Genomic DNA, 43,861 nt, shown 5'->3' on the forward strand with positions numbered 1-43,861 from the left:
GTTTCTCATTGGCGTTTTGGTTGCTTATCTATCTCCTATTTTCAGTCGGTCTTCTTCTAGTAATGAGTTATGAGTGAGTAGTTAGGAGTGAGTAGTTTAATTAACTTATAACTCCTAACTCCTAACTCTTAACTCTCTGAAGCTGATAAGCTGAAAGCTAATATTTGAGAAGCTCAACAAAAATGGAATGGCACGTAACTGATGCTCAAAGTTTAGCAATCATTGATAGTGAAATTGGCGATCATGTCTTTTCACCCGCAGAGTATGAGATTGTGCGTCGGGTAATCTACGCCACGGCTGACTTTGAGTATAAGTCTTTGATTCGCTTTTCTGAGCGTGCCTTGCAAGCTGGAGCAGCAGCGCTAGCCGCACGTACCACGATTGTGGTAGATGTCCCGATGGTACAAGTAGGTATTGCTTACGATATTCAAAATACCTTTGCGAATCCAGTGTATTGCAGCATGGAAGCTCTCACACGCCCTCAAAAAGAAAAAACTCGCGCAGCATGGGGAATAGAAACCTTAGCAAAGCGTTATCCAGAAGGCATTTTTGTGGTGGGTCAAGCGCAAACGGCACTGACTGCACTGGTGGATTTAATTGAAGTTGAGGAAATTAGACCTGCTTTAATAATCGCAACTCCAGTGGGATTTGTAAATGTTGATGAAGCTAAGGAGCGTTTACAAGACTCTCTAGTACCTCACATTATAATTGACAACCGCAAAGGTAATGCAGTTGTAGCAGCTGCGATCGTTGATGGGTTGGTAGACTTAGCTTGGCAAGCCTATGGACAAGATGGAAATCGGGGGAGCTAGGAAAGTCGGCTCTATTGTATTTTGTATCCAAAAGAGTATTCATCAATCATTGAATATCCTGATATTTTTGTTAAGTCGTGCCGTTCAAGGAGCCTTTTCTTGTGATAATTCAAGGTTTCAGTTTAAGCGCATATCTTGCAATTCCTGTGGTATTAAGTCTTTTAGCTGATGGAGAAGGAATAAAAGTATCTTTAGTTAAAAATGTTCATCAGGTATCTACTCACAAGGAAATGCTCCTATCCAGCCGCGAGCTAATCAGTATTAGGGCAACTCCAAAAACATACTATGTTAGTGGTGCTGGAAATGACACAAATAGCGGAGTCTCTACTTCATCCGCCTTTAGGACAATTCAAAAGGCAGCAAATCTGACTAACCCCGGCGATACAGTATTGATTATGAACGGAGTCTACAGGAATGCAAAACCAAGTGGGGACGTAGTATCTATTACTCGCTCTGGAACAGCAAATGCATGGATTAAGTTTAAAGCATATCCTGGACATCAACCGAAAATTCAACACAATGGATGGCAGGGAATTTTCATTCACAAAGGAGCATCATATATTGAGATAAATGGGTTGGAGGTGATAGGAAACAATGCCAACATAACCCTTGATTATGCGATAAGTCAGAAAACTAACAAATTAAACCCGCTAACGAATGGAAACTGCATTAACGTAGATGGACGAAAAGATGGTCATAGTCACCATATACGTATTGTTAACAACAAGGTACATGGGTGTGGAGGAGCAGGCATTTCCGCTATTCAATCGGACTATGTGACAATAGATAATAACGAAGTGTTCGATAATGCCTGGTATAGCGTTTATGGTAACAGTGGGATTTCGGTATTGAGCAGTTGGAATTTTGACAACAAGCGGGGATATAAGGTGTTTGTTACTAACAACAAAACCTACAACAATCGTATGTACATCCCTTGGATAGCAGTTGGAAAGATTACAGATGGTAATGGTATTATTATCGATAGTACAAGAAATGATGAAAACCCAAAATTGGGTGCATATAAAGGATACACTTTAGTTAAAAATAATCTTGCATTTAATAATGGTGGATCGGGTATTCATGCATTTTTAAGCGAACATGTTGATATTGTAAATAACACAGCTGTTTTAAATAACCAGAGTCCAGAACTTAATGGTGGGCAAATATTTGCTCATACATCATCTGATGTCAGAATTCTTAGGAACATTCTTTATGCTTTTCCTGGAAAAAATATTAATAATAAGACTAAAAATAAAAATGTTATTTATGATTATAATATCTACATTAATAGTTCTAAAATAAATGTTAAAGGTTCTCACGATATTGTTGCAGGCTCAGAATTTTTAAGCAAGTATCCTACTCTAGAAAAAATATCCGGCGATTGGAAATCGCGGTTAGATAAACAAAATCCGCCAACACGACCTTATGTAGAACCTAAGTCGGCAGGTTTTGCCTGCGGGACAGTGACTTATCGTTTGCAAGGAAAACTCATCCAAGTGGGATGCTCTCGTTAGCAAGAAGGCAGGAGAGATTTATCTCTCTAAATGCTCGAACTTCCTGGACGACCATTGAGAACTTTTGCGATTGATATCATGTCCGGTTAATCACTTATGATATGTCATTGCAAGTATAACGGAGTGAAACGAAGCAATCACAGAATCATTGCGATTATTTCACTCCGCTATCGCTGCGTACCCTTCGGGAACGCCAGGGGCGAACGTAATGACAAGTATTTAGTCGGACATGATATGAGAGCAAACTGCCGAGATATTTTCGATATTCGGCTCGTAATTATTAAATTACTCGCACCCTGCATTTAGGCAGGGTGTAGGTCTATCTATTGTACGTTTCTGAAAGAGAAGCTTATACTGATTACCTCTTCAATCCTCTACTCTACGACGCCGACGACGCGGCTTTTGTTGTTGGTCTTCACGCAAGCGGCGACCGACTTCGTTAAAGAAATCCCGCCGCAGAAAAGGATAATCGCTAACCCACAGGTCGCGATTGGGAAAGTATATATCGCTGAATTCATCAATACTGCTCAAATCTGGACGATTTGACATCACTACCATTTCTGCAATTTGGCCGCGAGTAATAACTTTGTGGGCAGGACGCAATGGTGCTACAAACTCAATGCTAAATCCTGTATCATCACCTATCTCTAAATTTATCTGTTTTTCTCGGTTTTCTATAATCACCAATTCGCCTTTGTTATTGACTGTTTCGGTTTTACCTATTAACTGGTCTGTAATCCACCAATCTAGGACTCGACCACGGAAAAAGCCGCCGTACTTGTAACGGCGGCATTGTAAATTCCGCATACTTGCTTGAAACACTGGATACCACAGCCAAAAAAAAGCGCTAATTACCCCTAGCACAAATACTATTGAAGCAAACTCAAGCTTGAAAATAACTATTGCAAGCAAAATAACAACTACCGCAACTACAGAAATTAACAGCCGTTGCAAAAAATTTGAGAACTTCCCCCAGTAGTACTTGTACTGCAAACCAGTGGCAATTAGGGGGACAACTTGTTCAAATTTCTGGCGAGTCAGTGGTACTAACATGAGTGCTAAGTAATGAATGCCCAATTGTGTGTTTAAAGTATCTTTTCTAATCCATATACTAACGACTTTAGCGCTAAGATTTTGCGAATCGCTAGTAGCACTCCTGGCATATAACAAGCGCGATCGCTCGTATCATGTCGTAAAGTATAAATCTGTCCGGCTGCGCCAAAAATCACTTCCTGATGGGCAATTAATCCTGGCAAGCGCACGCTATGAATTCTAATTCCTTCATCTGCGATACTGCCCCTCGCTCCTGGTAACTTTTCCGTTTCTTCTACAAGAGCAGGGTTAAAAGTTTTACCCAATTCTCCTAGTAACTGCGCCGTTTGAATGGCAGTACCACTGGGTGCATCAGCTTTTTGGTTGTGATGCAGTTCGATGATTTCCACATGGTCAAAATATTTGGAGGCTGCGATCGCAGCTTGTTGCAACAGTACCATGCCAATGGAAAAATTAGGAATAATTAGACAACCTGTGCTAGCTTTGTCGGCAAAATCTGCCAAGTCTTGAATTTGTTCTGGACTTAACCCAGTGGTGCCGACTACAGGACGAATACCGTAAGCGATCGCACTGCGAATATTGTCATAAACTGAATCGGGATGGGTAAAGTCTACAATTACCCCTGGAGGAGACTGTCTGTCACCAGCCACATACCCCAACATCGGTTCTAATTGATTGGTAATCGGCACTTCCAAAGGTTCGCTTAAACCCGCCAACTCCCCGGCATCTTTATCTTGATGTTCTAAACTGTAGTCAATTGCACCCACTAAGTTTAAGTCAGGCGCTTGTGCCACCGCCTTAACCACCTCACGGCCCATTTTGCCAGCAGCACCGTTGACAATAACCGGGATAGGAGCTTGATTCGTCATAGGTCGAGAAATACTTTTTGAGTCAACAAGGGAATTGTAAAGACTTTCGCGATCTAGTAGCTAGCTTCTCAAATCTCTGGCTTAATTCCACCTACCCTGAATTGTGCAGCTAATCGCTTACTTTTTTTACTCCCCAAAAGATCGGTTCTCGTTTTTATTGGACTATCTTACCCAGCACACCCGTTTTATTTGCGGATCGTACTGCCTTGTTAAGTAGTCCTTATAAAATATATCAGCCTTTGTTTGTCAAGTCTAGTTGACCATTTGTAATATTATTGTTATATTTATTTACATAGCTTAGTAAAGCCCAAAAGTAAGCCGCATAGCTAAAATTGCACCTTGTCTATTACCTATCTAGTTTTGGTTGCATTGGGTGTTAACTAAGAAAAACAGACTTCGGTTTTACAATATCCCATCGACATTTGGACTTCTCCCATCTACCTCGGCTATCAAGTCGGGGTTTTTTATGTTCTCGATTAGCAGCTTATTTCTTTAACTTTTCTCAGGAAACTTTCGCTCTCGCACTTCCACGGCATAATCTTGCACGGCTTTGGTAATCGTCTCGCGCAAATTTGTGTAAACTTTGGCGAATGGTGGATGCTTTTGGGCTAGTCCGAGGACATCTGAGGTAACTAAAACTTGTCCATCACAGTGAATTCCCGCACCGATACCAATTGTGGGAATACTTAATTTTTGTGAAATCTGCATTGCTAAATCTGCGGGTATATGCTCTAAGACTAGAGAAAATACACCCGCTTGTTCGAGAGCGATCGCTTCTTGTAAAATCCTCTCACTGGCTTCTTGTGTCTTTCCTTGTTGTCGCAAACCCAGCTGATGTATTGATTGTGGTGTCAAACCCACATGACCCATGACCGGAATTCCGGCTTCTACCAAACGAGCCACAGTTTCGGCCATTGCTGGATAGCCACCTTCTAATTTTACCGCTTGAGCGCCCGTTTCCTTCAGTACCCGCCCAGCTGAGTGCATCGCTTGTTGCAGACTTTCTTGATACGTCAAAAATGGTAAATCTACAACTACTAATGCCCGCTTAACCCCACGGCGCACAGATTTCGCGTGATAGATAATTTCATCCAAAGTGATTGGCAGTGTTGTTTCATACCCTAGAACTACTGCCATAGAGTCGCCCACAAGGATTAAGTCTACACCAGCCGCATCGATGAGTTGAGCGATCGCATAATCCCAGGCGGTCAACGCGACAATTGAACGTCCCTGTTGTTTCCATTGAATTAATTGCTGGGTAGTGATTGCCATTTTTTGAGTGCTGAGTAGTGTTCGCGGTAGCGGGGCGTTTAGCCCGTGCTGAGTTAGAAGTTAAAAGTTAGGAGTGAGGAGTTTTGAATTTAAAAATTTTTTTAATTTATAACTCCTAACTCATAACTCTTAACTAATCATTTAACAGCGCGGCTGAAAGCAATATGGGGTTTTGCACTATCGGTTTTGGGCATTAACCAAGCTAGACCTTCACTAGTGCCAATCCATAATTTATTGCCGATATCAGGTGCAATGGTAAGAACCCGACTAGAAGGAAGTCCAGCAACTTCTCCGTCTAATACGGCTCCTGTATTTGGATCTAATCGTAACAAACCATTATTAGTCCCGACCCAGACACTACCATCTTTAGCAAACCGTATCGCCTTTACATCACGCCCACGCAAGCGGGTTACAGACCGCAACACTGCACCAGTTTTTGGGTTAATAACTAGCAAATTATTCGGCATTCCTGCCCAAATTAACCCTTCTGGACTAATAGCTAAAGCTTGTACAGTCGTCCCTGGTAAATCGGCTATTCGCTTCATAATTGCAGCACTAGCAGTATTTACCCGCACCAATCCATCCAGAGTACCAACCCACAATTGACCTTCAGCATCTAAAGTCAAGGCATTAGCACTAACACCAGGCAGATTTTTTAATGTTGTCATAATCAAGCCTTGGTCGGGACTAATGAGAGCTAAACCGCTATCGGTTCCAGTCCACAAATAACCCCGTTTGTCAAGTAACAGTGACAACACACGTTTAGAAGGCAAAAATAAATTTTGTGCGGTGATTTCGTTAGTGCGGGGGTCAACTCGAACTAGTCCCTCATAACTTCCTACCCACAAACGTCCTACTTTGTCTTGAGCTAAAGCACCAATGGCAACATTCGGTAAGCTAACACGAGAAATAATCTTCCCAGTTTTAGGATCGATCCGCGATAGTCCGCGCCAAGAACCTACCCAAAGATTACCTGTAACATCTCCTAGTAAGTTACCAACACGATAATCAGTTTTTGGCGAATTTTCTTCAACTCCCCGCTCATCAGGCAAAGATTCTACTCGCGGTGGCGGTGCGGAAGATGGGTAAGCGGGGGTTACATCAGATGAATTAATGTCAGGGGTTTTTTGCGCCCATCCCATATTTGGCAAAGCTATCAACCCCAGCAAGATAGAAGTAATTAATAAACTAGTACGCTTGTAAAACAATACCACGGTGACATTTCCTTTGGAGACAGTACCCATAGCATTTACCTAAACTGGCTTTGGGTTAATTTCAGTGTTCCCCTAGCTGGGATTTTTCAAACATTGAGGATTGGAGACACCACGCCAACGACAAGCGGTAGTTGAGCGCAGTCGAAACTCAATGCATTGCTGGGGACTGGGGATTTCTGCATCTCCCTCATTTTTTAAGTCCTTTACAGTTATTAATGACATTTTGTAAAGCTTTTGTAACAAAAAGTTTAAATCTTTATGTAATAACAAAATTAAATAGATAAGTTAAAAACTTTCAAAGAATAACTTATCGAATTCTTGATATATTGTGAAACAAGTTACAAATTACGTGGTGTGTAATTCTTTTATCTTTTGCTCACCACTCTGCTAAATCTCTGTCAAGTAAATTCTTTTCTGGTATCTTTTCCATCAAAGGGAAAGATATAGGGAGTGTAAAGGCGGGAATGTGTGCCAGCCAGCCCAATCCCCTGAATACCCTGATTTATGGGGGAATTATCTAAATCAAGCCACAAAAGGCGGAAGTTGGTGAAATTGAGAAGGTTTAGTTGGGTGCGAAGAAGAGGTAAACAAGAATTTTGATTTTTAGACAAGAGGGAACAGTAGAAGCGCTAGGTCGTGTACCCTTAGAAGGGGAAAACACTGGTGAGGAGGGCTACCACCGCTACCAAAGTGTCCGCCGCAAAAAAACTGCTAACCTTTGCCAAAAACAATCCTTAACAAAAATTTTCCCGATCTTTTCCCCGATGAAAGGGGGTAAGCGCAGAGTGAGGGGAAGTTGCACAAAACGTGATTTGATAATTAACAAGAGTGATTTCAGGGAAGGATAAAATTATGTCTTACGCTCAAACGAAGACTCAGAGCAAATCTGGGTATCAAGCCGGGGTTAAAGATTACAGATTAACTTATTACACACCCGATTACACACCAAAAGATACCGATCTTCTAGCTGCGTTCCGTATGACACCTCAGCCTGGTGTTCCTCCCGAAGAAGCAGGTGCGGCTGTTGCGGCTGAATCCTCCACAGGTACTTGGACAACTGTGTGGACAGATTTGCTCACCGACCTCGATCGCTACAAAGGTCGTTGCTATGACATCGAACCAGTTCCCGGCGAAGACAACCAGTATATTTGTTACGTTGCCTATCCTTTGGACTTGTTTGAAGAAGGTTCTGTAACCAACGTATTGACCTCAATTGTTGGTAACGTATTTGGTTTCAAAGCTCTGCGCGCACTGCGTCTAGAAGACATCCGTTTCCCAGTAGCTTACATCAAGACCTTCCAAGGGCCTCCTCACGGTATCCAAGTTGAGCGCGACAAGTTAAACAAGTACGGTCGTCCTTTACTGGGTTGTACCATTAAGCCCAAATTGGGTCTTTCCGCTAAGAACTACGGACGCGCTGTATACGAGTGTTTGCGCGGTGGTTTGGACTTCACCAAAGACGACGAAAACATCAACTCTGCACCATTCCAAAGATGGCGCGATCGCTTTTTGTTCGTTTCTGAAGCTATCAACAAAGCTCAAGCTGAAACAGGTGAAATCAAAGGTCACTACCTCAACGTCACCGCTCCTACTTGCGAACAAATGTTGCAACGGGCTGAGTACGCTAAAGAACTCAAACAGCCCATCATCATGCATGACTACCTCACCGCAGGTTTCACCGCCAACACCACATTGGCTCGTTGGTGCCGCGATAACGGTATCTTGCTGCACATTCACCGTGCGATGCACGCTGTAATTGACCGTCAAAAGAACCACGGTATCCACTTCCGTGTATTAGCTAAAGCCCTACGTTTGTCTGGTGGCGACCACATCCACACTGGTACAGTAGTTGGTAAGTTGGAAGGTGAGCGCGGCATCACAATGGGCTTCGTTGACCTGTTGCGTGAAAACTACATTGAGCAAGACAAGTCTCGTGGTATTTACTTTACCCAAGACTGGGCTTCTCTACCTGGTGTAATGGCAGTTGCTTCTGGTGGTATCCACGTATGGCACATGCCCGCGCTGGTAGAAATCTTTGGTGATGACTCCGTACTACAATTCGGTGGTGGTACTCTGGGACACCCTTGGGGTAACGCTCCTGGTGCAACCGCTAACCGCGTCGCCTTGGAAGCCGTTGTTCAAGCTCGTAACGAAGGCCGTAACTTGGCTCGTGAAGGTAACGATATCATCCGCGAAGCTGCCAAGTGGTCTCCTGAACTGGCTGTTGCTTGCGAACTGTGGAAAGAAATCAAGTTCGAGTTTGAAGCAATGGATACCGTCTGATCTGGGTTAACAGTTAAGAGTTAAGAGTTAAGAGTTAGGATTTGCATTAATTCATAACTCATAACTCATAACTCATAACTCTTCAGGGCTGGGGTCAAGCATGAATCTTAAGCAAATTGCGAAGGACACAGCCAAAACTCTCCAAAGCTATCTGACTTATCAGGCTCTAAGGACAGTATTGGCACAGCTAGGCGAAACGAATCCGCCATTAGAACTTTGGCTGCATAACTTTTCGTCTGGCAAAATTCAAAATGGTGAGTCATTCATTGAGCAACTGTTGCGAGAAAAACCAGATTTGGCTTTGCGAATCATGACTGTCAGAGAACACATTGCCGAAGAAATTGCAGAATTTTTACCGGAAATGGTTCGCACTGGCATTCAGCAAGGCAATATGGAGCAACGTCGCCAGCATTTAGAACGCATCACACAAGTAGTAGACACATCTAACCCCAGTCTGCAACCAGAACAGCAAACAACTTCAGAGCCGAATTTGGATAACTTATCTAATTAGTTCGGTCAACCTAGTAGTAAAAAATCGCAACCCATTATCAAAAAGCTATGCAAACTTTACCAAAAGAGCGTCGTTACGAAACCCTTTCTTATCTGCCACCCCTGACTGACGCTCAAATTGCCAAGCAGATCCAGTACATTTTGAATCAAGGTTACATTCCAGCGATCGAGTTCAACGAAACTTCTGAGCCAACAGAATTATATTGGACATTGTGGAAACTACCTTTATTCGGCGCTAAATCTACTCAAGAAGTATTGAGCGAAGTTCAAGGATGTCGTTCTCAATTCAACACCAGCTATATTCGTGTTGTGGGTTTTGACAACATCAAGCAGTGCCAAATTCTCAGCTTTATTGTTCACAAACCCAACAAAGCCAACAGATACTAAGGCTAGCGAGCTTTAAGTAATTTAGTTTATCCCCATTAGGAGAGGTAGAATTATCTGCCTCTCCTATTTACTAAATTTTTTTGAAACGCAGAGGGACGCAGAGCTTTACGCATAGGGGCTTCTCTACGAGACGCTACGCGAACGCCTTCTTGCAGGGTAGGTGCGCGGAATTATCCGAAGCGTCCCGCTTGGTGGGACAATAAAGACGAGAAATAATGCAAGCCTAGTGTTGTCTCCAGCCCAAAGGAATCTGTATAAATGTGGAAACGAATTGTATTAATTTTGCTATTGGTGTTGAGCTTAAGTCTAAGTAATTCGGATGTAGCGGCTGCGGCTGGACTCAAAAGCTTTGTAGACAGTGGTGATGGCTATCAGTTTTTATATCCTAACGGCTGGCTGCCAGTTAAAATTGCCGATGGTCCAGATGTGGTTTTCCACGATTTGATTGAGGTGTCTGAAAATGTTTCGGTTGTGATTAGCCCAGTTCCAGAAGGCAAAACTTTGTCAGAATTGGGAACCCCAACAGAAGTAGGATACAAATTAGGAAAAGCGGCTCTCGCGCCTCCTGACTCTGGTCGTTCGGCTGAATTAGTCAATGCCGCACAGCGAGAAGTAGACGGTAAAACATACTACCTTTTAGAGTATGAGGTTAAACTCCCCAATCAACAGGAACGACACAACATCGCCAGCGTCGCTGTGAGTCGTGGTAAACTTTTTACCTTCAACGCCTCAATTCCTGAAAAACGCTGGCAGAAAGTTAAACGAATGATTGATGAGGTTGTTAATTCTTTTTCTGTCTATTAATTGGGGAATGGGGAGTAAGAATTTTAGATTTTAAATTTTGGATTTTAGATTGAAATTTAATCCAAAATCTAAAATTGAATTGCCCCATACCCAATTACCAAGTTTTTCAGATTATGAAAATTCCACCTTTTGTACTTGCTTCAGCTTCCCCTGCCCGACGCCGCTTGTTGCAAACTGTTGGTATTGAACCGATAGTTCGAGCAAGTGATTTTGATGAGTCACAAATTGAACTAAGCGAACCAGCAGAATTGGTCAAAACTCTTGCCCAGTATAAAGCGGAAACTGTAGCCCCACAGTTTGAATCAGCTTTGATTATGGGTTGTGATTCAGTTTTGTCCATCAATGGTGAAATTTACGGCAAACCAGCAGACTTTTCTGAAGCGATCGCACGTTGGCAGATAATGCAAGGTAACTTTGGCGACTTGTACACAGGTCATGCCTTAATTGACCGTGACCAAAACCGTATTTTAGTCAAGTCTCAAGTTACAAGAGTTTACTTTGCTCAAATGAGCGAGAAGGCAATTAAAGCTTATGTTGCCACCGGTGAACCACTCAAGTGTGCTGGAGCCTTTGCAATTGAGGGTTTTGGTAGTTTCTTCGTCGAAAAAATTGCAGGCTGTCACAGCAATGTAATTGGACTCAGTTTACCCCTGCTGCGGCAGATGCTAAGTAAATTAGGATACGATGTCACTGATTTCTGGCAGCAATAGTCCCTTGTCTAAAGTTATTAACCAATGACTAATGACTAATAACTAAATTGCCTGATATTGAGTATTGCTTCGCCATGATCTGGAATCCAGGCTAGCCACTCATCCGCTGAAACCGGACATAATAAAAGTGCTTCGTCAAAACTAAAGGGGTTGGGAAGTTGCAAAAGGTTTACCCAAGTAGAAGCTCTGAACCTCTGTAAGCCTTCCAGATTGCGCGTTCTTGCTTGCACTGCAAAATCCGGTCTATGAGAATCTAGTTTCATAGCTTTCTATTAACCTTCACAGATGGGCTAATCTAAAATTATTTCTGTAACCTAGACTACAAAATAAATAATCCTTGTGAAAAGCATCTGTCTTATAAATTTACGTTGGCTGGGTGCAAGTGTTTGCTTATATTGCAGACCAGAACAGGTATGGCACGACAGGTTGTAGACTGGCCATTAGATCGCATTCCCAACTAGAATATGTCATTTACTTCTATGCCCTCGCTGCGTGAGCAACAACATCCCCTAATTCGTCAGCTAGCTGATTGTATTGAGGCAGCTTGGCATCAACACCTTGATTTATCCCCTTACCATTTGCCTGACGAGTTGGGGTATGTGGAAGGTAGACTAGAAGGCGAAAAACTGACGATTGAAAACCGCTGCTATCAAACGCCCCAGTTTCGGAAAATGCACTTGGAACTGGCAAAAATCGGCAATATGCTGGATATTTTGCACTGCGTCATGTTTCCCCGTCCAGAATACAACCTGCCGATGTTTGGTTGTGATTTAGTTGGGGGTAGAGGTCAAATTAGTGCTGCGATCGCAGACCTTTCTCCGATTAAATTAGAACGCACCTTACCAGAATCTTATACTTCGGCACTGACACAGTTAACAGTGCTTAACTTTTCCCAACCCCGTGAATTACCAGAATGGGGAAATATTTTTTCAGATTTTTGCATCTTTGTCCGCCCCAGTTCCCCCGAAGAAGAAACAATGTTTCTTTTGCGTGTGCGAGAATTTTTAGATATTCATTGTACCCAAGCGATCGCCTCACATCCTGTTTCAGTTGAACAAGTCACCCAAAATCTTGCCGGACAACACAACTACTGCACCAAACAGCAGCAAAACGATAAAACCCGCCGCGTACTAGAAAAAGCCTTTGGCCCAGCTTGGGCAGAAAATTACATGACCACAGTTTTATTCGACCTCCCAACTTAATCATCCCCTCCATATCCCTCATCTCCTTCATCTGTAGGCTCTGCTACGTTTTCAGCTAATGGATAAATGTAGAATTCATTCAACGAGAGTTTTATGGAGTTCCAAAACAGAACAGGGAGAATAGTAAGGTCTTTGAAGCGAATATTACAAAATGGTTTGTTGTCTTGGTAGGTGTAAACAACTAGAGACAGCTAACTCATTGACCAGAAAATTAAGGAAACTCTGATGTTAGGAATGTTTAAATTGACCCTTCTCTACGAGAGGCTGCGCCAACTACTTCGCTCAGGGTAAACAAACATTTTTTAGTTAGTTAATCGTTGATTGACTTAAGGAAGACTAAGTTTTGTAGCAAGATTGTGTCCAACAAAGGCAACAGTCTATTTTTGATGTTTCTTTTGAATTTGTGACTAACTATAGCCGTAGTCAATGTAGCAGTTAAGTACCGCATCATACCAATTTAGGATTTTGTGTAGAGGCGTGATATATAGCGTCTTTATATCTAGATTCATACTGCTTGTGAATTCTGCTAACTCCTATTGCACTCATGTCTCAATAATACTCAGAGTTATTGAATAGTCAGCTACTATAGCGTTTCTCAGTTTCAATACAGACCTAAGCCCTAGTAAGCCTCAAAGCCTCTCTCCTTTTAAAAGAGAGGTTTGGAGAGAGGTCAAAGTGTATTGCATACATAATGAGCGGCTATAGAAAACACCATTTTGTAAAGCCATAGTGTTGAACGTTCATCACACAATGGATTTTTAAGCCATACCCAGCTTGAAACCACTGTTGTTTGTCCTAACAGCTGGCTGTTGATTAAAAACCTTTTTATTTTTACTTACATCAGCACAATTCAGGTAAATAGGCAACATACTATGTCAAGGGTGACTGAAAAGCCGAAGCCAAGTGAACAGACACTAAATCATGAACAACCTAAGATTTGGTGGGGTATCGCTGTAGCTGTGCCAGTAGTAATCGCCGCTGGGATACTAGGTACGGCCAAAATAGAGCAGTTAAGAAAACTAACTGCATCTGTACCAGTAATGCCATCTACCAATAGCATTAGTGCTGTGGGGCGTTTGGAACCACGAGGCGAAGTTGTTAAATTGTCCGCCCCATCATCAGGATTAGCGCCATCGTCACGAATTCAGCAACTTCTGGTGAGAGAGGGTGAACAAGTAAAGCAAGGTCAAATTGTGGCAATTTTGGACAACCGCGATACCCAAATAGCCGGACTACAAGAGGCAAAAGCGAAAGTCCAAGAAACCCGTGCGAATTTAGCACAAGTCAGGGCTGGCTCTCCAAGAGATATTCAAGCTCAAAGAGCAGTTATTGCTCGCTTACAAGCGCAGTTAATTGGCGAAAGGAATGCAGGGCAAGCAACGATCGCGCGGGTTGCAGCTCAGTTAAGTGGTGATAAACTTGTCCAACAAGCAACCGTGAATCGCCTAGAAGCCGAACTTAATGGGCAAAGAGATGCTCTCAGAGCAACGGTTGTGCGTATTCAAGCCGAACAGCGCAATGCTCAAGTCGATGCCGGACGCTATGATTATTTATACAAAGAAGGTGCTATTTCTCAGCAAGAGCGGGATAGAAGACGCTTGAGTGCAATAACTGCTAATCAGCAGGTGGCTGAAAGCCAAGCTACCCTAAAGCAGACATTGGCAACCTTGCGACAGCAACTTGCTGAAGCTAGAGCCAACCAAATCCAAAATTCAGCAACTTTGCAACAGCAGTTAATCGAAGCTAAAGTTAACCGCGATAAAACTGTCGCAACTTTGCAAAGACAAATCGATGAAGAAAAGGCCAAACTGAGCAGAATTTTAGATGTTAGTCCTACCGATGTGCAAGTAGCACAAGCCCAAGTTAGTAATGCGATCGCAAATGTCAGAAAAGCCGAAGCAGAACTAAGGTTAAGCTACGTTCAAGCACCAATCGCTGGAGAGATTTTAAAAGTTTATACCAAATCGGGTGAAGCGATCGGCGCAAATGGCATTGCTGAACTTGGTCAAACCAAGCAAATGTTTGTAATTGCTGAAGTCGCCGAAGATAGCATTGGCAAAGTGCGTCTTGGTCAAAATGCTACTATCACCAGTGATAACGGTGCATTTAACGGTGAATTAAAGGGAACTGTCACTGAAATCGGCAGAAAAATTGGTAAAAAAGATGTGCTGAATACAGATCCAGCCGCAGATGTGGATGCCAGAGTTGTAGAAGTTAAAATCGCTCTGTCTCCAGAAGATAGCCAGAAAGTTTCTGGTTTAACTTACGCCAAAGTTCTTGTGGATATTAATAATTAATTAAGTTGTCGGTGAGCAGTAATCCTAATCCATCATTTGATATTTTGGATTAAAAATATTCTTGAATGGTCTGTTTAATCAATTTTAAACATTCTATCAATCTGGTAGGGGTGTCACCATCATGGGTTGAAAATCTAAAATCGCTACACTTGTTGAGACGCCTATAAAATGAATCAAAAAATACCTCTATCGTGGCTACAACTGACAAGGGAAAAAACTCGCCTGGCTGTAGCTTTAGCAGGAATTGCTTTTGCTGATATTTTAATGTTTATGCAACTCGGCTTTCGGGATGCTCTGTATTATAGTAACGTTCGATTCCATAACAGCTTGCAAGGCGATATTGTTTTAATTAATAGTCAATCTAACGCTATATTGGCGATGAGAAGCTTTTCTCAACGACGATTATATAAAGCTTTAGAGTTACCCGCAGTTCAATCAGTACATCCGATCTATTTAGACTTTACAATCTGGAAAAATCCTGTAACAGGTCGTCCTCGGAGTATCCTAATCTTTGGAATGAACCCAGAAACTAACCTAGTTAACTTACCCGGAGTTCAGGAAAATTTAGATAAACTTAAACTACCTGATGTCGTTCTATTTGACCGTTCTTCTAGGGTAGAGTATGGGCCGATCGCTGCTAATTATGACCAAGGAAAGCCTGTAACAGCAGAAGTACGAAGGCGGCGAATTAAAGTAGGAGGACTCTTTACATTAGGTGCATCATTTGGTGCAGATGGTAATTTAATTACGAGCGATCTCAACTTTTTCCGAATATTCAGCAATCGTCAAAAAGGATTAATTGATATTGGACTAATTAGATTAAAGCCGGGAGCAGATGCTAATGTTGTTGCCCAACAATTACGAAAGTATTTACCTAATGAAGTAAATGTTTTAACTAAACAAGAATTTATTGATTTTGAGCGGAGTTACTGGGCGAATAGTACAGCTATTGGCTTTATTTTCACATTAGGGACTGTCATGGGTTTCATTGTGGGGACTGTCATTGTTTATCAAATTCTATATACAGAAGTTGCAGATCACTTAGCTGAGTACGCTACTCTCAAGGCGATAGGTTACACACAAAACTATTTATTGACGGTCATTCTTCAAGAAGCTTTATTATTAGCCGTTTTAGGATATTTTCCTGGAATAGTTTTTGCCTTGTTTATGTATGACAGTGCCAGGAATGCCACACTTTTACCAGTTTTTATGAGTTTTGAACGAGCGACAATGGTATTGATTTTGACTATGCTAATGTGCATTATTTCTGGTGCGATCGCAGTTAGAAAATTACGTTCTGCCGATCCAGCAGATATCTTTTAATTAATATTGTATTAATTAAAAGATATTCATAATAAGTTTGATTTACGATCGTAACTAAGTAAATTTAATTTCTGACAGTCAATACAGTTAAATGGAACTACTAATTTAGAACTAACAAAAATATGATGGAAAAAGAACCTGTAATCGCCATTAAAAGTCTCAATCACTTCTATGGCAAAGGCTCACTGAGAAAACAGATATTATTTGACATCAATCTAGACATTTATCCAGGTGAGATTGTGATTATGACCGGGCCATCAGGTTCAGGTAAAACAACATTACTGAGCTTAATTGGCGGTTTGCGGTCTGTACAAGAAGGAAGTTTAAAATTTTTAGGTGAAGAACTTATTGGCGTCAGTCAAAGCAAATTAGTGCAGATGCGACGCAACATTGGTTATATTTTCCAAGCTCACAATTTGCTAGGGTTCTTGACAGCCAAGCAAAATGTGCAAATGGCAGTGGAATTGAACGATAATATTTCTCAAGCAGAAGCAATGGCTAAATCAAAAGCCATGCTAGGGTCTGTTGGTCTAGAAGAAAGAGTTGATTACTACCCAGACAATCTTTCTGGTGGACAAAAACAAAGAATTGCGATCGCCCGCGCCTTAGTGAACCGTCCTCCTTTGGTACTAGCAGACGAACCAACAGCAGCATTAGACAAACAATCAGGACGCGATGTTGTGGAAATAATGCAGAGTCTAGCCAAAAATCAGGGAACTACTATCTTATTGGTGACACACGACAACCGCATTTTAGACATAGCCGATCGCATCGTCGAAATGGAAGATGGTCTTTTAACCCGTAATTCACCCAATACAGTTATTCAGTCATGATTTTTAGTCATTAGTCATTTGTCCTTTGTGAATGACCAATACAACTCTTGGAGAGGCTGCGCCAACAACTAAGCGGTAGTTGAATCTCGACTTCGCTCGATTACTGCGCAGTCGAAACTCAGTACAAGTGACCAATGACCAATGACAGCCATAATTTATTGTCTAGCCGAGCCTGATTTTTTAATTCCAGATGACTTTGGTGGAGTTGGAGTATTTGGTTGGCGACTGGTACGGAAAGTTACATTCACCCCTTCATTCGATTGTTCCAGAACAAGTAGAGGCGTAGGTTTAGCCTTTTGATCCCAATGCATGGTAGCAATCCGACCTTGAATTATTGGTTGCCAACTATCTTCGTCTTCTATGGGGCTTAGGTAAGTTTCTACACAGTCAATAATTTGACTAATAGTCGCAGAAGTTGCTTGCGTCGGTAATTTCATTAACTTGATTTGAATCCGAAACAGCACCCGTTTAGCAGAATTTCCTGGACTACCAGTCTCATACTCGACATCAAAAATTTCATCTACTTGCCGTCCAGCACTATTAGCAATTCCAACTGATCCTTGTTGGGCTTGATTTGGACGCAGGGCTTGAGAAATTTTTTCTTTAATCTGAATCTTTATTTGATTAAGAATTGCAAAATGAAACACCTCCTCTGACATCCGCATTCGCAGATAATCCAGGTTAAAGTCCCGTGAGTTCACCAAATCGGGATTAGTTTCCATTTTGCGAATTGTTTCCAGCGCCAGCTTAAACTTTTTCTCTAGTTCTCGCGCGCGGAATTGTTCAAACTTAAGTTTTTTCTCCAGCTTATCCTTCTGGAGTTTAATATACACAATCAAAGCAATCACCACTAAAGCCAGTCCTCCAGAAGTTACCAACAGTAATGGTGGTATTTGAGGATTACTTGCTGGCACTTCCTGGGATGCCTTTTTAGTAGCCTTTTTCCCAGAGGATTGGGCAAGAAACATTGAAGTGGACATGGTGGGAAACTGAAAAACTTGACTCCTGATGTTTAGGATGCCCAAATCTTCAAGGTCATCTTGCTGTATCATTAATAATTTTTACAGCCTTTTACAAACCGTATATGTCCAGACATTTGAGCCTCGCTCCCCTATCTGAGGTTTCATCTACAAGCTTTAGCAAGATTCGTCTGATAGCCACAGATATGGATGGCACCCTGACTAGACGAGGAAAATTTACTCCAGCACTGCTACAAGCTTTAGAGGATTTAGCTGCAGCTGACATTAAAGTGCTAATTGTCACTGGACGTTCTGCTGGGTGGGTAAGTGGATTGAGTAGTTTGATGCCAGTAGCAGGTGGGATGGCGGAAAATGGCGGTTTGTACTTTCCACCTGGAAATCAGAAACCAGTAGTTTTAACACCCATTCCTGATTTAATTCAACATCGCCAGCACTTGGCTAAGGCTTTTGAGAATTTACAAACTAAATTTCCCCAAATCCAAGAATCTGCTGATAATCGCTTTCGCGTCACCGACTGGACTTTTGATGTAGCTGGTTTGCGTGAAGACGAACTACAAACCCTAGATAATCTCTGTCAACAAATGGGCTGGGGATTTACCTATAGCAATGTGCAGTGTCACATTAAACCCCAAGGACAAGATAAAGCTGTGGGATTGTTGCAGGTATTGCGTGAATATTTGCCCCAGTATTCATCAGAACAAATTGTCACTGTGGGCGATAGCCCCAATGATGAAAGTTTATTTAATCGGGATTATTTTCCTGTTTCTGTAGGCGTGGCAAATGTCCTGGAATATGTGAATCAGTTGAAATATCAGCCTGCTTACATTACCACTGCTGCTGAAGGCGAAGGATTTTGTGAGTTATCTAGTTATATTTTGAAAAGCTTGCACATCTCAAGTTAGGAAGAACTAGAGTTGTTCTACAATAATCTCGTAGCACTGATTTTATAACCATGACGGCTACTGTACCTGTTAGTGTCGAATCAGAAATATTCTACCCCAGTGCTGATGGTCAACCAGTGGCAGAAACCTACGACCACCTTTATGCTTTACTAACTACCTTAGAAGTCCTGAAACAGTATCTGGCAAATCGTCAGGCAACAGTATTAGGAAATCAATTTCTTTACTATGCACAGGGTTTTCCCAAATTGCGGGTAGCCCCAGATGTGATGGTGATTTTTGATGTTGCACCTGGCGGTCGGGACAACTATAAAACCTGGGAAGAGGGGCAAGTACGCACAGTTATTTTTGAAATGACATCTTTTGGGACTAAGGGACAAGACGAAATCTTCAAAAAGACCCTTTATGAACAGCTAGGCGTCAAGGAATACTGGCTATTTGACCCTAAAAGCGAGTGGGTGGAACAACAGTTACGTGGCTATCGCTTGCGGGGAGAAATCTACGAACCTATAGAGGATGGACGCAGTGAACCATTACAACTGCGTTTGGTGGTTGAGGGAAAACTAATTGGGTTTTATCGAGAAAATAAGGGGGAAAAATTACTCATCCCAAATGAACTGGCAGAAGCTTTACGACAGGAAGTTTTAGCAAGACAGCAAGCAGAAGAACTGGTAGAACAGGAACGTCAACGAGCAGAACAGGAACGCCAACGAGCAGAACAGGCAGAATTGCAGATAGAAAAGTTGAAGGCAAGGTTGCGATCGCTCAATGTAGACCCCGATACTATTGAGTAACATACACCAAAAGTTGCTATAGCTACGCTCGTCATAGACGTAGTAAGTGTTCTGAACTAGTAGACAATTTGTTACCTGTGTTTTTGCTACATTTATTATCTGAGACAGAATACAATAGATAAATCTCTAGCGCGTTTCAATCTAGTAAGTCTCAACAATACTGATTTTATTGAGAAGACTGTTTTATACAGTTATTCCCAAGCAAAACTGAATCAAAGGATAAATAAACCGCCAGCCCTTTAAGCACCCAGAGACGCTAAGAGACTAATAGATACTTGAAGGACAGGTTGGTGTTTTATTTCTAACTTCCACTAAAAAGTCCAAGACCAATGTCAAGTCAAGAATTTACCTTTAATTAGTGAGGTATAAAATTATGCAAGAAATTGAAAGATTCTTTGGCAACTTGTTCAGTGGCATAATCAACCGCTTTAAGTATTCTGCGATGGACGCTGCCGATCGCAAAATGAGAGAAACTATCGACGATCAGATCGAACAAGGGCGACAAAAACCCAAACCCCAAGATCGAGAAGACCGCGAGTAGACCTTTAAAAAAGCAAGATTTTCATTACTAAGTGCTGCCCGATTGTTGAGTAGGCAGCACTGTTTTCTTAACCTCACTCGGTCAAGCAACTACAACTCTTCAGAATATGCTAACCTAGTATGGTTAACTAATCTCGCACATCTAAGAATTCGGGTGTTTCCCGATTGGGAAATACACTTGGATGGAGGTTTAACCCGAATCGGAGTTGAAAAATATATGCCAGTAGTTTCATTGGCTCAAATGATGGAGTCAGGGGTTCACTTTGGGCATCAGACCCGCCGTTGGAACCCAAAAATGTCTCCCTACATTTATACTTCCCGCAATGGCGTGCATATTATCGACTTGGTGCAAACTGCCCAGTTGATGGATAATGCTTACAACTATATGCGATCGCACGCAGAACAAGGGAAGAAATTTCTTTTCGTCGGCACTAAGCGCCAAGCAGCTGGAATTATTGCCCAAGAAGCTAGCCGTTGTGGTTCCCACTACATTAACCAACGCTGGTTGGGCGGAATGTTGACCAACTGGGCAACCATCAAAACACGGGTTGACCGCCTGAAAGATTTAGAACGCCGTGAAGAAACTGGCGCACTAGATTTATTGCCGAAAAAAGAAGCATCAATGCTACGTCGGGAAATGACGAAGCTTCAGAAATACTTGGGCGGCATTAAAACAATGCGGAAAGTACCCGATATCGTGGTAATTGTAGACCAACGCCGCGAATATAACGCAGTTCAAGAATGCCAAAAGCTGAGTATTCCCATTGTGTCCATGTTGGATACAAACTGTGACCCCGATGTAGTCGATATCCCCATCCCAGCAAACGACGATGCTATCAGATCAATTAAGCTGATAGTCGGAAAATTGGCAGATGCCATTTATGAAGGTCGTCACGGTCAGCTAGATGCTGAAGAGTATGACGAAGATTACGACGGTGGTGAGTATGACGATGACTACGAAGAAACCGAATATACTGATGCCGTAATTCCCGATGAGGAAACAGAAGAATAGTGCTGAGTGCTGAGTGCTGAGTGCTGAGTGCTGAGTAAGATAGAAAGACTCAGCACTATTCAATTTGCTGAGTCTTGATTTTTGAAGTTGTAAGTTGTGATTTGTCAATGAAGAATAAAATTGATAACTGAACACTCAAAACTCAGCACGGGCTAAACGCCCTGTTAACGCTAACAAAACTCAGTACTCAGTACTAAATTAGGTGAGTGATTACAACTCGAGGTCAAGTTAGGAATTGAGGCAACATGGCGGAAATATCTGCAAAACTCGTCCAAGAGCTACGCCAAAAAACTGGTGCTGGCATGATGGACTGCAAAAAGGCGCTGATAGAGACTGAAGGCAACGTAGAAGAAGCCGCAGACTGGCTACGGAAAAAGGGCATCTCTAAGGCGGGAGCAAAAAGCGATCGCATTGCGGCAGAAGGTCTAGTAGACACTTACATTCAGCCCGAAGGTCGAGTGGGTGTACTCATAGAAGTCAACTGCCAAACCGACTTTGTTGCTCGTAACGAGGCTTTTAAAGCTTTAGTTAAGAATCTAGCAAAGCAAGCAGCGACAGCTGATAGTGTTGAATCTTTGCTGGCTCAACCCTATATTGAGAATGAAAGTGCGACTGTAGAAGAATCCATCAAGCAAACCATTGCTACTCTTGGTGAAAACATCCAAGTGCGCCGCTTTGTTAATTTTGCAATAGCAGAAGGCACACAAGGCGTAGTAGATAGCTACATTCACACTGGTGGTCGAGTTGGTGTATTAGTAGAACTGGGTTCCCAAACTGAGTCAGTGGCTGCTAATTCAGAGTTCCAAACCTTGGCACGGAACACTGCAATGCAAGTTGCGGCTTGTCCTAATGTCGAGTATGTGAGCGTAGACCAAATCCCCGCCGAAATTGCCCAAAAGGAAAAAGACATTGAAATGGGCAAGGATGATTTGGCGAACAAGCCTGAAAACATCAAAGAAAAGATTGTTCAGGGACGGATTGAAAAACGCCTGAAAGAATTGACTTTGCTCGACCAGCCTTACATTCGCGATCAGAGTATTTCTGTGGAAGACTTGATAAAGCAAGTGAAGGCACAATTAAGCGAAGAGATTCAAGTGACTCGCTTTGTCCGTTATATATTGGGCGAAGGCATTGAAAAGCAAGAAATCAGTTTTGCTGATGAAGTCGCTGCACAAATGGGCACCAAGTAATATTAGTTAGGAGTTAGGAGTTAGGAGTTAGGAGTTAATAGGAAGTTAGCTTCATAATTCATAACTTATAATTCTTAATTCTTAACTGCTTAAAAGACAGGTCAAGCAAATAGCCTGACCTGTCTTTCATTTAGTAAAGACAGAAAATTTCGGATTTAACTTAAAATATAAAATTCTCTGGAAAGTTATCTTAAAATAAATTTGTACATTTGTACTATTTAATGGTTCAGATGGGCAAGAGCGAAAAAATATGGCAAGAGCAATCGAGCGAATTGAGCAGGATATTACAGCACTCCAAGAAGCGATCCGGGCGATCGCAATCGAACTACAAAGCGCTTATGCTAGTTATCTAAATACCTTGGGGCTAGCTGTACGCAAACAGTTGATTCTCGCGAGTTACCACCTCTGTACCCAAGGATATCCCGAAAACTTTCTGCATTTGTCATTGAATCAGCGCCAACAATTGCAACAAGCTATTCGTAAGTTGGGTCAACTGGCAGCTGAACAATTGCTCATTTATCTTACAAGCGAAGAGTCAGGGGAAGATGAAGTAGATGAGATGGATGAGGGAGATGAAATGGATGAGATGGACGAGGGAGTAACACCCTCTTCATCTTCACTATTTCTGAACACTTCTAATTCTCAGTATCTCACTGCCAACACCTCCGATCCGATAGAACTGGCAAAATGGCAACAGAAATTAGAAGAGGTTGCGCAAGAGATACTGAAAAAACTTTCGCATGATGCTAATCTTTTGTTACAAAAAACTGGAGTATTGCCGAAAAAATTACCAGAGCCGATTTTAGCAGCAGCGGCGGCAGCATCAGAAGCATCTGCTGAGGTCATGCCAGGACCACCCAATTTATTAAATTTAGTAATTGAAATTGAAAATGAGCAACAGTCAGAAGATTCTGGACTGACTCAAATCATGGCTATTAACCTGCGGCTAGGAGAAATTGAATTTGCTGATGTGACACTTTCCTCAGATCGCAAGCGAATCCGCAGTATTTTAGTTCAGCTAAACAAACTAGGACGAGAGTATAAAAAGAGATATAAAGAAAAGGCGATCGCTGAAGCGGAAGCTGCATGGCGCGCTAGTTGGTTTGAATAAAGTTATGAGTTATGAATTATGAGTTATGAGTTATTTATTCCTAACTCTTAACTCGTCAACGCCACGCTACAACGGGGGAAACCCCCGCAACGCAGTGGCTCCTCCTAACTCCTAACTCCTAACTCTGCTGACCAATGACTAATGAAAAACCAGATTGGATACGATTGCACAAAGCCTTGGCAATAGAAGCCGAACGTGGCTTTACAGACTTGATGGGCAGAGAATACCGTTTCAGTGAATTTCTGAGCCTAACTTTGGGGAAATTCCCAACAGGCTTACCCCATACTGAACGCCGCCGTTGGCAAGGATTAGCGGTGCAATTTGCTAGTTATCCACATCTAGCAGTGGAAGAAAGGCAGCATTTAGTAGCAGAGACTCGTAGGTATCTTTCCCAATTACAGCAGCAGGAGGAGGGAGAGCAGGGGAGCAGGGGAGCAGGGGAGCAAGGGAAAACTTATCAATCCAAAGTTCAAAATCGTTCGACTGAGCGTAGCCGAAGTCCAAAATCTCTAATTGTTACTGAGGTGAGTCGGAGACTTGCACCGAAAATTGAGCAAAAACTCAGTGATTTACCTGAAATAGGTTTTAAAAAAGTTGATAATTTGGCACGGCTTGGTTTACATACCGTCCGCGACTTGCTTTTCTACTATCCTCGTGACCATATTGATTATGCGCGTCAGGTGAATATCCGCGAGTTACAGGCGGGTGAGACGGTGACAATAGTAGCTACAGTGAAGCGTTGCAACTGCTTTACTAGCCCTAAAAATCAGAAATTATCAATTTTAGAACTAGTAGTAAAAGATAACAGCGGTCAAATCAAAATTGGTCGTTTTTACGCAGGTACGCGCTTTAGCAGTCGCGCTTGGCAAGAAAGTTTAAAACGCCGTTATGCAGTAGGTAGCATTCTGGCGGCGTGTGGGTTGGTGAAAGAAAGTAAATATGGCTTGACACTGGATAATCCAGAATTAGAGGTTTTGGCAAATCCAGGAGATTCGATTGAGTCGCTAAATATTGGGCGGGTAGTACCAATTTATGGACTAACTGAGGGCGTGGTGGCAAATACAGTGCGACAGGCGGTAATTGCTGCTTTACCTGCTGCGGCTAACCTGAAAGATCCTTTGCCAAGTGGTTTGCGACAGAAGTATGGTTTGATGGAATTGAAAGATGCGATCGCTAATATCCATTTTCCCAGCGATAGCGCCGCCCTACAAGTTGCCCGTCGTCGCCTAGTTTTTGATGAATTTTTCTACCTCCAACTTGGGTTACTGCAACGTCAGCAGCAAGCAAGGGCGATTCAAACCAGCGCCATCCTCGTTCCACGCGGTCAACTTGTAGAGAAATTCTACGAAATACTGCCTTTTCAACTCACTGGCGCACAGCAACGAGTTCTCAACGATATTCTCAACGACTTGCAAAAACCTGTGCCAATGAATCGTTTGGTGCAAGGTGATGTCGGTTCTGGTAAAACAGTCGTCGCCGTGTTAGCTATCCTCGCAGCAATTCAATCTGGCTACCAAGCGGCGCTGATGGCTCCCACAGAAGTTTTGGCAGAACAACATTATCGCAAGTTAGTTGGTTGGTTTAACCTCTTGCATTTACCAGTGGAATTACTTACAGGTTCGACTAAAGCGGCTAAACGAAGACAAATACATTCTCAGTTAGGAACTGGTGAATTACCTCTGTTAGTGGGAACTCATGCCTTGATTCAAGACCCTGTAAACTTTCAGCAATTAGGGTTAGTAGTGATAGATGAACAGCATCGCTTTGGGGTAGAACAACGGGCACGTTTGCAGCAAAAAGGCAATCAACCTCATGTGTTAACTATGACTGCTACCCCAATTCCCCGAACCTTAGCACTGACGATACACGGGGATTTGGATGTGAGCCAAATTGATGAGTTACCACCGGGACGGCAAAAGATTCAGACAACAGTATTGTCAGGTCAACAACGCAACCATGCTTATGATCTCATCCGCCGAGAAATTGTCCAAGGTAGACAAGTTTATGTAGTTTTGCCTTTGGTGGAAGAATCAGAAAAATTAGATTTGCGATCGGCTGTTGACGAGCATCAAAAGTTACAGGAAAGCGTTTTTCCCGATTTTCAAGTGGGGTTACTGCACGGTCGTATGAGTTCAGCCGAAAAGGACGAATCTATTACCAAATTTCGTGATAACCAAACGCAGGTTTTGGTTTCTACTACCGTTGTCGAGGTTGGTGTAGACGTACCTAACGCTACAGTAATGCTCATTGAAAATGCGGAGCGATTTGGCTTATCGCAACTGCACCAACTGCGGGGGCGTGTCGGTCGTGGCGCGGCTCAATCTTACTGTTTATTGATGAGCAGTTCCAGAAGTCCTGATGCTCAACAACGGTTGAAGGTATTGGAACAATCTCAGGATGGCTTTTTCATCTCTGAAATGGATATGCGTTTTCGTGGCCCGGGACAAGTGTTAGGAACTCGTCAATCTGGAGTGCCAGATTTTACTTTAGCGAGTTTGGTTGACGATGAGGAAGTTTTACTTTTAGCGCGGCAAGCAGCGGAGAAAATAATAGAGATGGATGCAACTTTAGAACGCTGGTATTTGATGAAAGAAGAGTTGAAGTATCGATATGAGCGCTTAATGGGTGGAGCGATTTTGACGTAATATATCTTGTCTTGATGATAAACAGCGACTAAATACACCTATCTTTCCTAAAAATTTAGTTAAGAGTCCAGATAGAACTGGGGAATGTGGTAATGCTATGCATCGTTTAGGTCAAGCTTTATAGAAAATTGTTTATAGTGAAAATTATAAAAATCCTTTATTTTTGTGCTTTGAAACATTCTTCAAGTTTGTTTGTATAATCTTCTTTATTCTTGAACATCTTTCCAGCAGAGGGTAGATGCCCCACAGGTGCTGTCTCGTTAAATATGAGGTCACTATTCGTTTTACGATACCAGTCGATCTTCTTTTCAAATTCACTTTGGTTAGGTTTGACTTTTTCCCAAATATTCCGTTGCTTCTGAAAACCAAAGTTACGGCTGGAGTGTTCCCAAAGGTTATTTATCTTTGTTAAATATCCGCATTGAATATTGTTGCTGTTTATACTTGTAATATAGCCTGCTTGTGTTCCAGATAACTGGCGTATGATATCAGAAGTGATTTTATCTGCATCACGCCAATTCTTAGCAGATAGTTGTTTATCAAGTTTAGATATAGATGGTTTCTCTAAATTATCTAGAGATTGATATATTGAATATCCCATGAAGCCAAATAACAGAAATGCTGCCACTATATATAATTTATTTTTGTGCTGAGAAACTTTTGTGAAATTTGATTGAGGCTGTGAGACAGAGAGTTGAGAGTAGTCTAATTGTTGTGGATAACTAATAGTAGCATCTGGACTTTCTAGCTTGATATCAGGTTTAGTACCAACAATAGCAGGTTTAATGCCGCACTCCTCAAGTCTTGATATAAGTGCAGAAAATCGATTCACTACCTTATTAGAATAACCCCAATTCAACCATTCTCTGCAATACGGGAGATGTCCATCAACAGCGTTTAAGCTGAATATTAGGTTATCCTGACTTCTCCAGTTTCCTTCTAAAGACCAGCCAACGCGATCGCCAAAACTCTTAAAAGTGTCGTATCCCGAACTTTTACTTCCTTCAAGACTTCCCCAAATACGCTGTTGCACACTAAAACCAAAACGTCCGTTACTATATTTCACCCAAAGTTGGTCAATTTCACTTAGACTTTCACACGATAATTGTCTACAATCTTCTGCTTGGAGCTTGCCTTCCTGTTCACGACCAGATAACTTAAGCATAATAGCCCTAGTTTTCTGATCTGCTTCCCTCCACTTACCTGCTACTAATAAGTCTTGTAGTTGACTACAGTCTGTTGTTAAGGTAGCGCTAAAGTCATCAATTAGAGATTCTGTAGAAATTGATTGTATCTTTGGTTTGCCTTGAATATCAGAAATAACGCTGTTAGGGATATCAATATTATTTCCTATAAAACTAAATGCCTCTGTTGAAAATGCATTTTCATTACTATTAATCGATTCTCTGTTTGGAGTAATTCGCGCTTCAATCAATGCTACATCCTTATCTTTAAGCCCCCAAAATTTTTGATAGTCTTTTAACTGGTTGCGAGTGTACTTACTTATAGGATTTTCAGCTTGAATTGCTTCAGATAACACCTGCTCGTATTGCTGCAATTTTGCCTCGTACTCTCGATACGGTTTGAGAACTTCTGTTTCAATAACAGCAGCTTCTTCAGGAGTTAGTTGCAAACTATCTCGTTTGAGGTCTAGCAATTTGCGGGCAATAGGAGGAATATTACTGTCTTTGAGGCGATCTTCAACATCTTGGCGATATTTCAGCTTTGGATCTTCAACTCGGACTTTAGCCAGTAGTATCTTACTGCCTTCTCTAATTGGATAAATTTCAGGCTTCATTTTGCCAGGAGCAGTTTCTTGTACTTTTTCGCTAGCATATTCGTGCAACTCATCAATAGAAACTGCTCCATCTTGATCTTTATCTGCTATTCCAGTTTTAATACCTTCAACTAAAAAATGCGTATAAACTGAGAGGTCAAAACGCTGACTCTCAAAAGAATACTGAGTTGACGTACTAGATGTGAGAACAGCTCGTCCTTCTCCACCTAATTGTTGCTTGACAGGCACAGAACCATCATCTTTGGCAGTCATTCCTTGGGCAAAAGCGCCACTGAAGCAACAATCCAGAATCACTACTTGTCGCTTCGAGCGGCTACTGCTCATAATATTTTGTACATAACTCGCTGCTACTGCTGTAGGTTGAACGAGTGCTTCTTGTTCTTTGCGGGTATTATGAGCAGCCAAATAAAGATTGCCACTATCATCTTTCACTCCATGACCAGAGAAAAAAAGTAGCAGGAGATCATCTTTTTTACGATTTGCAAACAATGTATAAATTGCTTCTTCCATAGCCTGTCGCTCAGGATTAATCAGTGGTGTCACTTGATCAAAACCGCCGATTGCTGGATTTTCTAAAACTTCGTGTATCGCCTCTACATCTTTGGGAGCCGCTGTTAAGGAAGAAAGACCATTTCCATATTCGCCAACCCCAATTAACAATGCTACCTTAGCCATCTGTGACTCTCTATCCTGCTACGAATTTCTGTTACTGTGGTTAATGCTTAGGTTATCACGAGTACCCTATACCTTATACAATCCATTTAGTGATCATTCCAGACTCGATTGCTGTGCTGAGATTTGCCTAGAGGTAGAACGATCGCAATCCTATTTTCGATAAGCAGGAATCAATTTTTAATCACGATACTTGCTGCATTTCAGCATAGGCTTCATAAACACCCTTCACGTTGTACCAATTGAGGAAAATTCGGGCAATTTCTAAAGCTAATTGAGGTTTACCTAAATTAATTAGCCATTGCAATAACGGAGCCATTGTCCGTTCATTTAGCGCACCATTGAGTGACAAAATCCCCCAAAGTAAGCGATGCAGCCAAGTCATTTGAATCATCATTCGCACTTCCCATATGGGATGCTTTTGATAAAATAAAACTCCCATCCGTCCGCGTTGAATTTCTTGGTCAATTAATCGGGGAATTTGCTCTAAGTTAAATGCTGGATGCCAGTGATATCCTACGGCTTCTGGACATTTAATTAGTGTCAAACCTAGTTTTTTTAGCCGCACGCCTAACTCTAAATCTTCCCAGCCATAGAGTTGAAAACTAGTATCAAAAAGTCCCGCTTTATCTAACCAATGTTTGGGAATTGCTACATTTCCTGTAGCAAAAAAAGCTGCTGAAAAATCTGTGACTTTGTAGGGTTCAGCCGTTGGATTGTTGAAATTACAAGTATTAATAACTGCACCGTAAGTGAAAAAGCGATCGCTCCCCAATTTCTCCTGTCCCTGCAATAATGCATTAGCATGAGCTTGGAGGAAATTCTTCAGCACTACTAAATCACTATCAATAAAGATAATTGTGTCTCCCTGCGCCTTTTCTACCCCCAAATTTCGAGCCGCAGCCGGGCCAGCATGATCCTGTTGAAACCAACGCACATGGGGAAACTCTTCTTTGTGTGCTGCTAACCACTCCAATGTGCCATCAGTAGAACCATCATCTACCAAGACAATCTCGTAACCAGTAACTGAACTTGGCTGACTCAACTCTTGCACCTCCAAGGCGCGGAGGCACTTTTCTAAAATCGGTTGGCGATTATAAGTCGGTATCACAACGCTGAAAAACACAGTCTCACCCACAACAGTATTGATTTATCCATCTCCAGGATAGGACAGATGGGGCGCTGACACTGTTCCTTACTTGATTTGGCTAAGGAAATAGTCAGAGGTGATAATTTTTAGTTAATTAACTTATAACCTCAGCTTAATCATTGTCAAATAGAGTAAGTAATAAAATAAATATCCCTTTATTAAAAACTTATTAGGTATTTCAAATACAGTAAATTTTCAGAAATTAGAGCTTATTTCTACTAATTTTTTCTGTCACACAGAGGAAAGTTTGATGTCTAAATTAAGTCGGAGAGAACTTTTAATATTTTTTGCTGGCAGTGCTGGTGCTGCTATTTTAGGAGACAAACTTTTAAATGGTTTTGCTAGCGGCGCAGAAGCAAAAACGCCCAGTATTAGCTTTACACCTGTACGATTACCACATCCCCTACCAATTTATCAGCAACAGAAAAATTTCTTGCCAACAGGAATTGGTCAGGGAGAAGTAGTTAATGTATCTACGGATATTAAGTTAAGTAGTTACAACGTTATTGATGATGTAGTAGTGCCGCCAGAGTACGAACGTTATGTAATTGTCAGTTGGGGCGATCGCGTCTTTCCTAACAAAGATGAATATTTCGGTTACAATAACGATTTCACTGGGTTTATTCCCCTTGGAAAAACTAATGATGTCGGGTATTTATGGGTGAATCATGAATACATTAGTTTTCCATTTTCTAGTTTAGTACTAGAAGATTCATCCGATCTGAAAGGACTGCCCGACGCATTTGAAAAGGTAATTGGTTGGGCTTTACCCTCCAGTAGAAATATTGAAGTTGAAGGTGAATTTTTATATAATCAAGGCGGCTCAATCGTCCGCATCTCTCGCCAAAATACAAGTAAACGTTTTGCTGTAGTCAAAGATGCCAAAAATCGCCGCCTTCATGGTCTTTCTGGGTTGGGAATCAATAGCCAACGCAATGATGACTACAAAAGTATCACAGCTTGGGGAAGTCGCAATCATCAAAAAGGTGACAAAAATTATTTAATCGGAACTGGCCCAGCTGCAAGCCAAGTTTTTAATCTCTCCTCTGATGAATTGGGCAACAAAATTATTGGTACAGCTTTCAACTGTTCTGGCGGTAAAACTCCTTGGGGAACGATTTTATCTGCGGAAGAGAACTTCCAAAATAGCTTTACAGAAGGAGTCAAAGCTAATGGTACTCAGACAGATTATACAGACAAAACGATTAGCAAGACTTTTGGATTAGTTGGTGAAAAATACGGCTGGATTGTAGAAATTGACCCCAAAAATCCGAAATTTCGCCCCCGTAAGCACACTTCGTTAGGTCGTTTTCGCCATGAAAATGTTGCCCTGCGTGTTGAAAAAGGCAAAAAATTGGTTGCTTACTTGGGTGATGACAGACGGGGGGGACACACTTGGAAATTTGTCAGCGCAAACACTATTTCTTCACCCACCAGTAAAACTAACAGTAGCTTGTGGGAAAAGGGAACTTTGTATGTTGCCCGTTACAATCCAGACGGTACAGGTAAATGGATACCGTTACTTTTAACTACCGCTACCAATCCAATTACGCCGACAGTTCTATCTTCTGTAGAATTTGCTGCATTGCAGAAGGTACAAAAAGAAGGTCTTTTACCATTACCGAGACGCAATGGGATTGCAGGTGAAACCAAAGATGGTGGTATATTTAAATGCGATCGCACTAACGAAACAAAAGCACTACCTGATTATCAAAATAAGAAACTTTCTGACTTCTACTCTAGCCAAGGTGCTGTTCTGAGTGATGCCTTTTTAGCTGCAAACTTAGTTGGGGGAACTCCTACAGCGCGTCCCGAAGATATAGAAGTGCATCCAACCACCAAAGAAGTATTCATCGCTTATACAGATGGTGCGCCGGGAAATGATGGCTATCCTGATTCGCGGATTTTTCAAGTTGCCAAGTTAAGTACAGATGCCAAGGCGACTCAGCAATCAGGAGGACTGTACAAAATTATTGAAGATAGTGCCGATCGATGCCACAGGTTTAACCTTCCGGTGGCAGAGATTTGCCCAAGGTGGCGAAGCTGGGTCAGTTAATGGCGCTGGTTTTGCCAACGTTGATAATCTAGTTTTTGACAATCAGGGAAATATTTGGGGTGTCACGGATATGTCTACCGACACTCACAACGGTTTTGATGTTGGTGCTGAAGGTAAGCAAACCAAAATCGATCATACCGTTAGTGGTAATGTTTCTGATTTTACCGGAGTTTTCGGTAATAACTGGCTATTTTATATCCCTACCAGTGGTGCAAATGCTGGACAGGTAATACCGTTTGCTCATGGCCCAGTGCGTTGCGAAATGACCGGGCCAAGTTTTGTCGGAAATACACTGATTATTTCAGTACAACATCCTGGTGAAGATTGTCCAATTAACGATGGCACAATGCTGAGTCGCAACATTGAATTACTAGATTTGAATGGTACTACGTTCAATCAAACTCGGAGTTTACCTCGTGGCAGTAGTTGGCCAAGTAATATCTCAAAAAATGATGGTGGTAAGGAGGAAGCTACAGGTGTTCCCCGACCATCTGTAATTGGTATCTGCCCAAAAAATTCTCGCAGTAAGTTTATTTAACAAGACAGAATTCAGAGTTAAATTTTGAACGAAAAAGCTACGCGTTGCATCTATAAGAGATGCAACGCGACTTATTCTTCTGAAATTTTATAGACAACAAAGCTTTTAGTTAATTTTAGAATAAATCTCCATTAATCAAGATATAACCTTGGGTTAATTTTTGGTAATTAGATTATATGAAAAAGTGAAAATTTTTGTCTGGTTATGTAACCTAAATAGCAAAAACATTTTGTTAATAACAGGTTAATTACCATTCAAAATCTGCGGCATTTGACGTAAATCATTTATGGCTTTTTCTGTCAGTAATCAAGATTTGCCTTTATGAAATTTTTAGTGTCACAACAGAGGAGAGTTTAATGTCTAAATTAAGTCGCAGACAAATTTTAGTATTTTTTGCTGGCAGTGCTGGTGCGGCTGTCTTGAGTGAGACGATTATAGATGGTATTTCTAGTATTGCAGGAGCAAACAACAAACGACTCAGCTTTACACCAGTGCGTTTACCCCATCCCTTACCCATTTATAAACAGCAAAAAAGTTTCTTACCAACGGGAATCGGTCAGGGACAGCTAATCAATGCATCTGCAAATGCAAAGTTAAATAGCTACAACGTAGTTGACGATCTGGTAGTACCACCAGAGTACGAACGTTATGTAATTATCAGCTGGGGCGATCGCGTATTTCCCAACAAAGATGATTATTTTGGTTACAACAACGATTATACAGGTTTCATTCCTCTAGGCAGAACCAATGATGTCGGCTATTTGTGGGTCAATCATGAATATGTGAGTTTTCCATTTTCCGATCTAGCACCAGAAGCTCCTGCTGATGTTAAAGGATTGCCTACCACTTTTGAATCAGTGATTGGTTGGGCTTTACCTGCCACCAGAGGTATTGAATTTGACGGCGAAGTTCTATATAACTTAGGCGGATCAATCGTCCGCATCTCCCGACGTAATTCTAGTAACCGTTATGCTGTGGTTAAAGGAGATGCGAGAAATCGTCGCCTTCATGGTCTTTCTGGATTGGGAATTAATAGCCAAAGGAGTGATGAATATAAAAATGTCACTTCTTGGGGAAGTCGCAGCTACCAAAAAGGCGATCAAAACTATCTCATCGCAACTGGCCCAGCTGCAACCCAAGTATTTAACCTCTCTTCCGATGGACTAGGCGACAAAATTATTGGCACTAGCTATAACTGTTCTGGTGGTACAACTCCTTGGGGAACTATTTTAAGTGGTGAAGAGAACTTTCAAGGAAGTGTAGGAGCTTTTGTTGGTGTCACAGAATCAGTTAACCCTAATGGTACTCAAACAGGTTACATCGATGGTACTACTGGTAAGACCTTCGGTTTAGTTGGTGAAAAATACGGTTGGATTGTCGAAATTGACCCTGTTAATCCAAATTTCCGCCCTCGCAAACATACTTCACTGGGTCGTTTCCGTCATGAAAACGTTGCAATCCGTGCCGAAGTTGGGAAGCCATTAATCGCCTATATGGGCGATGACAGACGTGGGGGACACACCTGGAAATTTATCAGCGCAGGTGTTATTTCTTCACCAACCAATAAAGCCAACAGCAGTTTGTGGGAAAGTGGTACATTGTATGCTGCCCGCTACAATCCAAATGGTACGGGTCAATGGATACCGTTACGTTTAACCACTCCCACCAATCCCATTTCACCATCGCTGATTTCTTCGGTGGAGTTTGCTGCTTTGGGTTCGGCTCAAAGAAATGGTCTTTTACCCCTACCAAAACGCAATGGTATTGCAGGTCAAACTACAGATGGTGGTTCCCTCGCAGTCGATCGCACCAATGAAGCTGATAGACTACCTGCTTATCAAGGTAAGAAGCTATCTGACTTCTACACTTCCCAAGGTGCTATTCTTAGTGATGCTTTTTTAGCAGCGAATTTAGCTGGCGGAACTCCGACAGCACGTCCAGAAGATATAGAAGTGCATCCGACCACTAAAGAAGTGTTCATTGCATATACTGATGGTGCGCCAGGAAGCGACGGTTATCCAGATTCGCGCATTTTCCAAGTTGCCAAGTTGAGTACAAATGTCAACGCAACGCAGCAATCCGGGGGATTGTACAAAATTATTGAAGATAGTACCGATGGTACTGGTCTAACCTTCCGTTGGCAAAGATTTGCTCAGGGTGGCGAAGCCGGATCTATTTCTGGTGCTGGTTTTGCCAATGTAGATAACCTAGTGTTCGACAATAAGGCAAATATTTGGGGTGTAACGGATATGTCTACCACCACTCATAATGGTTTTAATGTCGGTGCTGCCGGGACAGTAACTACCATCGACCACACAGCCAGTGGTAATGTTTCTAACTTCACAGGAGTTTTCGGTAATAACTGGCTATTCTATATTCCTACTACTGGTAAGAATGCCGGAGAGATAATACCTTTTGCTCATGGGCCAGTGCGTTGTGAGATGACTGGGCCAACTTTTGTGGGAGATACGCTGATTATTTCGGTACAACATCCCGGCGAAGATAGCCCAATTAATGATGGTACGATTTTGAGTCGTGAGATTGAATTACTCGATTTAAATGGTGTTACGTTCAATCAGGCTCGGACTGTCCCTCGTGGTAGTAGTTGGCCAAGTAACATCTCAACTGCTGACGGTGGTAAGGGTCAACCTAGAAGTCTTCCCAAACCATCTGTAATTGCCATTAGACGCAAGAATCCTACTGGTAGTTTTACCTAATACCAATTCAATTAATTGATTGCAACACATCCTTGAGTAGAGACGCGACGCCAGTCGCTACAACGGGGGGAACCCCCGCAACGCGCTGGCTCATGAATCGCGTCTCTACAAATGGTCTATTTGTCGCATTCTTTTATTGGGATAACTATGTGTGTAGAGACGTTATTATCTAACGTCTCTATATTAATTTTCAAAGTAGGACTATTAATTTGTTACTCTAGATAGTTTTTTGGGTTTCATTCCGAATGCCATAGCACTAGCGATCGCTATACCACCAAGAGTCATCGGTTCTGGTACAGATGTACTTTTAGAGTAAGTGACCGTACCCACCTCTGTTGTAGATAATAAGTCGGCACTGAGAATGCTATAAAATTTTGTTCCTCCTGTATTTGGATTACCTAGACCGTTACCAATCAAAAACCGATCTTCGACTAAATAGCTCAGTCCTGACAGGTTGCCATTTGTAAAGCTGACTACAGGAGATGATGGATAATCAAAGTCACTTGCCTCTGTATATTGAGTCCCTAAGTAGTCAAATACAATAGATAATCCATTGCTAACGCCTAGAGTTTCCTCACCAATCGCGGTTAAGGTCGAGTCATCATAACGAAAAGAGCCGAAATACTGACCGGGGCGATCGCCAGATGTCGCATTTACGGTGAAATCATAATTCACTAAGGCAGCTTGCGTCGGTTTAACAACAGCAGCAACCGAGATAGCAACAGCAAAAGCCGCAACGCTAATATCTTTAGCTAATTTCATCAGAAAAAGCTCCGAAGCTAAAAAATGAATAATTCTGTAATTTCACTTAAATAAACTTTTAACCAATTTATATAGGTTAAGAAATAACCAACAAAAGATGATCTTTGTTAAATCTTTAAGATTGTCAGATATATATAAATTTTGTGTAAACTTATTTTAATATTTACAGTAGGTTATGTTTTGAGTTTGGGCGTAGGCGTAGCCCTCACACATAGCAATCCTATCTAAGTTGTGAAAATGAACAAACCACTTTTTCTGCGAAATGCCAAGAAGAGAAAAGAAGTTTTCACATCTAATTTAGGACTGCTATAGTTGCGAAAATCAGGCATGGAGATTTGCTTGTTCCTGCAACCACGGATCTACAGGTTGTCCATCTTTGCGGCGTAATTGAATTTCCACAACCATCACTTCTTTGGAACCAGGAGGTGCAGGTTTTTTATGGAAAAGAATGTCATAATCTTCTGGATTGTGCTTATGTTCTTTCAACCATTCCTGTACCTTGGTTGTGGCAAAAAATGATTGCCCTTGCTCAAACATTCGGGTAATCTGCAATTGCAGTGTGTAAGGATTTATGCGACCCATTTTCTACCGCCTTTGTTAAGTTAATTTGAGAACAAGTAATCTACTAACCATAGATAATCTAATGTTAATGCGAAGTAACCACACCTGACACTTCCCATACAGGTAGAACTTTCAGTTTCACCGCCCTTTTATCTGTAAAAACAAAGTCCGAATCTTGTTCGGTGGATGGTTTAAAAAAGCGTCGATGCTTTCGCATTTTGTCTTCCACTGGTTGATAAATTATTATTTTTACTGCTTGACTTTCCCCAACTTTAGCAGTAATCACAACGTAGTAATATTATAGTAGTACCTCACCAAAAATGTCATAAACTTGACTGCAATCTACGACTAAAGTTGTACGTACACTCAGGACGAGAAAACGGATTAGTTAAGGATAGCTCAGAATTTTACACTGCCTCTACAACATTTAACCACTTAATTCTGTTATAGATTGGAGAGAGGCACGCCGCTTCAAAAACTGACCAACAGACTCAGATGGTTGTTATGCAGAGCAAAAATCAAGCTGTTTTCGCTTTAATTGGAAAAAGTACTATTGTATTTTTACCCTTATTGTTATCCATTGGAATCGCCAGTGGACAATCTGCACCATCACCCAACCCAGCACTAACTCCGACTCCAGTGTTATCGAATTCAGAACGGGAAGAGTTAGCACGACTACGAGCAGAAAAACGAATTCAACAGCAAGTCCAATCTGATTTTAAAAGCACTTTTAGCCGCACAACTATATTACTCGATATTTGGCTAGTTATACTAAGTCTCTTTCCAGTCGCAGTCATTGCTTTGTTATGGTTGTTGCGACGGGTGATAATCCGAGAAATTGTTGATAGGGCAATGCAACAAGTTCAGGGAATGGAAAAATTACAAAATCAGCTAACCACCGTTAAACAAGAAGCTGAAAATGTTATTCAAGATGCGAAAAAAATAAATTATGAATTAGAACAGGAAACGATTGCTTTACAACAAAAAATTAAAAATGAACAAGAAAATGTATCTATTCTGATATCCGATCTAGATTTAGCTAAAGCACAGATATTAAGTAGATTAGAAGCGGAACTAAAAAAATCTCAAGAAAATATAGAAAATTTAGAGTCAAAATTTGCTTCGGGACTATCTAAGTTAGAGTTTGATGCTCAACAACAAAAAGATATAGCACTGGAGAATTTAGGAAAATTAGCATCTGCGATCGCAGAAGAACTGTCTAAGTTAAAGTTAGGTGTGCAACAACAGCAAGAACTAGCCGTTACTGATTTAGAAATATCAAAGTCTGAGTTCACATCTCGACTTTCTGGATGGCAGTCTAATGCTCAACAGCAAAAAGATATAATTTTTGAAATTTTAACACAATTACAGTCAGAATTTGTAGAAAACTTATCTGAATTACAGATTGATGCTCAAAAGCAAAAAGAGATCGCCGTTGACAGTTTAGGTCTATTTGAGCGGGAACTTAAATCTCAATTATTGGAATTACAGATAGATGCTCAAGAACAAAAAAATAAAATTCTTGCGAGTTTAGAAGTATTGCAGTCAGAATTTAAATTTCAATTATCTGAATTACAAGTCGATGCTCAAAAATCCAAAGAGCTAATTATTGAGAATTTAGAAAAATCTGGTTCTGAGTTTACTTCGCAATTCTCAGAATTACAATGGAATGCTCAACAACAAAAGATTCTCATTTTAGAGAAGTTAGAAAGATTAGAAACTGAGTTTGTTTCTCAACTATCTGAGTTACAATTGGATGCCCAAGAAAGAAAGGATCTGATTCTTCAAGAACTAACTGAAATTACGCCGGAATCGATTCTAGAAGTGATGAATTTTGAAGTTGAGCAAGAAATACAGGAAGAGCCACAACAAGCAGAATTAAATGCTGATGAGTATGTAAAACAGGGAGACGATCTGTTTTCTGTAAGGCGTTATGAAGATGCGATCGCAGCTTACAACCAAGCAGTGAAAATCCAACCTGATGAACCTGTGAGTTGGTTAAAACGTGGTCTAACTCTGGGAAGATTAAAACGCTACCAAGATGCGATCGCATCTTACGATCGAGCGATTGCGATTCAGCCAGATTATCATCAAGCTTGGTGCGATCGCGGCGTTGCTTTTGGAAACTTACAACAACATCAGCAAGCCTTTGCCTCCTTTGACAAAGCTACACAAATCAAACCTGACGATGCCGTTGCCTGGTTAAATCGCGGTCTTTCCCTAGTAACATTAGAACAATACGAAGAAGCAATCGTCTCCTTTGAGAAAGCGCTAGAATTCCAACCCAATTCTCCCAAAATCTGGGATAAACATGGTTACACTTTGGTAAGATTGGGACGCGATGATGAAGCGATCGCTAGTTTTAACAAAGCTTTAGAAATTAAGCCAGATTATGCAAGTGCCTATTACAACAAAGCAGCCTGTTACGCACTGCAAAGACAAATTGACCGATCCCTGTTAACTTTACAACAAGCAATTGAACTTAATCCCAGGTATAAAGAAGACGCAGCAACTGACCTAGATTTTGATGATATTGCCGACGACGAGCGCTTTAAGTTGTTAGTTGCAGAATGAAATGTCATTTGTCATTTGTCATTTGTCATTAGTTATTCTCCCCCTGCTCCCCTGCTCCCCTGCTCCCCAGACATGGCTTTGAGTTTAGATGTAAAAGAATCAGAGCGATCGCTTGTTTCGGGGGTAAATTGCCCGATTGGGGCATGAATAGGAGCAGGTGGGAGCAGTTTTGGCTGTCGTTGATGATGGTTTGGTGATGGGGAAAGCGCTGGACTTTCTTTTGAAGTTTGCCTCTGGCTGACAGCAGATAATCGCTCAAGGGTTGCCGAAGAGGTAAATTTCCCAGAAAGCGGAGACTTCAAGACAGTTTTATTGTCTCTATCTTCCTGCTTTCCATCTTCTTGAGTCAAAGATGTCTTTGGTTGATAACTTTTCAGTTGGAGAGTCGCAGTATTGCTGTGTTGATAGCCATTGCGAATTTTAGCTGGTGGTAATTGAGGACTCGTCACTTGCTCTAAAGTGGGTTTTTTCTTGGCTGGCGGTAGAACTGGTGCAGCCGATGACGTTAAGCTTTGGGGAAATTTGCTACAAATCATCCGTTCAAATTCCATGTTGAAATGATATGTAGCCTGATCCCGGCGCTGCCAAAATACTAAAATTTGCTGCACGGAAACGGCTTTATAACGACCTTGATATAGTGCCTCAATCACTGCCAGGTGTAGCCAATTAAGGGGGTATTGCGTTTGCCAACGCTCAACTAGCTCATTGGCACTATACCCACTGAGATCGAAACTATAGTTAATTAATAAGGCGATCGCCAAGTTGGCAGAGGTGTCTGGAAGTGTTGTTAACATGGGGCTATTAGCTTTAGGCAATAGGTCTAAGATTTGTCACCCATTGCATATTAGCCTAGCGTGCTTTTAACTACATGGTTTATTTTTCCAATAGTTGTTAAGCCAATAGGCAGTGTTCCTTATTCTACTTGTCAACTTCTAGAATGCAACCCCATATAGACTGATTTAATCGCAGATGTTCGCCCAATGGCGACTAATGCCTGATAAACCATCGCTGCAACTTCGGCGCGTGTTGCCAAACGTAAAGGTGCAAGCACTTTCGGATCTGGATAGTTGACAACGATTCCCCGTTGTGTAGCAGTAGCAACAGCTGTTCGGGCGTAGTCGGGAATGGTATGACGATCGCTATATACTTCTAAAACATCGCGATCGATAGCTGGTAGTCCCAGTCCGTTTACCAGCGAGACAATCACCTGTAGCCGTTGCACACCTCGATCGGGGCGGAAAGTGCGATCGCTAAATCCGCCAACAAAGCCACCGCTAGCCGCGATTTGGATAGCGCTATAAGCCCAAAAATCCTTGGGTACATCCGTAAAATCAGGTGCCGGGATTTTTTTGGGAAATGGGTTAAAAGCGATCGCAACCATTGCTGCATACTGAGCGCGAGTCATGGGTTTATCTGGCTGGTAGCTACCATTGGCAAACGCATGAGTTAAATCCATCCTCGCTAATGCTCGAATAAATGGTTCTGCCCAATGTCCCTCTAGTTCGGGAGATGAAGATTCGGTCAAAGTGGCGACTCGATTTTTTGGGAGTAATTCTACCAAACCCTTGACTAGAGACGGATTTAATTGATTACCTACGGAAACTAGCTTTTGTGTAGTGGCATTATATAAATCAAATTCAATATGATCGCGAAAAATATTATCACCTGGATCTTCGCTATTACCTAAATCGGCGACTGCATTGCCATTGACTAATAAACCACCTTGGGTATTTTTAGCAATGAGATTTTGACGTAGCACAGGTTGGGCATTGCGAGAAAGTGCGATCGCGGTGCGATTTTCTGATAATTTATTATTGGCGATCGTTGGCGCAGCAAAGTCACTAATTGCTATGCCTAAAGGGTTTCTTTGAAATACATTCCGCCGTACCTCTCCCTGGCTATAACCTGCCATTACTAACCCGCTAGCAGTATTTTGCACAAATACGTTATCTAAAATTGTGGGTTTGGCAGTACCAGTGGTAAACACCCCTTCCCGTCCACAATTGCTCAGAGTATTGTTACTTAAAGTAGGCGCAGCCGATTCAATCCAGATACCAGTGCCTTTGGCTGAGGGATTGGTGACAGTTACACCTAAAAGACTGGCATTATCTACCAAGAGCAGCGTAATATTTTGTATACCAAAACTGGGACTTTGAAACTCGCCACTCCCAGAAATTGCAATCCCTGCACCTTTGTTAGCTTCATTACCCACCACTGTCACCCCTCCAGGGACGATTAGTGGAAACACCTCACCACTAGCGGCGTTGTAAGTCCCCGACTCCAGATGAATTATCGTCGGGATTTTGGTTACTTTTAAAGCACGGGTGAAGCTTTTAAATGGACTCAACCGTGAACCAGTATTGCTATCATTCCCTGTCATAGGGTTGACATAGAGTGTGACGACGAGGGTAGAGTTCACCATTGATAGTTGAGAGTCAATTGTTTTAATTATGACAATCGTAAATAACACTACTTGTAGCAAACTTTTTCAGGGTAACTGGAACTTTTAGGAAAAAAGGACTAAAACCCCAAGCCAGAAGCCAAACCCCAGCAATAGGAAACCTAACATCAGCATTCTTCCCTGTGGATACCCAAAGACATCATCGTAGTAGCTTATGAGTGATAAGAATAGGGGAGGGAATGACGATAGCCATTCTAAAAATTTCATATTGCCTCAGTGATTAATGTTCCCTTTATACTCCGCTGGGGATTCACTCTTCTGGTACATAATTTTCATTCTCATTTAATTTGGTGTGTAGCTCCTGTAGCTGGCTCTCAATTTCTGCTTTCTGAACTTCAAGCGACTTTATTTTCTCTTTGAGAGATGCTACGTACACTTGATGCAATTCTTGCTTGCTTCCAGTTTGGTATATGGTCATCTGGGGATTTCAGGGCAACTGAAAGTTTTTCTTAAAACAAATGCTCTAGCGTAAAACTAGAGCATTTGACAATTTCAAATGTGACCGTTTTTAAGACAGGATTTACTGTCCGATTTCATAGAAATTTAAATAAACTATACAACTATTTTGCATAATTCCTGGAACAGTAAGTTTACTACTTTACTCATCAGCTTTCCCTGGATGTGTTTACCACCTAGCAGTTTCTCACCTTGTTCAGTGGTATTGGATTTGAGTGAGTCGCGGTAGCTGGTAAGCTCCTTAGTCAGTTCGTTTTCTGGTAGCCTGCCAGTTTCTACACCAGTTAGCACGTACTGCCACAGACTAACCCTACACAGTGATGAGCCGCTAGGTTTTTCAACAAGTCCATCTCCTGACTCTTCCAGAACAGTACCCATTCCCAAACGCATTTTGAAAGTGTCGCGGCTGCGGTTGCGTTTAGTGCGCTTAGTGTCCCCAGCTAGATGGCGAATCATGGTTTGCCCGTCTCTGCGAATGCGTACAGTTTTCTTCACCTCACGGACTTCGTACTCAATTACGGGCTTACCGTTAATTCCCAGGAATGACTCAAAGGGGTAAATCCTGGTGAGTAAACGCGATCGCACTCTCAACCCAAAACCGAACTTATCAAACACTTTCATGTAAGGCTTAAATTCACTATTAGAGAGCATTTGAGTGATTCTTGCTTCCAAGTGCTGCTCAAAAAGTGAGATATCGCACATCCAGCCAGCGTGCAACTCTAGGATTGGGTCAAACTTAATTCCATAATCTTGGGCAATGGAAATTTTATAGCGGTTTTCAATGCGGGTTTTTGCACCGGGGGAGATTTCCAGCCTTTTAGCTAACCATCCCCAAAGTGGTGGTAGTAATCCTGGTTTACTAGATGCGCTCTTGGTGTGCGCCATTTCTGGAAACTGCCAAGCAAGAAGTTGCCTTGCATAATTCACAATTGGCGATTGCACCCGGTTAAGGTGTTCAAGCTGCTGGCACAAATCGCGGAGTTCATCAATGGGTTCGGGGCGGTGCATCAGGAAATACCTGATGTTTAATTCCCCAGTTTCCAGCCGATGATCTGGATCGTGACCGTAAGCGGCCATTGCTAAAGCATCGGCGGGGTCGCTTTTATTTGGTAAATTTTTACCACCGCGATAACGTCTGAGTTCAACGTGACCCACCCAAAGTATTTTGATTTCTAGCTTATTGAGGATGGATGCCCACAGTCTTGAATAGTGGTTTCCCGTTGGTTCAAGAATCGCATAATCTGGTTTGATTTCTGCTAGATAATCAGCAAAGTCAAAAGCAGATTTTTGTTTCTTTCTAGCATCAGGATTGGAGTAAAAAGCCGGATATAAAGTAGATGCTTTATTTCTTGTTTTATTCCAATATGCCTGTAATCCGCCCTTGGGATATTGTGTTAAAATATGGCAAGTTACGCTTGATTTACTAACATCAATACCCAAAATAGTTGATTCTATTGTCATGGTTCTGCGTAGCTTAATGGTGGTTTTCAAGGACTGGCATCCTTTGATTGACCCGAACTTAATAGCGCACGAATCACCCTAACGCCCCACACTTGAGGGGCGCGATTCAGGAGTAAACGCATTCGGGGAATTAATTAGGGTTGTGCCGCGCATGAAAAAGTGAACACCACAATTCAGTGGCGCAATTCACAGTGAACGCCGCACTTTCTCTAATTAAGTTGCGGATGCTTTGGACACAACCCGCGACGGTGGTACTATCCCACCGTTTCGGCTACTGTGTCAGGTAGCCCGCGCTTATGGAGAGCGCGATCGCAACAATGGCGATTCATCAAGCGGTTATATGCTTTCGAGAGTGACGGTAATTGTGTGTAAGTCTTTCATCAGTATTTCTTGAGTGTCTT

General features: G+C 41.8%; 38 protein-coding genes and 1 pseudogene (1 of these 39 running past the window's edge). 23 read left to right on the top strand and 16 right to left on the bottom strand.

The window, feature by feature from the left end:
- The 3 genes from V7K44_RS05980 to V7K44_RS05990 all read left to right on the top strand — a co-directional run.
- A protein-coding gene (locus V7K44_RS05980; RefSeq protein WP_334929557.1) for a TPM domain-containing protein crosses the window boundary here: on the top strand, positions 1-73 show its end. The gene continues 737 nt to the left of window position 1, outside the view; the window shows 73 of its 810 coding nt (coding positions 738-810); its start codon lies off the left edge, out of view; its stop codon occupies positions 71-73.
- A 109-nt stretch (positions 74-182) separates the two neighbouring features.
- Positions 183-812 carry a precorrin-8X methylmutase gene (locus V7K44_RS05985; protein WP_334836496.1) on the top strand — a complete coding sequence of 210 codons (630 nt, stop codon included), beginning with the start codon at positions 183-185 and terminating at the stop codon, positions 810-812.
- Between the two features lie 101 nt (positions 813-913).
- On the top strand, positions 914-2,326 hold the full coding sequence (locus tag V7K44_RS05990) for a right-handed parallel beta-helix repeat-containing protein (protein ID WP_334929559.1): 1,413 nt from the start codon (positions 914-916) through the stop codon (positions 2,324-2,326).
- Positions 2,327-2,692: 366 nt separating this feature from the next.
- Here V7K44_RS05990 and V7K44_RS05995 read toward each other — a convergent pair whose 3' ends face one another.
- The 5 genes from V7K44_RS05995 to V7K44_RS06015 all read right to left on the bottom strand — a co-directional run bounded on the left by V7K44_RS05995 (position 2,693) and on the right by V7K44_RS06015 (position 6,956).
- Positions 2,693-3,379 carry a phosphate ABC transporter permease gene (locus V7K44_RS05995; protein ID WP_334929561.1) on the bottom strand — a complete coding sequence of 229 codons (687 nt, stop codon included), beginning with the start codon at positions 3,377-3,379 and terminating at the stop codon, positions 2,693-2,695.
- 32 nt (positions 3,380-3,411) lie between these two features.
- On the bottom strand, positions 3,412-4,248 hold the full coding sequence (gene dapB, locus V7K44_RS06000) for a 4-hydroxy-tetrahydrodipicolinate reductase (protein ID WP_334929563.1): 837 nt from the start codon (positions 4,246-4,248) through the stop codon (positions 3,412-3,414).
- 492 nt (positions 4,249-4,740) lie between these two features.
- Positions 4,741-5,520, bottom strand: a complete 780-nt coding sequence (panB, locus tag V7K44_RS06005; protein WP_334929565.1) for a 3-methyl-2-oxobutanoate hydroxymethyltransferase — start codon at positions 5,518-5,520, stop codon at positions 4,741-4,743.
- A 137-nt stretch (positions 5,521-5,657) separates the two neighbouring features.
- Positions 5,658-6,764, bottom strand: coding sequence for a ligand-binding sensor domain-containing protein (locus V7K44_RS06010; RefSeq protein ID WP_334929567.1), 1,107 nt, complete (start codon positions 6,762-6,764; stop codon positions 5,658-5,660).
- 42 nt (positions 6,765-6,806) lie between these two features.
- Positions 6,807-6,956: a hypothetical protein gene (locus V7K44_RS06015; RefSeq protein WP_334929568.1), complete on the bottom strand. Its 150-nt coding sequence runs from the start codon at positions 6,954-6,956 to the stop codon at positions 6,807-6,809.
- A 630-nt stretch (positions 6,957-7,586) separates the two neighbouring features.
- Between V7K44_RS06015 and V7K44_RS06020 the strand changes: the two genes are divergently transcribed.
- The 5 genes from V7K44_RS06020 to V7K44_RS06040 all read left to right on the top strand — a co-directional run bounded on the left by V7K44_RS06020 (position 7,587) and on the right by V7K44_RS06040 (position 11,428).
- The gene (locus V7K44_RS06020; RefSeq protein WP_229546258.1) at positions 7,587-9,017 is read left to right on the top strand and encodes a form I ribulose bisphosphate carboxylase large subunit; all 1,431 of its coding nucleotides are present in this window, start codon (positions 7,587-7,589) and stop codon (positions 9,015-9,017) included.
- Between the two features lie 100 nt (positions 9,018-9,117).
- Positions 9,118-9,528: a RuBisCO chaperone RbcX gene (gene rcbX / locus V7K44_RS06025; protein ID WP_334929573.1), complete on the top strand. Its 411-nt coding sequence runs from the start codon at positions 9,118-9,120 to the stop codon at positions 9,526-9,528.
- A 47-nt stretch (positions 9,529-9,575) separates the two neighbouring features.
- Positions 9,576-9,914 (top strand): ribulose bisphosphate carboxylase small subunit, encoded by a 339-nt coding sequence (locus V7K44_RS06030; RefSeq protein WP_292853851.1) that lies wholly within the window; start codon positions 9,576-9,578, stop codon positions 9,912-9,914.
- A 258-nt stretch (positions 9,915-10,172) separates the two neighbouring features.
- Positions 10,173-10,718 (top strand): photosystem II reaction center PsbP, encoded by a 546-nt coding sequence (gene psbP / locus V7K44_RS06035; RefSeq protein ID WP_334929575.1) that lies wholly within the window; start codon positions 10,173-10,175, stop codon positions 10,716-10,718.
- A gap of 113 nt (positions 10,719-10,831) precedes the next feature.
- Entirely contained in the window at positions 10,832-11,428 is a 597-nt protein-coding gene (locus V7K44_RS06040) for a Maf family protein (RefSeq protein WP_334929577.1), read from the top strand.
- A gap of 35 nt (positions 11,429-11,463) precedes the next feature.
- Here the strand turns inward: V7K44_RS06040 and V7K44_RS06045 are convergent, their stop codons facing one another.
- Positions 11,464-11,691, bottom strand: a complete 228-nt coding sequence (locus V7K44_RS06045; RefSeq protein WP_334929579.1) for a hypothetical protein — start codon at positions 11,689-11,691, stop codon at positions 11,464-11,466.
- Between the two features lie 201 nt (positions 11,692-11,892).
- Here V7K44_RS06045 and V7K44_RS06050 point away from each other — a divergent pair, with 201 nt between their 5' ends.
- The 4 genes from V7K44_RS06050 to V7K44_RS06065 all read left to right on the top strand — a co-directional run bounded on the left by V7K44_RS06050 (position 11,893) and on the right by V7K44_RS06065 (position 17,083).
- Entirely contained in the window at positions 11,893-12,630 is a 738-nt protein-coding gene (locus V7K44_RS06050; RefSeq protein WP_334929581.1) for a phycocyanobilin:ferredoxin oxidoreductase, read from the top strand.
- Positions 12,631-13,502: 872 nt separating this feature from the next.
- On the top strand, positions 13,503-14,927 hold the full coding sequence (locus V7K44_RS06055) for an HlyD family efflux transporter periplasmic adaptor subunit (protein ID WP_334929583.1): 1,425 nt from the start codon (positions 13,503-13,505) through the stop codon (positions 14,925-14,927).
- A 168-nt stretch (positions 14,928-15,095) separates the two neighbouring features.
- Entirely contained in the window at positions 15,096-16,250 is a 1,155-nt protein-coding gene (gene devC, locus V7K44_RS06060; RefSeq protein ID WP_334929585.1) for an ABC transporter permease DevC, read from the top strand.
- Positions 16,251-16,372: 122 nt separating this feature from the next.
- Positions 16,373-17,083, top strand: coding sequence for a DevA family ABC transporter ATP-binding protein (locus V7K44_RS06065; RefSeq protein ID WP_334929587.1), 711 nt, complete (start codon positions 16,373-16,375; stop codon positions 17,081-17,083).
- A gap of 155 nt (positions 17,084-17,238) precedes the next feature.
- Here the strand turns inward: V7K44_RS06065 and V7K44_RS06070 are convergent, their stop codons facing one another.
- Positions 17,239-18,063: a hypothetical protein gene (locus V7K44_RS06070; RefSeq protein WP_334929630.1), complete on the bottom strand. Its 825-nt coding sequence runs from the start codon at positions 18,061-18,063 to the stop codon at positions 17,239-17,241.
- A 104-nt stretch (positions 18,064-18,167) separates the two neighbouring features.
- Here V7K44_RS06070 and V7K44_RS06075 point away from each other — a divergent pair, with 104 nt between their 5' ends.
- From V7K44_RS06075 to recG, 7 genes are all read left to right on the top strand, one after another.
- Positions 18,168-18,965 (top strand): HAD family hydrolase, encoded by a 798-nt coding sequence (locus V7K44_RS06075; protein ID WP_334929589.1) that lies wholly within the window; start codon positions 18,168-18,170, stop codon positions 18,963-18,965.
- A gap of 50 nt (positions 18,966-19,015) precedes the next feature.
- Positions 19,016-19,756, top strand: coding sequence for a Uma2 family endonuclease (locus V7K44_RS06080; protein ID WP_334929591.1), 741 nt, complete (start codon positions 19,016-19,018; stop codon positions 19,754-19,756).
- A 373-nt stretch (positions 19,757-20,129) separates the two neighbouring features.
- Positions 20,130-20,297 (top strand): hypothetical protein, encoded by a 168-nt coding sequence (locus V7K44_RS06085; RefSeq protein WP_334929593.1) that lies wholly within the window; start codon positions 20,130-20,132, stop codon positions 20,295-20,297.
- 216 nt (positions 20,298-20,513) lie between these two features.
- Positions 20,514-21,308 (top strand): 30S ribosomal protein S2, encoded by a 795-nt coding sequence (rpsB, locus tag V7K44_RS06090; RefSeq protein ID WP_334929595.1) that lies wholly within the window; start codon positions 20,514-20,516, stop codon positions 21,306-21,308.
- A gap of 245 nt (positions 21,309-21,553) precedes the next feature.
- Entirely contained in the window at positions 21,554-22,498 is a 945-nt protein-coding gene (tsf, locus tag V7K44_RS06095; protein WP_334929597.1) for a translation elongation factor Ts, read from the top strand.
- A 250-nt stretch (positions 22,499-22,748) separates the two neighbouring features.
- Positions 22,749-23,609, top strand: a complete 861-nt coding sequence (locus V7K44_RS06100; protein WP_334929599.1) for a hypothetical protein — start codon at positions 22,749-22,751, stop codon at positions 23,607-23,609.
- Between the two features lie 134 nt (positions 23,610-23,743).
- Complete coding sequence (gene recG / locus V7K44_RS06105; RefSeq protein ID WP_334929601.1) at positions 23,744-26,254, top strand: ATP-dependent DNA helicase RecG; 2,511 nt, start codon at positions 23,744-23,746, stop codon at positions 26,252-26,254.
- 157 nt (positions 26,255-26,411) lie between these two features.
- Here the strand turns inward: recG and V7K44_RS06110 are convergent, their stop codons facing one another.
- Together V7K44_RS06110 and V7K44_RS06115 are read right to left on the bottom strand one after the other, a co-directional pair.
- Positions 26,412-28,727 carry a caspase, EACC1-associated type gene (locus V7K44_RS06110; RefSeq protein ID WP_334929603.1) on the bottom strand — a complete coding sequence of 772 codons (2,316 nt, stop codon included), beginning with the start codon at positions 28,725-28,727 and terminating at the stop codon, positions 26,412-26,414.
- Between the two features lie 181 nt (positions 28,728-28,908).
- Complete coding sequence (locus tag V7K44_RS06115) at positions 28,909-29,850, bottom strand: glycosyltransferase family 2 protein (RefSeq protein WP_334929632.1); 942 nt, start codon at positions 29,848-29,850, stop codon at positions 28,909-28,911.
- A 274-nt stretch (positions 29,851-30,124) separates the two neighbouring features.
- Between V7K44_RS06115 and V7K44_RS06120 the strand changes: the two are divergent.
- Positions 30,125-32,468, top strand: a pseudogene (locus V7K44_RS06120) (PhoX family protein).
- A 356-nt stretch (positions 32,469-32,824) separates the two neighbouring features.
- Positions 32,825-35,185 (top strand): PhoX family protein, encoded by a 2,361-nt coding sequence (locus V7K44_RS06125; protein WP_334929605.1) that lies wholly within the window; start codon positions 32,825-32,827, stop codon positions 35,183-35,185.
- A gap of 204 nt (positions 35,186-35,389) precedes the next feature.
- Here the strand turns inward: V7K44_RS06125 and V7K44_RS06130 are convergent, their stop codons facing one another.
- The 3 genes from V7K44_RS06130 to V7K44_RS06140 form a co-directional block, all read right to left on the bottom strand.
- Positions 35,390-35,947, bottom strand: a complete 558-nt coding sequence (locus V7K44_RS06130) for a PEP-CTERM sorting domain-containing protein (protein ID WP_334929607.1) — start codon at positions 35,945-35,947, stop codon at positions 35,390-35,392.
- Positions 35,948-36,268: 321 nt separating this feature from the next.
- Positions 36,269-36,529: a hypothetical protein gene (locus V7K44_RS06135; RefSeq protein ID WP_334929609.1), complete on the bottom strand. Its 261-nt coding sequence runs from the start codon at positions 36,527-36,529 to the stop codon at positions 36,269-36,271.
- Positions 36,530-36,593: 64 nt separating this feature from the next.
- Positions 36,594-36,794: a hypothetical protein gene (locus tag V7K44_RS06140; protein WP_334929610.1), complete on the bottom strand. Its 201-nt coding sequence runs from the start codon at positions 36,792-36,794 to the stop codon at positions 36,594-36,596.
- Between the two features lie 218 nt (positions 36,795-37,012).
- On the opposite strand from V7K44_RS06140, the gene V7K44_RS06145 reads away from it, so the two are divergent.
- Entirely contained in the window at positions 37,013-39,082 is a 2,070-nt protein-coding gene (locus tag V7K44_RS06145; protein WP_334929612.1) for a tetratricopeptide repeat protein, read from the top strand.
- Between the two features lie 32 nt (positions 39,083-39,114).
- Here the strand turns inward: V7K44_RS06145 and V7K44_RS06150 are convergent, their stop codons facing one another.
- The 4 genes from V7K44_RS06150 to V7K44_RS06165 form a co-directional block, all read right to left on the bottom strand.
- A complete protein-coding gene (locus tag V7K44_RS06150) occupies positions 39,115-39,876 on the bottom strand; it encodes a hypothetical protein (protein ID WP_334929614.1) in 762 nt (253 codons plus the stop codon).
- A 131-nt stretch (positions 39,877-40,007) separates the two neighbouring features.
- Positions 40,008-41,504, bottom strand: coding sequence for a DUF1565 domain-containing protein (locus V7K44_RS06155; protein WP_334929616.1), 1,497 nt, complete (start codon positions 41,502-41,504; stop codon positions 40,008-40,010).
- 289 nt (positions 41,505-41,793) lie between these two features.
- Positions 41,794-41,961: a hypothetical protein gene (locus tag V7K44_RS06160; RefSeq protein ID WP_334929618.1), complete on the bottom strand. Its 168-nt coding sequence runs from the start codon at positions 41,959-41,961 to the stop codon at positions 41,794-41,796.
- 134 nt (positions 41,962-42,095) lie between these two features.
- Complete coding sequence (locus V7K44_RS06165) at positions 42,096-43,460, bottom strand: IS110 family transposase (protein ID WP_334929620.1); 1,365 nt, start codon at positions 43,458-43,460, stop codon at positions 42,096-42,098.
- A 229-nt stretch (positions 43,461-43,689) separates the two neighbouring features.
- Here V7K44_RS06165 and V7K44_RS06170 point away from each other — a divergent pair, with 229 nt between their 5' ends.
- Positions 43,690-43,854 carry a hypothetical protein gene (locus V7K44_RS06170; RefSeq protein ID WP_334929622.1) on the top strand — a complete coding sequence of 55 codons (165 nt, stop codon included), beginning with the start codon at positions 43,690-43,692 and terminating at the stop codon, positions 43,852-43,854.
- Positions 43,855-43,861: the final 7 nt, after the last annotated feature.

The sequence above is a fragment of the Nostoc sp. genome, assembly GCF_036917235.1.
GTDB lineage: Bacteria > Cyanobacteriota > Cyanobacteriia > Cyanobacteriales > Nostocaceae > Nostoc.

Coding starts and splice junctions, on each gene's coding strand:
- V7K44_RS06145 (WP_334929612.1), top strand. CDS start 37,013: ATGCAGAGCAAAAATCAAGCTGTTTTCGCTTTAATTGGAAAAAGTACT.
- V7K44_RS06045 (WP_334929579.1), bottom strand. CDS start 11,691: ATGAAACTAGATTCTCATAGACCGGATTTTGCAGTGCAAGCAAGAACG.
- V7K44_RS06075 (WP_334929589.1), top strand. CDS start 18,168: ATGTCCAGACATTTGAGCCTCGCTCCCCTATCTGAGGTTTCATCTACA.
- V7K44_RS06160 (WP_334929618.1), bottom strand. CDS start 41,961: ATGACCATATACCAAACTGGAAGCAAGCAAGAATTGCATCAAGTGTAC.
- psbP (WP_334929575.1), top strand. CDS start 10,173: ATGTGGAAACGAATTGTATTAATTTTGCTATTGGTGTTGAGCTTAAGT.
- V7K44_RS06040 (WP_334929577.1), top strand. CDS start 10,832: ATGAAAATTCCACCTTTTGTACTTGCTTCAGCTTCCCCTGCCCGACGC.
- V7K44_RS06130 (WP_334929607.1), bottom strand. CDS start 35,947: ATGAAATTAGCTAAAGATATTAGCGTTGCGGCTTTTGCTGTTGCTATC.
- V7K44_RS06125 (WP_334929605.1), top strand. CDS start 32,825: ATGTCTAAATTAAGTCGCAGACAAATTTTAGTATTTTTTGCTGGCAGT.
- V7K44_RS06050 (WP_334929581.1), top strand. CDS start 11,893: ATGTCATTTACTTCTATGCCCTCGCTGCGTGAGCAACAACATCCCCTA.
- V7K44_RS06065 (WP_334929587.1), top strand. CDS start 16,373: ATGATGGAAAAAGAACCTGTAATCGCCATTAAAAGTCTCAATCACTTC.
- V7K44_RS06155 (WP_334929616.1), bottom strand. CDS start 41,504: ATGGTGAACTCTACCCTCGTCGTCACACTCTATGTCAACCCTATGACA.
- V7K44_RS06100 (WP_334929599.1), top strand. CDS start 22,749: ATGGCAAGAGCAATCGAGCGAATTGAGCAGGATATTACAGCACTCCAA.
- V7K44_RS06110 (WP_334929603.1), bottom strand. CDS start 28,727: ATGGCTAAGGTAGCATTGTTAATTGGGGTTGGCGAATATGGAAATGGT.
- V7K44_RS06150 (WP_334929614.1), bottom strand. CDS start 39,876: ATGTTAACAACACTTCCAGACACCTCTGCCAACTTGGCGATCGCCTTA.
- V7K44_RS06020 (WP_229546258.1), top strand. CDS start 7,587: ATGTCTTACGCTCAAACGAAGACTCAGAGCAAATCTGGGTATCAAGCC.
- V7K44_RS06135 (WP_334929609.1), bottom strand. CDS start 36,529: ATGGGTCGCATAAATCCTTACACACTGCAATTGCAGATTACCCGAATG.
- tsf (WP_334929597.1), top strand. CDS start 21,554: ATGGCGGAAATATCTGCAAAACTCGTCCAAGAGCTACGCCAAAAAACT.
- rpsB (WP_334929595.1), top strand. CDS start 20,514: ATGCCAGTAGTTTCATTGGCTCAAATGATGGAGTCAGGGGTTCACTTT.
- V7K44_RS06165 (WP_334929620.1), bottom strand. CDS start 43,460: ATGACAATAGAATCAACTATTTTGGGTATTGATGTTAGTAAATCAAGC.
- V7K44_RS05995 (WP_334929561.1), bottom strand. CDS start 3,379: ATGTTAGTACCACTGACTCGCCAGAAATTTGAACAAGTTGTCCCCCTA.
- V7K44_RS06030 (WP_292853851.1), top strand. CDS start 9,576: ATGCAAACTTTACCAAAAGAGCGTCGTTACGAAACCCTTTCTTATCTG.
- V7K44_RS06015 (WP_334929568.1), bottom strand. CDS start 6,956: ATGTCATTAATAACTGTAAAGGACTTAAAAAATGAGGGAGATGCAGAA.
- recG (WP_334929601.1), top strand. CDS start 23,744: ATGACTAATGAAAAACCAGATTGGATACGATTGCACAAAGCCTTGGCA.
- V7K44_RS06080 (WP_334929591.1), top strand. CDS start 19,016: ATGACGGCTACTGTACCTGTTAGTGTCGAATCAGAAATATTCTACCCC.
- V7K44_RS06085 (WP_334929593.1), top strand. CDS start 20,130: ATGCAAGAAATTGAAAGATTCTTTGGCAACTTGTTCAGTGGCATAATC.
- V7K44_RS06010 (WP_334929567.1), bottom strand. CDS start 6,764: ATGGGTACTGTCTCCAAAGGAAATGTCACCGTGGTATTGTTTTACAAG.
- rcbX (WP_334929573.1), top strand. CDS start 9,118: ATGAATCTTAAGCAAATTGCGAAGGACACAGCCAAAACTCTCCAAAGC.
- panB (WP_334929565.1), bottom strand. CDS start 5,520: ATGGCAATCACTACCCAGCAATTAATTCAATGGAAACAACAGGGACGT.
- V7K44_RS06055 (WP_334929583.1), top strand. CDS start 13,503: ATGTCAAGGGTGACTGAAAAGCCGAAGCCAAGTGAACAGACACTAAAT.
- V7K44_RS06070 (WP_334929630.1), bottom strand. CDS start 18,063: ATGTCCACTTCAATGTTTCTTGCCCAATCCTCTGGGAAAAAGGCTACT.
- V7K44_RS05985 (WP_334836496.1), top strand. CDS start 183: ATGGAATGGCACGTAACTGATGCTCAAAGTTTAGCAATCATTGATAGT.
- devC (WP_334929585.1), top strand. CDS start 15,096: ATGAATCAAAAAATACCTCTATCGTGGCTACAACTGACAAGGGAAAAA.
- dapB (WP_334929563.1), bottom strand. CDS start 4,248: ATGACGAATCAAGCTCCTATCCCGGTTATTGTCAACGGTGCTGCTGGC.